Raw genomic sequence first — 55,078 nt, 5'->3', positions numbered from 1 at the left:
CTGGGGCGCCTACGCCAAGAAGATGCATGATGTCGACTTCCGTTCGGGCGGAGGCGATTACAACATCATCGTCGCCGATCCCCAACAGCAGGCCGACCTGGTGCAGCGCGGCGAGGTGGCCGCCTGCGTCTGCCTGCCCGAGTTCGCGACCCCGGGCCTGCGCAGCGGTGAACTCAAAGTCCTCTACGACGGCAAGGCATCGAAGGACATGTACGCCGACTTGGTGGTGCCCGGTCACGAGGGTCCGATGATCAACGTGTTCCTCGCCGGCGCAGAGTGGGCCCAGGAGAATCCCGAACAGGTCGAGTTCTTCCTGGATGTCTGGCAGCGGGGTCTGCAGGAGTGGGAAGCCAACAAGGCCACCATCATCGAAACTTACCCTCAGCACTTCGCAGTCGAGGCGCCCGAGGACGTCGAGTTCGTCCAGCAGTACGTCGACACCAACGACTGGTTCGTGCGCGACATCCGATTCGATCAACAGTGGGCTGGCGGTGAATCGCAGGTCTTCCCGCTGCTCAAGGAAACCGGCTTCATGGATCAGGGCCAGGCGCTGCCCAACTTCCGAGTCTCGCAAGGCGGCAACGGTTCATGACAGTCACCGCTGACGAACGCGACGCCACTGCGGTGGCGCCGCAGACCTCCGCCGCGGCGCCACCGAGCGCGCACCGGCGCAGGATCCGCCGCGGCGGGCTCGCTGCGATCGGCTACGCCGCGCTGATCGCCGTCTGGTCAGCCTGCTCCCTCCTGCTGTTCACCCCGTACGTCCTGCCGGCCCCGTGGACCGTCGGCGCCGAGATGTGGCACCTCGCCGCCGACGGCACAGCATTCGTCCAATTCGGCTCCAGCATCGTGAAAATCGCGCTCGGCTTCGCCATCGGCACCGTGGTCGGAGTGCCACTCGGCCTCGCGATGGGACGGTCGAGGTACCTGAACTACTTCTTCCAGCAGCCGCTGCTGGTGTTGGGGAACGTGCCCGGTCTGGCCTTTGCGGTGTTCGCCCTGATCCTCTTCGGTATCGGCGCGATCGGTCCCGTCGTCGTCGTCGCCTTCGTTGCGCTGCCCTACGTCGCACTCAACGTGGCACAGGGCGTCGAGGAGGTGGATCGCCGACTCGTCGACATGAGCGCCGTGTACGGACTCGGACGAGGCACCATCGTTCGCTCGGTGTTCCTACCGTCGATCATGCCGTTCCTGTTCGCCGCGCTGCGGTACGGGTTCGCGATGGCGTGGAAGGTCGAGGCACTCACGGAAGTCTTCGGCGGCCGCAGCGGCATCGGCTTCATGATCCGGCAGTCTTACCAGGAGTTCTCGGTCGCCGGCGTACTCGCGTGGACGGGCTTCTTCGTGCTGTTCATCCTGCTCATCGAGCGGGTGTTCCTGGCCGGTCTGGAACGGCGATTCTTCGCATGGAGAGGAGGTCGCTGACATGACCGCAACAACCGCGGAACACTCCACCACGACCACGGCACCGCGGCGTTCGTGGCTCACCGGGCCCTTCGGGGCGAGCGTGGCCGCAGCACTGCTGTTCGCACTGCTCTGGCAAGGCGTCGGCATGTTCCACGCGCGCATCCCCGGCCCGGCTCCGGTCCTCGCGGCGGCGATCAGAGAGGTGGAACGCGGCGAGTTCTTCTTCAACTTCCTGATCAGCATGCAGCGCTTCGGGATCGGCATGGCGATCTCGATCGTCGCGGGGGTGGCAATCGGCCTCGCCATCGGCTCATCGCGTCTGTTCGACGACATGTTCGGCGATGTCAACCTGGTCGGTCTCGCCATCCCGGCAGTGATCTGGGCGCTGCTGTGCGCGATGTGGTTCGGGTTCTCCGACACCGCCCCGATCCTGACCGTGGTGCTGTCGGCCATACCGTTCGTCGTCGTCAACGTCGCAGCTGGGGCGCGCTCCATTCCCCCTGCGTTGCTGGACATGTCGCAGTCCTACGGCGTCGCGCGGGCTCGCCGGCTACGCCATGTCGTCCTGCCCGCGGTCACCGGATACACCGTGGCAGGTATCCGATTCGGCGTGATGTCGGGCTGGAACGGTCTGCTGCTGTCCGAGTGGTTCGGCTCGGCCGACGGTGTCGGACACCAGGCACGCTACTGGTACGACGCCAATCAGTTGCCTGGCTTCGTCGCCTGGATTGCGTTCTTCATCCTGTTCATGGTCATCGCCGACAGGGTGGTTCTCGAGCGGCTGACGCGTCGTGCATTCCGTTGGCGCGATGGCGATTCCACACCATCCACCTCCATCGCCGCCTGATCCCACACCCAAAAAACCTGATCCCACACCCAAAAAAGGAGCCCTCCCATGGCTGAAGTAGTCGTCAGCAGATTGGTCAAGGTGTTCAGCACCCCGACCGGTCCGCAAACCGTCATCGATGGCATCGACTTCACGATTGCCGACCAATCATTCGTCTCGCTCGTCGGCCCGTCCGGCTGCGGCAAGACGACACTGCTGAACATCATCGCCGGCATCGAGTCCGCCTCCGGCGGATCAGTCACCATCGGGTCGTCCCAGCGGCCCGGCAAGCTCGCCTACGTGTTCCAGGAGCCGCGGCTCCTACCGTGGCGGTCGATCTTCGACAACCTGATGTACGTCCAGAAGGTCCGCGACGATGGCGCGAAAGAACGCGTACACGAGGCGCTTCAGCGTGTTGGGCTCGGCCACGCCGAAAAGAAGTGGCCCGGCCAACTGTCGGGCGGTCAGCAGCAGCGCGTCGGTATCGCCCGAGCACTGTCGGTGGAGCCTGACGTGCTGTTGATGGACGAACCGTTCAGCCACCTCGACGCAATCACCGCGCGCGGTTTGCGCGAGCACCTCCAGGAGTTGTGGGCGGCCACGCGCAAGACGGTCGTTTTCGTCACCCACGATGTTAGCGAAGCAGCCGAGCTGTCCGACCGAATCCTGATGCTCGCTCCGGGCGGGACGATCCACGAAGACATCGCCGTGGATCTCGCGCGGCCGCGCAAGGCCTCCGACGAGAAGGTAGCCGTCCTCGAGGCATCCATCCTCCGCCGGTTCGAAGACCTCGAGGCCACGGCCAGAGCCGTCCGCTCCCCAGTCCCCGCCTGACTTCCCGACGACAGAAGAGATCACGTCATGCCAGAACAGTCCATGTCCGCGACTTCGACTCTGTTGGGCACCAACGGTGAATCCGCGCACGCGCTGCTGATCCACGGCGAACGCCGACCCGGTCGAGGTGACCTGCTCGATATCGTCAACCCTGCCACAGCGAAGGTTTTCGCCCGCTGTCACAACGCCAGTGCAGAAGACACCGACGACGCCGTCGCTTCGGCCCGGGCGGCATTCGAATCCGGTGTCTGGTCGAAGATGCCGATCCATCAGCGTGCCCGCATCCTCAACCGCTTGGGCGATCTCCTCGAGCGCGACATGGACGAGCTGTACCGCTTGGAAACCGTGAACAACGGCAGACCGATCACCGAGACCAAGGCCCAGATCACTCGGCTTCCGGAGTGGTACCGGTACAACGCGGCGCTCCTGCTCGCCTCGCGCGACGCCGTGGTGCCCATGTCAGGCGAATACCATTCCTACACTTCACGCTTCCCGATCGGCGTCGTCGCGACACTGTCATCGTTCAACCACCCCTTGATGATTGCGTCGAAGAGCGTCGCGCCGGCGCTGGCCACCGGCAACAGCGTGGTTCTCAAACCATCCGAGCAGACACCGCTGACCGCCCTGCTGGTGGGGGCGCTGGCACTCGAGGCCGGGCTGCCGCCGGGCGTGCTCAACGTGGTGCCGGGCCTCGGACCGGTGACCGGGGCACGACTGGCCGAGCATCCGCAGGTGAACAAGGTGGTGTTCACCGGTGGTACCGAGGTGGGCCGATCGATCTCCGTGGCAACCGCGCACCGCTTCGCGAAGTCGACTGTCGAATTGGGTGGCAAATCACCGGTCCTGGTCTTCGACGACGTCCCAGTCGATGTCGCCGCCCGTGGTACGGCATTCGGTGGGTTCATCGGGGCGGGCCAGACGTGCATCGCCGGCACGCGGATCATCGTCCAGGACACCATTTACGACGAGTTCGTAGCGGCGCTCGTCGATCAGGCCGAGCGCATACGGATCGGTGATCCGAGTCTCCCCACCACGCAGCTGGGGCCAGTGATCTCAGATCGCGCCCGCAGGCGCATCCTCGACTACGTCGACATCGGTCGGACGGAGGGCGCAACCGTGGCCACCGGCGGCTACTCTCCCGAGATCCCGGGACTTAAAGGCTTTTTCGTTGCACCCACGGTCCTCGCGGGGGTACACAACCAGATGCGCGTCGCTCGCGAGGAGATCTTCGGACCAGTGGTCGTCGTGATTCCGTTCCGGGACGAGGCGGATGCCATCGCCATCGCCAACGACTCCGCGTACGGGCTCGGTTCATCGATCTGGACCCGCGACGTAGCCCGCGCGCACCGCGTCGCGGCCAAGCTCGAACAGGGCATCGTCTGGGTGAACGACCATCACCGGCTGGACCCCTGCTCGCCATGGGGTGGTGTGCGTGACAGCGGGCACGGCCGCGAAGGAGGAACGGAGTCGTTCGATGACTTCACCCACGTCCGCGCGGTCACAGTACGGACGGCGGACAGCGACGTGGACTGGTATGGCGGCGTAGCACTCGAGAGGCTCAACTGATGACGACCTTCGCGGAACTCCCTGTGGCAGAGGGCTTGTCACTCACCCAAGACGGCGACGTGCTGACGGCGCTCATCGACGCCCCGGACGGCAACCTCATCACGATGGACATGTGTGACGCCCTGGCCGCGGTGCTGCGCAAGCCGCCCGCGGGTGCACACATCCTGGTGCTGACCGCTGCCGGTGACCACTTCTGTCTCGGTCGCGAGCGCACCGCGGCGACGCCGGACGACCTCCCACTCGAGGTCGCCCGACTCATGGCCGTCAACGAGGCGCTCGCCGAGACGACCCTGGTGACGGTCGCCAGAGTGCACGGCGACGCCGGCGGCTTCGGTGTCGGCTTGGCGGCGCTGTGCGACGTGGCGGTAGCGACCCGGGCTGCCCGTCTGTACTTCCCCGAGGTGCGCATCGACCTGGCGCCTGCGCTCGTCCTCGCGTGGCTTCCGGCCATGATCGGGCGGCGTGAAGCCTTCTGGCTGACAGCAACCGGCGAGGCGGTGTCCGGTGAGAACGCCGTTCGCATCGGTCTGCTGAACGAGGTCGTCGACGACGTCGACCTGCTCGATCAAGCGGTCTCGCAGCGGGTGGAGTCGCTGCGGCGCGCCGCGCCGCGGGTGCACACCGACATCCGCCGGATGCTTCGATCGGTGGAATCCCTCACCCCGACGCAAGCCTATGAGCTGGCCTCGGATCGGCTGGTTCTCGGATCTCTTCGCCGGTCACATCGACGGACCTAATCTGGACGTCATGACCGAGTTGACCGAGGACGTCATCGCGTTCCTGTCCGAAGGCACCCGCACGGCCAAGCTGGGGTACGTCGCCGCCGACGGCCGGCCGCTCGTCGCGCCCGTGTGGTTCGTCGTCGACGGCGGACAGCTCGTGTTCAACACCGGTAGGGACACGGCCAAGGGTCGAGCGCTGGCCCGCGACCCGCGCGTGGTGCTGTGCTGCGACGACGATCGGCCGCCGTTCTCCTTCGTTCAGGTGCAGGGCACCGCGACGACCAGTGAGGATCTCGACGAGGTACGCGCCTTCGCCACCCGCATCGGCGGGCGGTACATGGGAGCCGAGCGCGCCGAAGAGTTCGGCCGACGCAACGGCGTGCCGGGCGAACTGCTGGTCCGTGTCACCCCGACGAAGGTTTTGAAGGCATTCGACCTGGCGGACTGACTGCGCTCTGGCAGAGTGCCCAGCATGCGGATCGAGCTGACTGACAAGATCGCCGTCGTCACAGGAGCGAGCAAAGGCATCGGGCTCGCGATCAGCCAAGCGTTCGCGGAAGCGGGCGCCTTCGTCGTCGCGGGGGCTCGCACGAACAGTCCCGGGCTCGAAGCGCTCGAGGCGAACGGCTCCGCGATGTTCGTCGCCGCGGATCTGTCGACCGCGGACGGCCCCAAGGCGCTCGTGGCGGCGGCCGCCGAGCGCGGCGGCGTCGACATCCTGGTCAACAACGCCGGCGCCGTCATCCCACGATTCGCCGGTTCGCAGTCGGTCACCGACGACGACTGGACGGCCTCGTGGTCGCTCAATTTCCTGTCGGCGGTGCGCACGACGCGCGAAGCCATCCCCCTTCTGCTGGCACGTGGCGGCGGCGCGATCGTGATGATCGGTTCGGTCAACGCGACGCTGCCCGAGTGGAACATCATCGACTACAGCGCCACCAAGGCCGCGATGGCCAACTACGCGAAGAGTCTGTCGAAAGAGTTCGGCCCCAAGGGCATTCGCGTCAACACCATCAGCCCCGGACCGGTCGCCACCGGTCTGTGGCTCGCCGACGACGGGGTCGCAGCCCAATTCGCCTCCGCCAGTGGCGGTTCACCCGATCAGGTGGTGGACGCCGTCGCCGCCGGCGCAGCCACGGGGCGATTCACCACACCGCAAGAGGTGGCAGATCTGACGCTCTTCCTCGCCGGCGATCGCGCCACCAACATCACCGGCGCCGACGTCCGCATCGACGGCGGTTACGTCACGACGATCTGACTCAGGCCTGGATCCCGCCGGTGACGATCGCGGCGAGCTCGCGGTAGGCCGCCGCATCCTCGAGACCGGTGCGGTCGCGCACCGCGCGTTGTTGGATGCGCACCATCATCGTCGCGACGACCTCGGCGGCGAACGCGGCGTGCACATCGCGGAACTCCCCCGCCGCCACCCCGGCCGCGATCAGCTCCTGCACGCGACGCGCCGCGATGCGGGTGTTCTGTTCGTAGATGGCGCGCGCCGGAGCGAACGCATCGAGGTCGGCCATGAACCGATCTGACGCCGGATCGAGCGCCTCGCCCACTGTCTGCAGGTAGGCGGTCACCCGCTCGCGGGCGCCGTCGGACGCCGCGACCCGCTCTTCGACCGTCTGCGTCGCCGTGCGGAAGAAATGCTTGGTAGCCGCCGTGACCAGCTGTTCCTTGCTGGCGGCCAGCGTGTAAAGCGTGGATTTCGAGCAGCGCAGCCGTGCCGCGATCTCGTCGAGCGTCAGATGCGCGAACCCCTCGGTCAGGAACAGCGCGACCAGCGCGTCGAAGAGCTCCGTGCGCCGGCGGGTGGCGAAAGCAGGCGTGCTCATTGCCTCGATAGTACTGCAGACAACCCTGTAGTACTGTCCGAAGTATGCCAGTGGATCGCCTTTTACCCACCGACGAGGCCCACGAACTCATCGAGCTCGCGCGCACCATCGCAGACAAGGTGCTCGACCCCGTCGTCGACCAGCACGAGAAGGACGAAAGCTACCCCGACGGTGTGTTCACCACGCTCGGCGAGGCGGGGCTGCTCAGCCTGCCCTACCCCGAGGAATGGGGCGGCGGCGGTCAGCCCTATGAGGTCTACCTGCAGGTGCTCGAGGAACTCGCGGCGCGGTGGGCGGCAGTGGCAGTCGCGGTCAGCGTGCACGGGCTCTCCTGTCACCCGCTGATGACGTTCGGCTCCGACGAACAGCGCTCGCGCTGGCTGCCCGACATGCTCGGCGGATCGACGATCGGCGCCTACAGCCTCTCCGAACCGCAGGCGGGCTCGGATGCCGCTGCGCTCACCTGCCGGGCGTCCGCCGCGGACGGTGGCTACCGCATCACCGGCGAGAAAGCATGGATCACCCACGGCGGTGTCGCCGACTTCTACACGCTGTTCGCCCGCACCGGCGAAGGGTCACAGGGCATTTCGTGCTTCCTGGTGCCGGGCGATCTCGACGGCCTGACATTCGGGCGGCCCGAGGAGAAGATGGGCCTGCACGCCGTACCCACCACCGCGGCCCACTACGACGGGGCGTTCCTCGAGGAGCAGCGGCGGATCGGTGCCGAAGGTCAAGGTCTACAGATCGCCTTCAGTGCGCTGGACGCCGGGCGGCTCGGCATCGCAGCCGTCGCCGTGGGGCTGGCCCAAGCGGCACTCGACGCGGCGGTCGCCTACAGCCAGGAACGAACGACGTTCGGCCGCAGGATCATCGACCACCAGGGTCTGGCATTCCTGCTCGCCGACATGGCTGCCGCAGTCGACTCGGCGCGCGCCACCTACCTCGACGCGGCCCGGCGCCGCGACGCCGGGCTGACCTATTCGCGTCAGGCATCGGTGGCCAAGTTGGTCGCGACCGATGCGGCGATGAAGGTCACCACCGACGCCGTCCAGGTGCTCGGCGGCGCGGGATACACCCGCGACTACCGGGTCGAGCGGTTCATGCGCGAGGCGAAGATCACCCAGATCTTCGAGGGCACCAACCAGATTCAGCGACTCGTCATCAGCCGCCACCTGTCTCGGTAACCGGCGGCGGGCCGACCTGCGGCACCTCGTCGGCGGCGATCTCGCAGGGGGTGCGCTCCTCGGTCGGTGGTGGCGGGGGTAGCGGTTCAGCCGGTGGCGGTGGCGGCGTGGGTTCCGGCGGCACGACAGCCTCTGGTTCGGGCTCCTCCGAAACCGCCTCGGCGACAGGCTCGTCGGTGGCAGATTCTTCGGTGGCAGATTCTTCGGTGGCAGGTTCTTCGGTGATCGGCTCGTTGGATTGCTCCTCCGACTCCTCGTCCTCTGACTTCTCCTCGTCCTCGGGCTCGTCGTCGAGCTCGGGTGGTTCGAGGTCGGCCGGCGGGTCGACGGCATCGCCGACGATGCCGTCTCCCGCTCCGCCACCCAGCAGCCCGCCCAGCGCATCGGCGAACCGCTGCCCTACCTGGGGGAAGGCTCCGCCGCCACCGAGATCCGACAGTGGCGCGGCCGACGGTGTGAGGGGCGCGAGCGCCGCTTCGGACAGAGGCGCAGGCGGCGCGGCGGCAGGTGAAGGCGGCGCCGTCCAGGCCGCCGGCGCTGTCGGCGCGAGCGCAGGTGCGGGTGCGGGTGCGGGTGCGGAGACAGCGACAGGAGATGGCGCAGCAGGAACAGACGACGCGACCGGGGCGCTCGGTGCGCTCGGGCCGAGGGCGCCAGGAATCTCGAACACCGCCGGCGGGCGTCCCATGATCTCGGCGGTGGCGGTGCGGTAGGTCTCGGCCACAGTCGCGCCGGTGGCCTGCATCGCGGTCAGCCACTCCGCACCGATCCGGTTCTGCACGAACGGCTTCACTGCGCCGTCCACCAATTCGGCTGCGGCGGCGCGATCCCCGGCCCCGGTGGTCACAGTCGTGGCGGCAGCCAGCCACTGCTCCCGGGCGGCACCGGCTTCGGCCTCGATGGCCACCGTTGTCTCGACCTTGGAATCCACGGCGCGCCAGAGTTGCTCGAGCGTGCGCTGGAGCGCAGCGGCTGCGGCGGTCAGAGCGTCGGCGACCGCCGCAGCCGCCACACCGTGGCGGTGCAGGAACTGCCGCGCCGCCTGCGCACCCGATCCCTGCCAGGCCTCCGACAGCATCCCGGCCTGATCCTCGTGCACGGTCAGCGCCTCCCGCGTCGCCCGTACCGCTGCGTCTACAGCAGCGCAGTCACGCTGTAGCACAACGAGATCCATACCGTCCTCGGTGCCGTACCAGTCGCGCATCTGACCCGGGTGCAGCGTCAGGTCGGGGTCTGCGAACCCCACCTGGTGAGCCGCCCACACATACTCCGCCATGGTCTCGACAGGCGGGCGACCCTGTCCAAGCCGGCCCGGAACGTCGTAGGCCACTACCCCACCCGTCCGGCAGCGCGCTCGTCGGCGTCGATGTACCGGTCGATCGAGACGTCCAGGGCCGACGCGATCTCTCCTGCCGCGCGGGACCACTGCGCCACCGAGGTCGTCAGGTCACGCAGCGCGGTCTGCAGCGCCTCACCGTGCGCGACATACGCCCGTCCGGCCGTCGAACCACCGAACGCCAACTGCTGCAAATGATCTCGTACCGAACGGTCGACGATCTCGGCGACCCGCTCATACTCCCTCGCGACGGCGCGCAGCGCACCCACGTCCACGCCTGTGCTCCCCATACCTCATTGGACGCACGAGGAGCCGCCGCGGTTCCCCCGCCGATCGGTGAGGTCAGGACTCGGCGCTGACCGACTGAGCGACACGCGCCGCCATCTGGCGCGCGGTGTCCTCGTCGGCGGCTTCCACCATCACCCGCACCACCTGCTCGGTTCCCGAGGGACGCAACAGGATTCGGCCGGTGTCACCGAGCTCCGCCTCCACCTCGGCGACAGTGTCACGCACCGAGGGAGCATCCGCGACAGTCGCCTTGTCGGCCACCGCGACGTTGATCAGCACCTGGGGCAGCGTCTGCATCGGCGCCGCGAGATCGGCCAGGCTACGGCCGGTCTGCGCCATCCGGGCCATCAGCAGCAGCCCGGTCACGATCCCGTCGCCGGTGGTGCCGAAGGCCGGCAGCACGACATGCCCGGACTGCTCCCCGCCGAGGGCATAGGCCCCGGCGCGCAGTTCCTCGAGGACGTACCGGTCCCCCACCCCGGTGGTGCGCACCTCGATACCGGCCTCGCGCATCGCCAGATGCAGGCCCATGTTGCTCATCACCGTCGCGACCAGCGTATTGCGGGTCAGCTCCGCGGATTCCTGCATGGCCAGGGCCAGCACCACCATGATCGCGTCACCGTCGATGGTGCGCCCGTGCGCGTCGACGGCCAGACAGCGGTCGGCATCCCCGTCGTGAGCGAGCCCCAGGTCCGCACCGTAGGACACCACAGCCGACCGCAGCGATTCCATGTGGGTGGAGCCGCAGCCGTCGTTGATGTTCAACCCGTCCGGCTTGGCGTTGATCGGGATCACGTTGGCGCCGGCGGCCCGATACGCCAGTGGCGCGGCCACCGAGGCGGCGCCGTGCGCGCAGTCCACGACGACGGTCAGCCCGTCGAGTCGGGTCCGCGCCGCCGTCTCGACGTGGCGCACATAGCGCTCGAGAGCATCGTCGGCGTCGAGCACGCGGCCCACACCGGCGCCCGTCGGCCGCTCGCCGGGACCCTGGCGGACCAATTCCTCGATGCGGTCCTCGGCGTCGTCGCCCAGCTTGTGCCCGCCGGGACCGAAGATCTTGATGCCGTTGTCCGGCATCGGGTTGTGGGATGCGGAGATCATCACGCCGAAGTCGGCGTCGTACGCGGCGGTCAGATAGGCGACCGCAGGGGTCGGCAACACCCCGACGCGTAGCGCGTCGACGCCCTCGCTGGTCACGCCGGCGATCACCGCGGCCTCCAACATCTCGCCGCTGGCCCGGGGATCGCGCCCCACGACGGCCAACCGCCGGCCCGCGGTGGCCGCTCTGGTCAACCGCCGCGCCGCCGCCGCACCCAGCGCGAGCGCCAGCTCGGCGGTCAAATCCTGGTTGGCGACGCCGCGCACTCCGTCGGTGCCGAACAGTCGAGCCATGGTGACAACCTCTCACGGGATTCTGCGAGCACCCTAATGCCCGCAGCACGCTCACAGGGCAAAGACAGGCGCCCGGCCGCTCCGAAGAGCAACCGGGCGCCTGCGTGTGGACTGATCAGCGCTTGCTGTACTGAGGCGCCTTGCGGGCCTTCTTCAGACCGTACTTCTTGCGCTCGATGGCACGCGGGTCACGCGTGAGGAAGCCGGCCTTCTTCAGCGCGGGCCGGTCCTCCGGCTGCACGATGATGAGCGCACGGGCGATGGCCAGGCGCAGCGCGCCGGCCTGACCCGAGGGGCCGCCACCATCGAGGTGGGCGTAGATGTCGAACTGCTCGACCCGGTCCACGGTCACCAACGGAGCCTTGATCAGCTGCTGGTGCACCTTGTTCGGGAAGTAGTTCTCCAGCGTGCGGCCGTCCAAGTGGAACTGGCCGGTGCCGGGCACCAGGCGGACGCGCACGACGGCCTCCTTGCGGCGGCCGACGGTCTGGATCGGACGGTCGATGACGACGGGCTCACGAGGGGCCTCGTCGGCCTCGGCGTAGGCGGGCTCGACAGCCTCGACGCTCTCGGTCGTGTACTCGGGTTCGGTCACTGGGCCACCTGCTTGATCTCGAACGGAATCGGCTGCTGCGCGGCGTGGGGATGGTTCGGGCCGGCGTACACCTTCAGCTTCTTCTGCACCTGACGGCTCAGCTTGGTGTGCGGCAGCATGCCGACGATCGCGTTCTCCACGACCCGGGTCGGGTGCTTGAGCAGCAGTTCGCCGATGGAGCGCTTGCGCAGGCCGCCGGGATACCCCGAGTGGCGGTAGGCGAACTTCTTGGTCAGTTTGTCGCCGCTGATGGCGACCTTGTCGGCGTTGATGACGATGACGAAGTCACCGCCGTCGACATTCGGCGTGAACGTCGGCTTGTGCTTGCCGCGCAGCAGCTTGGCTGCTTCGACGGCGAGCCGGCCGAGTACCACGTCCTGGGCGTCGATGACGTACCACGAGCGTGTGGTGTCACCCGCCTTCGGCGTGTACGTAGACACAGCGCTACCTCTGCTTCTTTCTCGGGTGGATCCCGGGGGTTCCGGGTGCCGGTCAGGCGTACGCTTTCGCATTCACGCTCACACCTGCCTCGGCGACCGACGGAGACCCGAGGTACACGACAAGCGCAGCGCACGCCAACGAGGCAGCCTACCGGGGCGTGTCCCCGCAGGTCAAAACACGCTGTCGGCCTGATCGGGGACGAGGCTGCCGTCCGCCCGACGCAGCGGCCCGTCGCCGCCGCCGGGCTCGACGTAGCCCTCGGTCGCGCAGGCGTAGGGCTCGGCCTGGCCTTCGGGCTCGATGAACATCGGGTTGACGATCCAGCGACCGTCGGCGTCGTCGTAGGCCCGGCACATCAGCTCGGTCTTGTTGCGGTTGATCGCCAGGCGCAGAGCGGTCGCGTCGGAGAGGAAGCTGACGTCGGTGTCCGAGTCCCCCGCGCCGAACGCGGCCCGGCGCGGCGGGGCGGCCACGTCGTAGGCGGCCGGACCCGACATGGCGAAGACCTCCTCGTTGACGCGGCAGCGTTTGCCGTCGATGTAGGGGATGGAGACCGATCCGCCGCACGGCACCAACCGGGAGGTGACGACGTCGCCGTCTCGCTCGGTGCGCACACCCATCACCTTGGCGGCCGGGATGCCGAGATCGGCCGCCCACACCCGGACGACGGGCTCAGCCGAGGCGGAGATGATGCGCACGTCGAAACCGTTGGCCTGCAACGCCCCGATGAGATCGCGCATCTGCGGGTAGTAGCGCACCCAGCCGGTCTGCTCGGTGCTGCCGACCTTCTGCTCGGTGCCCTCGGGCGCCGCCAGGTTCTCCTGTCGTGCCTGCTCGGCGAACCCGGCGAGCTCCGGCTCCGGCCACCCCGCCAGCAGCTGCGCGGCCCAGGCGTACGCGGGTTCCATCCGGCGCGCATCGAAGCCCGCGAAGGCGGGGTCTTTCGCGGTGGTCTCGGCGTCGCCGTACACCGAGACCAGCTCGTCCGCACAGGCCACGTCGGTGTCGGTGGGCAGCGGCTGACCAGGGGTGCCGGCCGCACACGCCCGCGACAACGCCGCGGCGGCGGCCGGGGTGAGGTATGAGCTGGTGGCGGCCCAGTCCGCGGGGGCGCGCAGCTTGCCGTTGCGCACCATCCAGAAGAAGGTGGCGTCGCCGATGTCGTTCTTGACGACGGTGTTGTCCCAGTCGAACAGCGCCAGCGGGGCCCCGGTTGCCACGTCACCCGCCCCGCCACACGTGCCCAGCTCGGCCATCATCGCGTCGATGCGCTCCCGGTTGTCGCCGTACCAGCCGGGGTCGGCAGCGAGCATCCGGCAGGCCGGTGCCGCGGAGGCCTGCGGGATCTCCGGCACGACGAGAGCCGTCAGCGTCAGGGCGAGAGCCAGCACCAGCACCCTGCGGACATGGGTTCCGAACACGAGATCTCCTGTCAGATCAATTCAGTGGTGTCGGGCGCGCCGAGCGCCCGGGAGGTGTCCTTCAGATCGACGCCCGAGCGTCCCAGCGCCACCGCACCGTCGACCAGGCTCGCCGCGATCCGCGCGGCGTCGGCGTATCCCAACCCGCCGGGCGGGTGGATGTTGGAGACGCAGTTGCGGTCGGCGTCGGTGCGCCCGACGCGGGGCAGATGCGTCAGATAGATGCCGAGGCTGTCCACGACGCTCAGGCCGGGGCGCTCCCCGATGATGACCAGCACCGTGCGGACTCCGGCGGCGACGGCGATGTGGTCGCCGAGCGCCACGCGGGCCTGCGTCGCGATGACGGGCGGCGCCAGCGAGTGGCGTGGCGCGAGCTGCGCGACCAGCGCCGCCAGCAGCGCCGGACCGTGCAGACCCAGCGCCGTGGGCGAGAGTCCGTCGGCGAGAACGACACCGATGTCGGCGCCGCTCTCCGGCACGTGCGCGAGGTCGGCAGGGAGCCGGCCCAGGTCCGGTCGGCGCAGGTACTCCGCGCGGGAGGTGGCACGGCTCGACACCACCACCGGCTCACCGATGCCGATCTCGCGCACCTCGGCGACGACCGCGTCGACGTCGAGCGGATGGTGCACCGCATCGCGAGCCGCGGCATGCGCCGCGGCGAGCTCGAGGACGTCACGGCTGGGCAGTGCGTTGCCGGCACGCCCCAATCCGATGCGGGCCTGCGTCGTGCTGCGCAGCTCGTTCCAGAATGCTTGTGCCGCAACCTGATCGGACGTCACGAGGCGGCCAATGCGCGTAGCGGCGAACGGGTGACGTCGAGCGGGATCACCCGGCCGGCGTCGTCCATCATGCCGACCGACTGCAACCACTGCTCGAACTCCGGCGCCGGGCGCAGACCCATCGTGCGACGGGTGACCAGCACGTCGTGGAACGACAGGCTCTGATAGCCCAGCATCACGTCGTCGGCGCCCGGCACGGTGATGACGAACGCGACCCCGGCCGCGGCGAGCAGCGTGAGCAACGTGTCCATGTCGTTCTGGTCGGCCTCGGCATGGTTGGTGTAGCAGACGTCGACACCCATCGGCAGGCCGAGCAGCTTGCCGCAGAAGTGGTCTTCCAGGCCGGCGCGCACGATCTGCTTTCCGTCGTACAGATACTCCGGGCCGATGAATCCCACCACGGTGTTGACGAGCAGCGGCTGCAGGTCCCGCGCCACCGCGTACGCCCGCGTCTCGAGGGTCTGCTGATCGACGGGCCGGCCGCCGGTGCCCAGATGAGTGCCCGAGCTCAGCGCAGACCCCTGACCGGTCTCCAGGTACATGACGTTGGTGCCGACGGTGCCGCGCCCGAGTGAGCGGGCCGCCTCGTTGCCCTCGCGCAGCACGGCGAGATTCACGCCGAACGCCGTGTTGGCGCCTTCGGTGCCCGCGATGGACTGGAACACCAGGTCGACAGGGACGCCCTGCTCGATCAGCCCGATCGTCGTCGTCACGTGCGAGAGCACACAGGACTGCACCGGGATGTCGTAGCGGGCGCGGATCGAGTCGAGCAGGTGCAGCAGATCGGCGGTGGCGTGCGGCGAATCGGTGGCCGGGTTGATACCGATTACGGCGTCGCCGCAGCCGAGTAACAGCCCGTCCAGCACGGCGGCCGCGATGCCACGCGGATCGTCGGTCGGGTGGTTGGGCTGCAGCCGGGTGGCCAGCGTGCCAGGGGTGCCGACGGTGGTGCGGAACGCAGCGCTGACCTCTGTCGCGGCCGCGACGGCGATCAGGTCCTGATTCCGCATGATCTTGCTGACCGCCGCGGCCATCTCCGGCGTCAGGCCCGGCGTGATCGCGGCGATCCGTGCCGCGCCGTCGTCACGCGCCGCGGCGTCGAGCAGCCAGTCCCGCAACCCGCCCACCGTGAGGTGGGAGATCGCCGAAAACGCTTGGCGGTCATGGCTGTCGATGATCAGCCGGGTGACTTCGTCGGTCTCGTAGGGCACGACGAGCTCGGTGAGGAACACCTCCAGCGAGAGGTCGGCCAATGCCCATGCCGCAGCGGCACGTTCGGCGTCGCTGTCGGCGGCGCACCCGGCCAGTTGGTCACCCGAGCGCAGCGGGGTGGCCTTGGCCATCAGGTCGACCAGTCCGTCGAAGCTGTAGGTGGTCCCCGAAACCTGTTGGTGGAATTTCATGTCAGCCCCTTCTCGGCCTGAGCGAGCATCGCGAACTCCTCGTCGGGTGAGTTGGTGACCAGCCGGTGCCGGCTGACGAGCGCGAAATAGACCAGGAACAAGGCGAACACGCCGAGGCAGCACAGCGCGGCAATGGTGTCGACGAGGAAGGTCGCGATCACCGCCAGCGACGCGATCACCAACGCGAATCCGGTGGTCGCGATCCCGCCGGGGGTGCGGTAGGGCCGCGGCATGGTCGGCTCGCGCCGCCGCAGCACGATGTGGCTGACCATCATCAGCACGTAGCTGACCGCGGCGCCGAACACCGCCATGTTGAGCAGCAGATCACCCTTGCCGGTCAACGACAGCGCGAAGCCGATCAGGCCGGGCACGATCAGCGCCAGCGTCGGTGCCTTCCGCGAGTTCGTCACCGACAGTGCCGTCGGCAGGTACCCGGCCCGCGACAACGCGAACAGCTGGCGGGAGTAGGCGTAGATGATCGAGAAGAAGCTGGCGATCAGTCCGGCCAATCCGATGTAGTTGACGACGGTGGCCGCGGTGCTGCTGCCCAGCGCCTCGACGAGCGGGTTGCCGGACTCCGACATCGCGGCGGCGCCGCCGGCGCCGGTCGCCAGCACGAGCACCGACACGCACGTCACCAGCAGCACACCCATCGCCGCGATGATGCCGCGCGGCACGTTGCGCTCCGGGTTCGCCGTCTCCTCCGCGGCCAGCGGCACGCCCTCGATCGCGAGGAAGAACCAGATCGCGAACGGGATGGCCGCCCAGATGCCGAGGTAGCCGTAGGGCAGCAGCGATGACGCGCCCGCCGCGTCGGTGGGCGTGATGTCGGTGAGGTTGGCGACCTCGAAACTGCCGGCCGCGGCGATCGCGAACACCAGCAGGCCGACCAGCGCGACCGCGGTGATCACGAACATCACCTTGAGCGCCTCACCGACGCCCGAGAGGTGAATGCCGATGAAGATCGCGTAGGCGACCAGGTACACCCACCAGCCGTTCTGAATGCCGAAGAGCCCCAACGACTCCACGTAGGCGCCGATGAAAGTCGCGATGGCGGCCGGGGCAATCGAGTATTCGATGAGGATGGCGGTGCCGGTGGCGAAACCGCCCCACGGCCCGAGTGCGCGCCGGGCGAAGGTGTAGCCGCCGCCCGCTGCGGGCAGCGCCGAGGACAGCTCCGCCATGCCGAGCACCAGGGCCAGGTACATCGCGGCGATGATGACCGCAGCGATCGCCAGACCGCCGAAGCCGCCGTGACCGAGGCCGAAGTTCCAGCCGGAGTAATCTCCCGAGACGACGTAGCTGACGCCGAGCCCGGCAAGCAGCAGCCAGCCGGCGCTCCCCTGCTTCAGCTGGCGGCGGGCGAGGTACTCCTCGGATTGCTTGTGTTCTGCGACGGGGCGCGGGGTACTAGGCATAGACATTCATCTCTATCCGGTTGATGTTTCGGCATCTTTAAAGGTCGGTTATCCGACCATAAAAGATGGCCGGAAAAACCCCGGCTCGGATCGCTCCGCGCCGGGGTTTTCTGGCGGCAGGGGCTACTCGATCAGAAGAAGCCGAGCGCCTTGTCGCTGTAGCTGACCAGCAGGTTCTTGGTCTGCTGGTAGTGGTCGAGCATCATCTTGTGGTTCTCGCGGCCGATGCCGGACTGCTTGTAGCCGCCGAACGCCGCGTGCGCCGGGTACTGGTGGTAGCAGTTCGTCCACACGCGGCCGGCCTTGATGTCACGGCCCGCGCGATAGGCGGTGTTCCCGTCGCGGCTCCACACGCCGGCACCCAGGCCGTACAGCGTGTCGTTGGCGATGCTGATCGCCTCGTCGTAGTCGCCGAACGAGGTCACCGCGACGACGGGCCCGAAGATCTCCTCCTGGAACAGCCGCATCTTGTTGTGGCCGGTGAAGATCGTCGGCGCCACGTAGTAGCCGCCGTTGAGGTCGCCACCGAGTTCGGCCCGCTCACCGCCGGTGACCAGCTGGGCACCTTCGCTCTTGCCGATCTCGATGTAAGACAGGATCTTCTCGAGCTGATCGTTGGACGCCTGAGCGCCGATCATCGTCTCGGTGTCGAGCGGATCGCCCTGGCGCACGGCCTTGGTGCGGATCGCGGCCAGCGCCAGGAACTCGTCGTAGATGTCGGCCTGGATCAGCGAGCGCGACGGGCAGGTGCACACCTCGCCCTGGTTGAGGGCGAACATCGTGAAGCCCTCGAGCGCCTTGTCCTGATAGTTGTCGGCCTCGGCCATCACGTCGTTGAAGAAGATGTTCGGGCTTTTGCCGCCGAGCTCGAGCGTGACGGGGATCAGGTTCTGCGACGCGTACTGCATGATCAAGCGGCCGGTGGTGGTCTCGCCGGTGAACGCGATCTTGGAGATCCGGTTGCTCGACGCCAGCGGCTTGCCCGCCTCGACACCGAACCCGTTGACGATGTTGACCACACCGGCGGGCAGCAGATCGCCGATGACCTCGAACAGGTAGAGGATCGACGCGGGGGTCTGCTCGGCGGGCTTGAGCACGATCGCATTACCCGCGGCCAGCGCCGGGGCCAGCTTCCAGACCGCCATCAGGATCGGGAAGTTCCACGGGATGATCTGCCCGACGACGCCGAGCGGCTCGTGGAAGTGGTAGGCGACGGTGTCGTCGTCGACCTCCGAGAGCGAACCCTCCTGGGCGCGAATGCATCCGGCGAAGTAGCGGAAGTGGTCGATGGCCAGCGGGATGTCGGCGTTGAGCGTCTCGCGGATCGGCTTGCCGTTGTCCCAGGACTCGGCCAGCGCGATGGACTCGAGGTTCTCCTCGATGCGGTCGGCGATCTTGTTGAGGATCACCGCCCGCTCAGCAGCCGACGTCTTGCCCCATGCGGGTGCGGCGGCGTGGGCGGCGTCGAGCGCGGCCTCGATGTCGGACTCGTCGGAGCGCGGGATCTCGGTGAACGTCTGGCCGGTGACCGGCGTGGGGTTCTCGAAGTAGCGGCCCGCTTTCGGCGGCGTCCACTGGCCGCCGATGAAGTTCTCGTAGCGGGGCTTGAACGACATCAGCGAGCCGTCGGTTCCCGGTCGGGCATACACAGTCATGGTGGTGGTACTCCTGCTCGTGTGGTGTGCGTCACTGAACCTGTTCGCAACCTACGCGCGTCACCGTTGCAGCACGGTTGCATGACGCGCCGGAGCGTCAGCCGAGTTCGTAGTCGATTCCGGCGAGGTGGCCACGCGCCTGCGCCCGCACGACCGCGTTCAGCCCGGAGCAGTCCCGCAGCGCCTGCCAGCCGTCGCGGTCATCGCGGCCTTCGGGCAGGTCCAGCCAGCGCCGCAGCAGGTCGGCGCGGCCCCGCCGGCTCTCGGCGAGCACCGCCTCGCGCAGCGTGGTCGACAACGCGGTACGCAGCCGGGCCACCGCCGGGGACACCGACTGGCGCAACAGCGGCCCCGAGTACCGATCCAGTGCGGCCTCGACGTCACCGGCGTCCAGCGCGTCGAACACCTCGCCGATGTCGCTGGTGATCGGTGCGAGCAGCCGGTACGGCCGCGAGCCGAGGTTCTCCGCGCCGATCACCTTGCGCAGCCGCGACATCTCCGCGCGCACGGTGACGACGTCGAGATCCTTGTCGTCGAGCAGCACGGCGAGGTGGTCGGCGGACAGCCCCTCGGGATGGCGGCTCAGCAGCACGAGGATGTCGGCGTGCCGGCCCGTCAGATAGGTGGCCTGAAGGTGCCCGTAGGCATCGGAGGTGACCCAGCGGGGCCGATCACCGCCGAGCACCACCAGGTGCGGTTTGCGCGTGGCGGGTTCGGGGCCGATCCCGGCGACCCGCAGCAGCGCCAGATGGTTCTCGACGGCGACCGCGGTGGCCCGCACCAGGGCCAGCGTCTGCGACGACGCCACCTGCGCATCGCCCGTCAGGTCGATCGCGCCGAGCAGCGCCCCGGTGGTCGGGTCGTGCACCGGGGCGGCCGTGCAACTCCACGGCTGCACGATGCGGGAGAAATGCTCCGAACCGTGGATCTGCAATTCTCGGTCCAGGGCGAGCGCGGTGCCGGGGGCGTTGGTGCCCGCGCCGCGTTCGCTCCAGTCGGCGCCGGGCACGAAGTTCATCGCCTCGGCGCGCCGGCACGCGTTCGGATCGCCCTCGACCCACAGCAGGGTGCCGTCGGCCGCGCTGACGGCCACCACCACGCCGGAGTCGATCGCGTCGTTGACCAGGAGCCGGCGGATGACCGGCAACGCCGGTGCCAACGGGTGCGTGTCGCGCAGCCGCGCAGCCGCGGCCAGCGCTTCCGCGGGCCGGGCGCCGTTCAAGTCGGGGTCGACACCGACCGCGCGGCTCCGCTCCCAGCTCTGCGCGACGACCGGCCGGACCGACGAGCTCAGGTCGTCGGCGTCGACCTCGCCGGCGAGGAACAGTTCGTGCACAGTGCGCAGCGTCGACGAGGACGGGCGCGAGCCCGCCCGTCCGTTCGTCGTCTTCGCAGTTGCCACGCGGCGATCCTTTGTGTCCGCCATCACACCGGCCACCACCTTATCCCACCAGGCACGACGGACGGGTCGGGAAAAACTGTGCGACCCCCGGTCGGCTCCCCTCCTCGCGGGGGTCGCACAGCGTCTGGTGGGGTGTCAGGCACCCCAGGCGTGGGCGGCGCTGCGATCGGTCGCCGCGACGTCGTCGGCGCCGTCGCGCACCGCGTCACCCAGGCGGAACAGGATGTCGTTGAGTGCGGCCGCGGACTGCTCCCACCTGGCCTGCTCGACCTGGTACGCCTCGGCGGCGTCACGGGTCCAGACCTGCTGCAGCGGCGCGATCTGGGTCCGCAGATCGTCCAGCGCGGCATTGAAGCGGGCAGACGTCGCGTGGATCTGCTGCCGGATCGTGTGCTCGATCGCGGCGAAGTCGTAGGACAGCATCGGGTCCATGTCGGTCTCCTCTACAGGTGGGCGGTCGCAGAACCGATGGCGTGGGCATGGCTGTCGGTGGCCAGGCGCAGGGTGCGCTCGTTGTCGCGGATGGTCTCGGCGATGCGTTGCAGCGCCGCGTGCAGCCGCAGCGACTCCGCGTTCCACCGGTCGACCACGTCGCGGAACCTGGCGGCCGCGACGCCACCCCACACCGAGGCGGGCACGCTGCTCATCTGGCCGATGAACGAGGCCAGCATCGCGCGGATCTCCTCGTTGCGGGCGTCGGTCTTGCCTGCCACTGCGGCCATGAGGTCGAAGTCGGTGGCGAGCGCTCCGCCGGCGGCTCCTGACGGGATCGGCATCGAGAGATCCTTCCTGTGTTGTTGGCATTACACGGAATTGGACGCACCGGCAGCAGGATCGGTTCCCTCTGTTCGTCAACCGACTGCATGGGCACTGGCCACCGCGTGCGCACACACCGCCGCGACCGCCTCGGCGTGGCCGGGTGCGCTCTGACATCCGATGGCGATCCGCACGCCCCCGTCGCCCACCACGGCCCACTGGGTGTGGCTGCCGTCCCGCACCTCGCGGTAGGTCACCGCGGCCCGGGCACCCACCACGCCGTCGGGACGGAAGTCGACGAACACCCCTGAGGGCGCGGAAGCGATTGCCCGGCGCAGGGATTCGGCGATATCAGGGAGAGAGGCGGGCCCGAGGGACTGCGTGAGGTGCAGTGCGGGCAGACCATCGGATCCGGCGATCCTCACCCTCGCCGAACCGAGTCCCGACGTGATGCGCTGCGCCGTCCAGTCGGTCGGCATCTCGATCGCGACCCGACCCTCGGTGAGCAGCCTCCACTGCGCCGGCACCGGATGACGCGGCAGCCAGGGCACGAGGAGCGCCATCAGCGCCGCGGAGGCGAGTAGGGCGATCACGGGCCGGCGGATTCTGGATCGCGCCGGCGCGAGCGTCGCTGCCACCGCGGCCTCGACGTCGTCGCGCCCGCTGAGGCGGCCGGTGCCGGAGGGCGGCGCGGCGACCCCGGGCGGAACGTCGACCAGCACTGAGCTCAGCCTCGGCAGGGCGTCACGGTCGAGCACGCGCAGAGGCAGCCCGGGCTCGGTGATCGCGACGAGGTCAGCCGTGACCTCCGCGACTGCCCCGCTCTGGGCTGCGCTCAGCAGTGGTCCCCTCCGGAACACCCGAACGTCGCCGGCGACCGCGCCTGCGGCGTCGGTCACGGCCGCCGTCCAGCGGCTCGGCCACCAGCTCGGCACCACCACCGCGAGTGATCGCATGCGCCCGCCCGCTGCCGTCGAGAGCACCTCGCGCAGGAGGTCGGCCACCTCGACGATGCGGTCGTCCACCACCGCGAGCCGGTCCCCCACGCCCGCGACGGCCGCCTCCGCCCAGGCTGCCGGCGGGGTGCCCGGTCCCCGTACCGTCACCGGCCCGACCTCGACGACGACCGGTGTCACGGCGGGTCGAGCCACCCCACCTGGATCAGTTCGTCGGCGCGGCCACGCACCGACAGCACCCCGCGCCCACGCGGCAGTGGCGCAGGCCGGGTGCTGCCCAGCAGCGTCCCTTCCTCCGGCGAGGCGCTCATCATGAAGCCGGAGCAGCCCATCTCCCGCAGCCGGGTGAGCACCGGGTCGAACATCGCCCGGGCGGCCCCGCCGGATCGACGGGCGATGACGACGTGCAGGCCGAGGTCCTTGGCGTGGGGCAGGAAGTCGGCGAGCGCGGTGAGCGGGTTGCCGGTGGCGCCGGCCACCAGGTCGTAATCGTCAATGACGACGTAGATCTCCGGCCCGGTCCACCACGAGCGGTCCCGCAGCGCCCGCTGGGTGACGTGTTCGTCGGGCATGCGGGCCGTCAGCCGGGCGGTCAGCGCGCTGAGGCGAGACTGGAGTGCCACCGGTGATGCGGAATATCCTGCGAGATGGTCGGTTTCGACGACGCCCAGCAGCGTCCGGCGGTAGTCGACCAGTTCCAGGGCGACCTCTTGCGGGGTGTGCGTACGCACCAGATCGGTGCACAGCGTGCGCAGCAGAGCTGTCTTGCCGGATTCTCCGTCGCCGAGGATCAGCAGGTGTGGGTGATCGATGACGTCGAGCCCGGCAGCGCCCAGATCACGCTCCCGCAGACCCAGGAGTAGGCCGCCCGGCAGACGCGGCCCAGCGCTGATCGTGTCGAAACGCACGGTTGTGGGCAGCAATTCGACCCGCGGTGCACGTGAGCCACCGGCTTGGGCGGGGATGCGCGAGGTACCGGGCAGGGCGATCGCCATCAGGTGGCCGTCACGGGTCAGGCCGCGCCCCGCCGGTGCCGTGCTCAGCTCCCGGGCCCGTCGCCGGTCCATCTCGGACTCGGCGGGCTCCCCGAGCCTCAGTTCGATCCGCGTGCCGAGCTGATCCTTCAGCGCCGGTCGCAGATCGGCCCACCGGGAGGCCGTCAGCACCACGTGGACGCCGTAGGAGAGCCCGCGTGCCGCGAGCGCGGTGATCGCAGACTCGAGGACGTCGAATTCGCTGCGCACGGTCGACCATCCGTCGACGACGAGGAACACGTCCGGGTCGGTGTCGGCACGGGAGTTCTCCTCGCGATCGCGCAGCACGCCGTCGAGGTGGGCGACGGTACGGCGGCACAGTTCGGCCTCGTGCCGACCCGCCACGCACCCGACGTGCGGGAGGTCGCGAAGCGCAGCCAAAGCGCCGCCGCCGAAGTCCAGGCAGTAGAACTGCACCGTCGCGGCATCGTGGCGCGCAGCCAGCGCAGCGACCAACGTCCGCAGCGCCGTCGACTTGCCGGACTGCGGCGCGCCCACGATCGCGGCATTGCCCGCTGCGCCCGACATGTCGACCACATACGGCTCGTACCGCTGCTCGGCCGGGCGGTCGATCAGGCCGATCGGCACGTGTAGCGGGCTCGATACGACGGTGCCGAGCAGGTCCTCGAGAATAGGCGAACGCCGCAGCGGCGGTAGCCACACGCGGTGCGCCTCGCCGCCGTGGCCCTGCAGCTGGTTCAGCATCGTCGTCAGGAGCGGACGCGACGGAGCCTCCTGCGCAACCGGTTGCGCCGCGGCTGACGTGAACTCCTGTGGCACAACGTATGTGCCTTCCGCCACCGTGGACGCGCCCGGAATGTGGCCGGAGACGAACGCCGCCTGGAAGCGGGTCAGCTGTCCGGCAGAGGTCTTGAGATAGGCGGCCCCGGGACGAGCGGGCAGGTGATGGGCGTCGGCCACCCCGAGGACCGCGCGGGAGTCGGCTGCCGAGAACGTCTTCAGACACACGCGATAGGACAGGTGGGCGTCCAGGCCCCGCAGCCGCCCTTCGTCGAGACGTTGGCTGGCCAGCAGGAGATGGACGCCCAGCGAGCGACCGAGCCGGCCCATCGCGACGAACAGATCGGCGAAGTCGGGATGCTGGCTGAGCAGTTCGGAGAACTCGTCGACGACGACGAACAACGACGGCAGCGGCGCCAGGGCAGGATCCCGCGTGCGGGCGCGCCGGTACGCCGCGAGGTCGGCGAGATTGCCCGCTGCCCGGAGAACCTCCTGCCTGCGGGTGATCTCCCCGGAGAGCGCATCGCGCATTCTCGCCACCAGCGGCGCCTCGTCGGCGAGGTTCGTGATCACCGCCGACACGTGGTTCACGGTGTCCAGGCCGAGAAATGTTGCGCCGCCCTTGAAGTCGACGAGGACGAGGTTCAGGTCGTCCGGCGAGTGCGTGGCGATCATGCCGAGGACGAGAGTGCGGAGGAACTCCGATTTACCGGATCCGGTGGCGCCGACACACAATCCGTGCGGCCCCATCCCGCCGGCAGCGGATTCGGAGATGTCGAGGTGGACCGTGCCACCGTTCTCGTCCACGCCGATGGGCACGCGCAACGGGGTGTCGGTCGGCTGCGACCATCGGGCCACCGGGTCGAACACGCTCGGGTCCGCGATGCCCATCAGCGCCGGCCAGCCGTCGCGACCCGACGATGCCCGGCGCAGCGAGCAGCGGGCCACGCGCCGGGCACAGGTCAGCGCCGCCGGCAGCGACAGCTGGTCGTACCGGGCAGAGATCTCGACGCCGTCGGCGGCCACGACGACCGGTGACCGTGCGGAACGGATGCGTACGACGGTCACGTCGTCGGCGGCCGGCGGTGCCGTACCGTCGGCGACGACCACTCGATGCCGCGTCCCGTCGCCCGCACGAGAATGCGGCAACCATTTCAGCCAGTCCCATTCGGCACCGTCGTCCCGGTCGGTCACGATCCCGAGCAGCGCGGGCGAATGCGCGACGGCGAGCTGGCAGACGAGCGCCCGCACGACCGCACGACAGGTGCCGGACTCCCCGGTGACCGTCACCATTCGGGTGTCACGCAACGACACCAGCACCGGCACGTCCGGAACGCGAGACCGATTCCCGGCCAGGGTGCGCACCGCGGTCGTAGTCACCGGGTCGGCGTTCTCGTCGGATTCGAGCTCGGGCAGCACAACCGCCGTCATCGGGTCGGCATCACCGATTCCGACTCGCACACAAAGGAACTCGGGATGGGTCTCGTCTCGCTGCCACATCTGCTGCGTGCCGGCGAGCGACCACAGCGCTTCCGGCTCGGGATGGTGCCGGTGCACCCATCGGTGCTGGGCCGCGGCGCCGGCCCGCAGGATGCCGTCGACGGTGTCGAGATAGCGCAGGTAATCGGCGCGCTGGGCGTTGATCTCGGCGGTGCGGGCCCCGCCGCGACCGCCGTGGGCCAGCATGCCGACCAGCGAGACCAGCATCATCACCGGCAGCGCGAAGAACATCGGACTGCGCGGCGACGATGCGCCCGATCGCAGGTACAACGCGCTCATGCCAATAACGGCGGCGACCATCGCGACCGGCATCATCCGGGCCATGGGACTGACAGGTGTGGCCTCCGGCAGCGTGGGCGGCGCGTCGAGAGCGATCCGGCCGCCGGGCGGGCGCGCAGGTTCCATGTAGGAACAGACGCACCAGCGCGCTGTGCGGTTCCATCCAGCAACGAGAAATTTCGGTGCCCACCCACCCCCTGTACGCCAGTTACGTTGCTGTGGTGACGAATACCGTGCGCCGGGTGGCGGTCCACCTTCCGCGGCAGCGGCTCAGCGCCGATCTGGTGCTGCCGGCGCAGTGTCCGGTCGCCCAGCTCCTGCCCGCGCTGGTGGACGGCGTGGTGGGCGACCGCGCGTCCGTGGCGGAGGCGGTGCGGTGGTACCTGGCGCCGGTGGCGGGGCTACCGCTGGACCCGACGAAAAGTCTGCACGACAACGGTGTTCGTGACGGTGACCTGATGCTGTTGACCGACGAACCTGCGCCCCCGCCCCGAGTGACGACGGGAGCCCCCACGGACGCGGTCATCGCCGCCATCCGCCCTCCCGCTCCGCGCGCCGGCGGATGGGAGGCTGCGATCGCGACGACCGTGCTCCTCGCGCTGGCCTCGACTCTCTGCTGGGTAGGATGCACGAGCGGAGACGAGCCGGCACTGTGGGTGAGCGCGGCCATCGCACTGTCCGCGGCGGTCGCCGCCGTCGCAGGCTGGGTCACCGCACCGCTGTCGGATGCACTGAGCGTCGGGGCGGTCGGCCACACTGCGGTCACCGGGGCACTGGCCGCGGCGGGCTTCTCCTGGCCGGTCGTCGTCGCTGTCGCCGCGGCGGCTGCCCTGGCGATGGCGGTGTGTCTGGCGATGGCGCTGGGCCGCAGCGGTATCGCTGCCGTGTCGGCGACGACCGGGTGTGCCGCAGCGGCCGGCGCGATCATGCTCGCCGCGATCATCGGCGCACTGTGCAGCGGGGACGTCGCGACGATCGGCGCGCTGCTGACCGGTACGTCACTGGCGGCGCTCACCGGTGCTGCCTCGCTCGCGGTGACACTCGCCGGCATCGGGCCGGCACGTCGCGCGGTCGGACCACGACGCGCGCAGGCGGCGCACCGACTGCTCACCGGGCTGACGGCGGGCTGGTGCGGTACAGCGATGGTCGGCGTCGCCCTGGTCGCCGCCCAGGGCCGATACCAGGTGCTGACAGGCATTTTCGCAACCGCTGTCGGAACTGCGCTGATTCTGCGACAGCGTGTCCACCTCGACCCCGTCCGCCGGCGGGTCCTGATCGGCGCGGGTCTGGCAGCACTGGGGATCGCGCTGTTCGTCGCGGTGAGCGGGAATCCGACGACGGCGCCGTGGTGGTGCTGCGGCGTCGCGGTCGCCGGCGCGACCCTGATACATCTGCAGGACAGACAATGGAACCCAGTGATGCGCAGCGTGATCCGCGGCATCGAATACATCGCCACAGCTGCCGTCCTGCCACTGGCCGCGTGGTTGGCCGGCGTGTACGACGCGGTGGGCCTGCCGTGACGCGAATCGGGCGCGTGCTGGCCGTCACGGCGCTCACCGTGGGGCTGACACCGCCGGCACCGGCCGGCGCGTCGATCTCTCCGCCACCGATCGACGACTCCCGGTTGCCGCCCGCGGGGTCCGCGCGACCGCCGCAGCCCACCGAACAACGAGTCGACTGCGTCGCAGTACGCGACGCCACCTCTGCCGGCCACCTTCTCGACGACGTGTCGCTGGTGTGGCCGCTGACCCGTGGCGCCGGTCAGATAGTGGCGATCATCGACACCGGAGTGGCCCGCCATCGCCGCCTGCCCCACCTCGTCGCGGGCGGTGACTTCGTCAGCACCGGCGACGGCACCGCCGACTGCGACGGCCACGGCACGATCGTCGCCGGGCTCATCGGCGCGAGCCCGGACCCGTCGGACGGCTTCGCCGGGGTGGCACCCGAGGCTGCGCTGCTGTCGATTCGCCAGTCCAGCAACAAGTTCGATGTCACTGAGGGAAACGGAGGCTCGGGCGTCGGGGACGTACAGACCCTGGCCGCGGCCGTCCGGCTGGCAGCGGACATGGGCGCCACCGTCATCAACATCTCGTCGGTGGCCTGCCTGGCCGCGGACACCGGGCTCGACGACCGGGCCCTGGGTGCGGCGCTGGCCTACGCCGTCGACATCACCAACGCCGTCGTCGTCAGCGCGGCGGGCAACGTGGGCGGCGCCGGTCAGTGCCCCGCACAGAATGGCCCTGACGTCACGGTGGTGGCCAGCCCGGCCTGGTACGACGACTACGTCCTGACCGTCGGCTCGTCGAGCACCGACGGCTCCGCCTCCGACTTCAGCCTCGCCGGACCGTGGGTCGACGTCGCGGCGCCGGGCGAGAACGTCGTGTCGCTCGCCGCGGCACCCGACGGTCTGGTCGATTCCACGGTCAGCGGCGCTCGGCTGTCCGGCACCAGCTACGCGGCGCCGCTGGTGTCAGGGCTCGCCGCGCTGGTGCGGGCCCGGCACCCCGAGCTCACCGCCCGGCAGGTGATGGCCCGCATCGAGGACACCGCGCGCCATCCCGCGGGTGGCTGGTCTGCCGCGCTCGGCCATGGGGTCGTTGACGTGATGGCCGCGGTGGGCGATGTCGCGCCGTCGGTCCCGCGCCCGGCCACGACGATCTCCGGCATGCCGGCCGAGCAGCGCGATCGAGAGCCGGCGTCGCCCGTGCGCACGGTGCTGCTGTGCGCGGGACTCATCGGCGCGGTGGCCGTCGCCGGCGCGGCGCTGGGCCGGTCACGGCCCCGCGAGGATGACGTCGCGGCCGACTGACGCGGCCCGCACACTCAGCTCTGGCCCCCGCGGGAGGCCGGCCAGGAACACCCACGGAATTGGCGAACCCGGCAGCGAGAAGCCCAATCGTCGCGCAGCATCGGCATTCTCGACGCCGAACAGGACGCCGGAGTCGGAGAGCAGAAACAGGGGTCCTGCCTCGCCATTCGAATCGGACCCACCGAGCGCGACCGAACGCACCAACAGGGCGCCGCCAGAGAGCGCGACCGCGTCGACGGCAGGTCCGTCGCCGTCGGCCTGCGCCAGCGCTGCACCGGGCGGCGGTGTCGTGTCGGTGACCACGACGGCGCTCTGTGCTCCGGCGTCGTCGGTGCGCGGCAGCCAGCGTGCGCACACGACCCGCGCCCGTCGCGTCCCCGCATGCTCGGGGTAGGTGGTGACGGGCAGCGAGTCCACCACCGGAACCGTGCCGAGGATGTCGGGCGGCACCACAGGCACCGTCGCGCTCGCCCGCCCGTCGGTGTAGCGAATCAGGTCGGCGGCGACCTCGCCGATGCGTTGCAGACCGCCGCGCAGAACCACGAACTGCGCATCGGACACCGCGACCACCGTTCCGACCGGATGCTCGCGCAGGGGACCCGGCCCCGGCGCACCGCGGTCGGGAATGCGTGGGGCCTCGATGGCGGGCGCCTCCGGCAGAGCGGCGAGGACGGCTTGCGAGATGGGAAGTGCTGCAACGCCGTCGAGTCGCAGCGCCCGGACCACGGCGGGGTGGCGCAGATCGACCCGGGCCTTGTGGCCGGAATTGAGCAGATAGGTCAGCGCGGGGTTGGCCCCGCGAGGGGTGACCAGCAGCGCCTGCTGCGGCACCGTGACGGCGGGGGCCGGCGCACCGACGATCACCGTCGTGCGCGCGCCCTCGTCGCACACCAGAGCCGACTCCGCCGCCGGTGACGACGAAAGGTTCTGCGGCGCAGCAGGTATGCCCATCGACGCGCCGCGCTTCTGCGCGTCGACAGCCGACTGGGACACCGCCCTCGGCGGCTCCGAACTGCCCGTGATCAGCCGCGCGGACGCCAGGTTGGAGACCGGGTGCAGGGTGTCGTCGACCCGTACGTAGAACGTGCCGGTCTCTCGGACCACGACGACGGACGCGTCACCGATGTCGGCTGCCGGCCGGAACGCCGCGATGACCGCGCACACGGCGACCCCGGCGGCCACCAGAAGCGCCCCGGCGGTGAGCGAGAGCGACTGTGCGCGTAGCGGATCGTCGAGCATTCTGGCGTCGCCGCGGACGAGCGCATGGGTCATGCGGCGCATCAGGAAGCGGTGACCGCTGACCTGCAGCCGTGTGGCCGGTTGACGCATGACACCCCCCGCAGGCCAGCGTAACGAGGTGCGGCCGGGGGTCAGATCACTTGTTGGAGCGCCGTTCCCGGTAGGCGGCGACGTGCTGGCGGTTACCGCAGTTGCCGGTGTCGCAGAACTTCCCCGAGCGATTGCGCGACAGGTCCACCAGCACGGCCTCGCAGTCCGGTGCGGCGCAGATCTTGAGTCGGCGAAGGTCGCCGGCGCGGATCAGGTCAGCCAGCGCCATCGCGAATTCCGCGCCCATGCGTTGCCACAGCGGGTCGTGCACCGAGGCCAGGTGCAGGTGCCACTCCGGCATCTCGGGGTGCCGGGTCAGCCACGGTGCCGCCCGGGTGTCCGCGAGCAGGGCGTTCACCTGCCCGACCGCCCGGGCCTCGTCGTCGGCGATCTCCCAGATCCCGCCGAGCCGGGTGCGAAGCCGGTGTACGGATTCGAGCTCAGCGGCGTCGTGGTCCCGCCGCCCGGTCCAGCCGAAGCTGTCCAGGTATTCGTCGAGCGCATGCAGGTCGGCGAGGTGCTCACCGTCGACCCGATCGGTGTTGATCAGCACCGCCGCTGCCCGCAGGGTCAGCTCGGTGTCATGACTGAAAATCATTTGACTCGTGACTCCTTCCGGCGGTAGCGTCACGACCAAAGTTGAGTTTACTCATGTCGTCGCAGATCAGACCAGTGGAGGTGCACCCATGTCCGTGCTGACGCCGAGCTCGCGGTTCCGTAGCGGCCTCCTCTTCGCGGTTGCCTCGGCGTTTGCCTTCGGCTGTTCGGGTCCGTTCGGCAAAGCTCTGATGACCGCCGGATGGAGCCCGACGGCCGCGGTCACCGCCCGGCTGGCCGGCGGTGCGCTGACGATGGCCGTGTTCGCCACCGTCGCACATCCCGGCTGGTTGCGCGAGGCACGCCATCACGTGCGCACGATCGTCGCCTACGGTCTGATCCCCATCGCCGGAGCGCAGCTGTTCTACTACAACGCAGTCGCACACCTCACGGTCGGCGTCGCACTGTTGCTCGAGTACACCGCGCCGATCCTCGTGGTGGGCTGGCTGTGGGCGACCACCGGGCGACGCCCCAGCGCGTTGACCCTCTCCGGCGTGGTGCTGGCGATCGCCGGCATCACCGCCGTGCTCGGCCTGATCGGCCCGCACGGCTTCTCCCCGGTGGACTTCGATCTCGTCGGCGTGGGGTTCGGCCTGGCCGCCGCCGTGTGCGCGGCCTGCTACTTCATGATGTCGGAGAAAGTGTCGGGATCCAGCGGCGCCATCGGGGACGAGCACCCCGACGCCCCGCTGCATCCGATCACCCTGGCCACGGCGGGCCTGTTCGTCGGCGCGGCCGCGGTCTCGCTCATCGGCGTCACCGGACTGATGCCGATGACGTTCACGGCCAACGACACCGTCGTCGCCGGCATCACCACGTCCTGGGTCCTGCCCGTCGCGGCGCTGGCCCTCTTCCCGACCGCGATCGCCTACACCCTCGGCATCGTCGGCATCGCCCGCCTGAAGCCGCGGTTCGCATCGCTGGTCGGCCTGTCCGAGGTCATGTTCGCCGTACTGGCCGCGTGGGTGCTCGTCGGCGAAGCGGTCACCGCCACGCAGGCCGTGGGCGGCGCGATCGTGCTCGCCGGGTTGGCGATCGCCCGGCAGGGCGACCGGAGCGATCTCGCCGAGGCGAGCACCGCGACCTGGCCTGACGCCCCGCTAGGTGAGCTAACATCACCGAGGTGATGATCGATCTTGATATGCGCCGGAGAGCCGGTCTCCTGACCATCGCTGCCACTGCCGTCAGTGCGGCAGCGATGGTCGCGGCACCGGTCCTCACCGCGCCCGTAGCCACGGCCCAGGGCTGCCCGGACATCGAAGTGGTCTTCGCACGCGGCACGGATGAGCCGCCCGGGCTCGGCCGGGTCGGCGGTGCGTTCGTCGACTCGCTGAGAGATCGCGTCGGGGGCCGTTCCCTCGGTACCTATGCCGTCAACTACCCGGCGTCCTTCGACTTCCTCCAGGTCGCCGCCGGCGCCAACGACGCCAGCGATCACATCCAGTACATGATCGCGAACTGCCCCAACACCCGACTGGTCCTCGGCGGTTACTCGCAGGGCGCGGCCGTCGTCGACGTCATCGCCGCGGTCCCCGTGCCGGGCGCCGGCTTCACCGCACCCCTGCCCCCCAACGCCCCCGATCACGTGGCGGCGATCGCGGTGTTCGGCAACCCGTCGGCGAAGATCGGGCTGCCGCTGACCTCGAGCCCGGTCTGGGGAGGCCGGTCCATCGACCTGTGCACAGCCAACGATCCGGTGTGTTCGGGCGGCGACGACATCCCCGCCCACAGCAACTACGGGCCGTCCGGGCTGACAGATCAGGCCGCCGGATTCGTCGCGGGACTTTTGTAGACGAGCTATACGTTACGGTGCATTGTGCGATCTGACCGAGTGCGCCGCCTCGCCGCGGCCGCCGCCGTGGCGGCCCTGCCCATGGCCGGCTCCATTGTCATGCCCGTCCCGTCCGCGTCGGCCCAACCGTGCTCGGACGTCGAGGTGATCTTCGCCCGCGGCACCAGTGAGCCGCCCGGTATCGGGCGCGTGGGCCAGGCGCTGACCGATGTGCTGAGCACGCAACTCGGTGGCCGGACGGTCAGCACCTACGGGGTCAACTACCCCGCCAGCTACGACTTCCTGAACACCGCGGTGGGCGCCACCGACGCCGCAGGCAGGATCGCCACGCTGGCGGCCCAGTGCCCCGGCACGAGGATCGTGCTGGGCGGCTACTCGCAGGGCGCCGCGGTGGTCGACATGCTCGCCGGTGTGCCGCCGCTGGGAAACAAGATCGGCGAGATCGGCTCCGCTCCCCCGCTGGCCGGTGGACTGGTGGGCAACGTCGACGCGGTCGCGGTCTTCGGCAATCCGGCCGCGAAGTTCGGCAACCCGGTCTCGGGCGCCGGCTCCTTCGCCGGGAAGGCGATCGACCTCTGCGCCGACGGTGACCCGATCTGCTCGGACGGCCGAAACCCGTTCGCGCACACCCACTACGAGTCATCGCCGTTCATCGGCCAGGCCGCAGGGTTCGCCGCAGCCCGAGTCTGACCTATCATCGGCAAGGTGACTGTCTCGCTCCGCCACGTTGTCATGTCGGTGGCGGCTGCCGTCACCATGGTCGCCGGGTTGGTCGGGCCCACGGCTCCCACCGCCTCGGCCGAGTCCTGCCCTCAAGCCGAATTGATCTTCGCTCGCGGACGCCTCGAGTCACCGGGAGCCGGACAGATCGGCAACGCGCTGGCCTCGGCGCTGCGTAGCAAGACGGGTAAGGACGTCCGGCTCTACGCGGTGAAGTATCCCGCCGACACCGAGGTCGACATCGGCGCCAACGACATGAGCGGGCGCATCTCCTACATGACGGGCACCTGCCCCGACACCCGGCTGGTGCTGGGCGGCTACTCGCTGGGTGCCGCCGTCACGGATGTCGTGGTGGCCGTCCCGATCGCCGCGTTCGGATTCAAGAATCCGATGCCCGACGGCGCCGATTCGCACATCGCCGCGATCACGCTGTTCGGCAACGGCAGCCAGTGGGTCGGTCCGATCGCCAACTTCACCAACCCGGCGCTGCGCGAGAAGATCATCGAGCTGTGCCACGGGGACGACCCGATCTGCAATCCCACCGACCCGAACAACTGGCAGGACTACTGGCCCGACCACCTTGCTCCCGCTTACATCAAGGCCGGCATGGTGAACCAGGCCGCCGACTTCGTCGCGGGCAGGCTCTAGCTGACCTCGTCCGCGCTGCGCACGTCCCGGGTGATCTCGGTGCGCGCCGCCAGTTCCTCGTCGGGCGGATAATCCACACCCACGAGCGTCAGTCCCCGCGCCGGTGCCGCAGCGAAATCACTGGACCGCCGGGTCTCGGTCAGCAGCGCTGAACACCATGCCGCGTCGCGCCGATGCTCACCGACCGCGAGCAGGGCGCCGACCAGCGAGCGCACCATGTTCCAGCAGAACGCATCGGCGCTGACGTGGATCGCGATCTGATCTCCGGTGCGCACGACGTCGAGCCGCTGCAGGTCCCGGATCGTCGTCGCGCCGTCGCGGTGTCGGCAGAACGCCGCGAAGTTTTTCAGCCCCAGCAGATGTCGGGCCGCGGCCGACATCGCCGCGACGTCCAGCGGACGAGGCCACGCGGTGACGAAGCGCGCCTCGGCCGGCAGTACACCGTAGGGCGCCGTCGACAACCGGTAGGTGTAGTGGCGACGCAGTGCCGCGAATCGTGCGTCGAATCCTGCTGCGGCGCGAGCGATCTGCAGCACACGGACATCCTCCGGAAGGAGCCGGCCGAGTCGGCGGACCAGCGGACCGAACTCGGGCTCACCGGCTCGCGAGGTGCGGGGGTAAGCATGGGAGAGCGCCTGCGCGGGCACGTCGACGTGCGCGACCTGACCGGTGGCGTGGACGCCGGAGTCGGTGCGGCCGGCGGCGCGGGTCAGCACCGGGGTGCGGAACACCGTCGTCAACGCACCGTCGATGACGCCGGCCACCGTGCGCTGCCCGGTCTGCGTCGCCCAGCCGGCGAATTCCGTTCCGTCGTAAGCAATGTCGAGACGCAGACGAACGAGCCCGCCATCGGATTCGATGACGGGCTCGTTCATGAAACTGCTACTTGGCGTCGGTTTCCCCATCGGCGGACTCGTCAGCCTTCGCCTCGACCTCGACGTCGGCCTCGTCGGCGATCGGGGTCTCGTCGACGGCCTCGGCCTCTTCGGCGCTGGGGCCTTCGGCAGCCTCCGGCTCCACCGCTGCCTGCGGCGCGGCCGCGGCCGCAACCTTCTGGGCGGCGTCGGCACGGCGCGCACGGTTCGCCTCAGACGTCACCGTCTTCTCCCGCACCAACTCGATGACCGCCATGGGCGCGTTGTCGCCCTTGCGGTTCTCGACCTTGATGATGCGGGTGTAGCCGCCGGCGCGATCGGCGAAGAACGGCCCGATCTCGGCGAACAGGATGTGCACGACGTCCTTGTCGCGGATCTTCTTCATCACCTCACGCCGGTTGTGCAGCGAGCCCTTCTTGGCGTGGGTGATGAGCTTCTCGGCGTACGGACGCAATGCCCGAGCCTTGGGCTCCGTCGTCTTGATTCGGCCGTGCTCGAAGAGCGAGGTGGCCAGGTTGGCCAGGATCGCCTTCTGGTGCGACGACGATCCGCCGAGGCGGGGTCCCTTGGTGGGCTTGGGCATTGCGACTGTCTCCTAGATGGGGCCGACCCCCGTATCAGGTAGGGCCGGGACGGTTCGGGCGGGCGTAGCTGGGTGGGAAAAGACCCGGTTATAGCTGTTCGGTTTCGGCGTAGTCGGTGTTGTCGTCGGCCTCGTAGGACGACTCGTAACCGGCGTCGCTGTTCCAGGTGCCGGTGGCGACGTCGTAGCCGGCGACCTCGGACGGATCGAAGCTGGCCGGGCTGTCCTTGAGCGACAGGCCGAGCTGGTGCAGCTTGATCTTCACCTCGTCGATGGACTTCTGGCCGAAGTTGCGGATGTCCAGCAGATCGGACTCCGTGCGGGCCACCAGCTCGCCGACGGTGTGCACACCTTCGCGCTTGAGGCAGTTGTACGAGCGCACCGTCAGGTCCAGGTCGTCGATCGGCAGCGCGAAGCTGGCGATGTGGTCGGCCTCGGCCGGTGACGGCCCGATCTCGATGCCCTCGGCTTCGACGTTGAGTTCCCGTGCCAGACCGAACAATTCGACCAGCGTCTTACCCGCCGAGGCGAGCGCGTCACGCGCGGTGATCGAGCTCTTGGTCTCGACGTCGAGGATCAGCTTGTCGAAGTCGGTGCGCTGCTCGACGCGGGTGGCCTCCACCTTGTAGGTCACCTTCAGCACCGGCGAGTAAATGGAATCGACCGGGATGCGGCCGATCTCGGCACCCGAGGCCTTGTTCTGCACGGCGGGCACGTAGCCGCGGCCGCGCTCGACGACGAGCTCGACCTCGAGCTTGCCTTTCTCGTTCAGCGTCGCGATGTGCATGTCCGGGTTGTGCACGGTGACCCCGGCCGGCGGCACGATGTCGCCGGCGGTGACGGCACCCGGGCCCTGCTTACGCAGGTACATGGTGACCGGCTCGTCCTCCTCCGAGGACACGACCAGGCCCTTGAGGTTCAGGATGATGTCGGTGACGTCTTCCTTGACCCCGGGGACGGTGGTGAACTCGTGCAGCACACCGTCGATGCGGATGCTGGTGACGGCTGCGCCCGGGATGGACGACAGCAGCGTGCGACGCAGCGAATTGCCGAGGGTGTAACCGAATCCGGGCTCCAGCGGTTCGATGACGAACTGGGACCGGTTCTCGGCGATGACCTCTTCGCTGAGAGTGGGGCGCTGAGAAATCAGCATGGTGTTGTTCTCCTTCTCGGCAACCGCTATTTGATGCCGTTAAGTGACCCGTGGGACCGGTCGGTCCCCCGGATGTCTTACTTCGAGTAGAGCTCGACGATCAGCTGCTCGGTGAGCGGGACGTCGATCTGCGCGCGCTCGGGCAGCTGGTGCACGAGGATGCGCTGACGCTCGCCGACGACCTGCAGCCAGCCCGGGATCGGGCGCTCGCCGGCGGTCTGCCGGGCCACCTCGAAGGGCAGGGTGTTGATCGACTTGTCCTTGATGTCGACGATGTCGTACTGCGACACCCGGTAGCTGGGCACGTCGACCTTCACGCCGTTGACGGTGAAGTGGCCGTGGCTGACCAGCTGACGCGCCATGCGACGGGTGCGGGCCAGGCCGGCGCGGTACACGACGTTGTCCAGCCGGCTCTCCAGGATGCGCAACAGGTTGTCACCTGTCTTGCCCGGGAGGCGGTTGGCCTCTTCGTAGTAGCGACGGAACTGCTTCTCCATCACGCCGTAGGTGAAGCGAGCCTTCTGCTTCTCCTGCAGCTGGGTGCGGTATTCGCTCTCCTTGATCCGCGCGCGGCCGTGCTGGCCGGGCGGGTAGGGGCGCTTTTCGAACGACTGATCTCCACCGACGAGGTCGACGCCGAGGCGGCGCGACTTGCGGGTGACGGGTCCGGTGTAACGAGCCATGAGTTCTAGTTCTCCCTATCCCTTAGACCCGGCGCCGCTTGGGCGGACGGCAACCGTTGTGCGGCTGAGGGGTGACGTCGGAAATCGCGCCCACCTCGAGGCCGGCGGCCTGCAGTGAGCGGATGGCGGTTTCGCGACCCGAACCCGGGCCCTTGACGAACACGTCGACCTTCTTGACGCCGTGCTCCTGCGCCTTGCGGGCAGCGTTCTCGGCGGCGAGCTGGGCGGCGAACGGCGTCGACTTGCGCGAGCCCTTGAAGCCCACGTGACCCGAGCTGGCCCACGCGATGACGTTGCCCTGCGGATCGGTGATCGACACGATCGTGTTGTTGAACGTGCTCTTGATGTGCGCGGCGCCGTGCGGGACGTTCTTCTTCTCCCGGCGGCGGGTCTTGGCGGCACCCTTCTTGGGCGCGCCCTTCTTGGCTTGTGCCATCTCGGGTTACCTGGCCTTCTTCTTGCCGGCGATGGTGCGCTTCGGGCCCTTGCGGGTGCGCGCGTTGGTCTTGGTCCGCTGGCCGCGCACCGGCAGGCCGCGACGGTGCCGCAGGCCCTGGTAGCAGCCGATCTCGATCTTGCGGCGGATGTCGGCCTGCACCTCGCGGCGCAGGTCACCTTCCACCTTGAGGTTGCCCTCGATGTAGTCGCGCAGCTGGGACACCTGATCGTCGGTCAGGTCCTTGGTGCGCTGGTCCCGGCTGATACCGGTCGCCTCCAGGATTTCCTGGCTGCGGGTACGGCCGATGCCGTAGATGTAGGTCAGCGCGATCTCCATGCGCTTGTCGCGCGGGAGATCGACGCCCATGAGACGTGCCACAGGGGTGTTTCCTTCTCTATGCGGAGGTCTGATCCCAGTCCGTTCCCGCACTCTTGGCGGGGTCCGGCCTCCGTGCCGGACGTGTGCGAGCGGCGTATCCGCTCAGTGGTACTGGGAGTTCGTCATTCAGTTGTGATGCGGGCTGTACTGGTACTAGCCCTGCCGCTGCTTGTGGCGGGGATCGGAGCAGATCACCATGACCCGCCCGTGCCGGCGGATCACCCTGCACTTGTCGCAGATCGGCTTGACGCTCGGGTTCACCTTCACGGCTGTCGTCGATCCTTCTTCTCGTCGGTGTGCGGTTACTTGTAGCGGTACACGATGCGGCCACGGGACAGGTCGTATGGAGAGAGCTCCACCACGACGCGGTCCTCGGGGAGGATGCGGATGTAGTGCTGCCGCATCTTGCCGCTGATGTGGGCGAGGACCTTGTGTCCGTTCTCCAGCTCAATGCGGAACATCGCATTGGGCAGAGGTTCGACAACGCGGCCTTCGACCTCGATGGCACCGTCTTTCTTGGCCATACTGGTTAGCGATCCTTGCTTTTCGTTTCGTATGGGGGCGTGCTGGCCTGGGTTGGTACAGCTCAGGTCCGACTAGCAACGTGGGCCGGAGCTCGGGAATTCCCGACAGGACACGCAAGAAGTCGGCGCGCAAACCGCACCGTCGATCCATACTACTCGCTGGGCAGGCAGCCCCAAAATCGCCGAATCGCCCAGCGTGCTAGTCGTCGGCCGGTCGCCTCGGACGATCGAGCCGGGACACGAACGCCGCCGCCTGGGTGCGCCGCTCCATACCCAGTTTGGCGAGCAGCCGCGACACGTAGTTCTTCACCGTCTTCTCGGCGAGGAACATCCGCGCCGCGATCTGCTTGTTGGTCAGTCCCTCGCCCAGCAGATCGAGCAGCACCTTCTCCTGGTCGCTGAGCCCGGAGAGCGGATCGGAGCGGTCGGCGGCGTTGCGCAGCTTGGCCATCAACGCGGCCGCCGCCCGGTTGTCCAGCAGCGAACGCCCCGCACCCACGTCCTTGACGGCTTTCGCCAGCTCCATGCCTTTGATGTCTTTGATCACGTAGCCGCTGGCGCCGGCGAGGATCGCGTCGAGCATCGCCTCGTCGGAGGTGAACGACGTGAGCATCAGGCAGCGCAGGTCGGGCAGTCTCGAGAGCAGGTCACGGCACAGTTCGATGCCGTTGCCGTCGGGCAACCGCACGTCGAGCACGGCCACATCGGGTTGCAGGGCCGGTATCCGGGCGAGCGCCTCGGCGACCGTGCCCGCCTCACCGATGACGTCGAGCTCCTCGTCGGCGCTGAGCAGGTCGATCAACCCGCGTCGCACCACCTCGTGATCATCGACCAGGAAGACACGGACCATGCCTTCAGTATGGACACTCCCGGACTGCCGAGCGTGCACGATCGGGCGGAAAGGCCGAAGGCCCCTTGGCCGGGTCCGCTCGCCGGCCATAGTGTGGGTCGACACCGACGGGGAGGAACCGCGATGAGCCAATCCACGCGAGGATCTGAAATCGTTGTCGGAGTTGATGATTCACCGTCATCACAGGCGGCGCTGACATGGGCGGCAGCGGAGGCGGTGCTGCACGGCGCACCTCTCACGCTGCTCTATGCGGCGCCGCCGCCCGTCTCGATGTGGCCGGCGACACCGGTACCCGCCGGGCTGCTGGAATGGCAGCGCCAGGTCGGCCGGGAAATTCTGGCCGACGCCGAGAAGATCGCGAAGGACATCACCAACGGTTCGGTCCCGGTCAGAGCCGAATTCACCGTGGCGCCGGCGACGGCGGGACTGATCGAGCTGTCCCGGACGGCCAAGCTCGTTGTCGTGGGTTCCCGGGGACGCGGCGCGCTCGCTCGCGTCATGCTGGGCAGCGTCAGCAGCGCACTGGTGCACCGCGCGCACGGCCCGGTCGCAGTGATCCACGATGGTCCGCGACCCGCGACCGATGCGCCGGTCGTCGTCGGGTTCGACGGCTCTGCGGACTCGCGCGACGCCGTCGAGATCGCGTTCACCGAAGCCGCCCGCCGGGGCGTCGCACTCACGGTGGTGCATGCCTGGTGGTCACCCGGGGCGTTCGATTTCCCCGGCTTCGACTGGGAGCAGATGCGGCCGGGCGTGGAACGCCAACTCGGTGAGCAACTGACCGTCTGGAGGCAACGGTTCCCCGAGGTCGATGTGGTGCCGGTGGCGGTGCCCGATCAGCCGGCTCGGCGGCTCGTCGAACGCGGCGAAACGGCCCAACTCATCGTGGTCGGCAGCCGTGGAGAGGGAGCAGTCGCCAGTGCGCTGCTCGGCTCCGTCAGCAGCGCGGTCGTGCAGGCGGCCCGCGTCCCGGTGATCGTCGCGCGACCGGACTAGGGCCGCTACACGATCAGGACCGCGGCACCGGCGATACGCCCCGCACTGAGATCCGCCAGCGCCGTATCGGCCTGGTCGAGCGGGTACTCCGGAGTGGTCACCTCGATGCGGTGGCGGCCGGCGAACTCCAGGAACTGGCGCGCATCGGCCCGGGTGTTGGAGGTGACCGAACGTACCTGTCGTTCCTGGAACAGGTGCGACTGATAGTTCAGCGACGGGATGTCAGTGAGGTGTATCCCGGCGATCGCCAGCGTGCCACCCCGGTCCAGGGCCTCCAGAGCGGGCAGCACGAGATCGCCGATGGGTGCGAAAAGTATTGCGGCATCGAGCTTCACCGGCGGCGGTTCGGCCGCGCCCTGTGCCGACGCCGCCCCGAGAGCCAGCGCGAGCTCTCGCGCGTCGGCGCCGCGCGTCATGACGTGCACCTCCGCACCCTGGGCCAGCGCTACCTGGGCGGTGATGTGGGCGCTCCCTCCGAACCCGTAGATCCCCAGGCGGCCGCCGGCGGGCAGATCGGCACGCAGCAGCGAGCGGTAGCCGATGATGCCCGCGCACAGCAGCGGTGCGAGTTCGCTGTTCGAGTAACCTTCCGGCAACCTGTGCACGAACGCTTCGGGCGCAGTGACGAATTCGGCGTACCCGCCGTCGGCATCCCAGCCCGTGTACTGCGACTCGGGGCAGAGGTTCTCCTGACCCCTCAGGCAGAACCGACACCGGCCACAGGTGTGCCGCAGCCAGGCCACCCCCACCCAGTCGCCCGTGGTGAACTGTGCGCCGGCACCGGGGCCCAGCGCCACCACCTCGCCGACCACCTCGTGTCCCGGCGTGACGTGCGCCCGGTGAACCGGTAGATCTCCTTCCGCGACATGCAGGTCCGTGCGGCACACGCCGCAGGCATGCACGGCGATCAGCACCTCACCCGGACCCGGCTCGGGTACCTCGGCAGTGACGAGCTCGACCGGTCGGGTGTCCACCGGCCCGGGCGTACCGACCCGCCACGCGCGCATGGTCGACGACGTCATGCTCGACAAGGTTAGCGACCGGCACGTGTGCTGACGAGGGTGACGACGTCGCCCAGCGTCCGCAGCTTCCGGTAGTCAGCCTCCGGGATCTCGACCCCGAGTCGGTTGTGCACGCCGACAAGGAAATTGAGCCAGTCCATCGAGTCGAGGTCCACCTGGTCGCGCAGCAGCGCGTCATCGTCGATGTCGGCGGGCTCGACCTCGGGGGCGATGCCCGTCAACACCGACAGCACCTCGTCGCGGATGTGATCGGTCATCGCAGCCTCACTTCTCGAGCAGATCGGGTTCACCCAGGAGATCGTTGACAGCAGCCAGGAACAGCGCCCCCCGGTGGCCGTCACTGGCTCGGTGGTCAGCCGCCAGGCTGGCCTGCACCGTGGTCGCGATGCGGATCCCGCCGTCGACGGCGCACACCCGCTGCGCCGGAGTGCCGAACCCGACCAGAGCCACCTGCGGCGGATAGATGACCCCGAACACGGTGTCGACACCCTGATCTCCGAGGTTGGTCACGGTGATGGTCGGGTCCGACATCTCCGAGCTGCGCAGTGAGCCTGCGCGGGCCCGCGCGACGAGGTCGGTCAGGTCGGCCATCAGCTCGTCGAGCTTTTTGTCGGGTACATCGTGGATGGCAGGGGCCACCAGCCCGCCGCCGCGCAACGAGATCGCCACACCGACGTGCACGGCGCTGCCCGGCTCGAATCCCGTGTCGCGCCAGAACCCGTTGAACTCGCCGAACCGCTGCGCCGCCAGTGCTACGGCCTTGAGCTGCAACACCGCCGGCAGTACACGCTCGGTGATGGAGCGCGCCGCGTTGCGCTCCGCGAGCCAGTCCAGCGCCGGGTCGAGCTGGACCTCGTGAGCGAGGTAGTAGTGCGGGATCTCGCGCTTGGACCGGCTCATCGCCGCCGCGATCGACGCGCGCATCTCTGTTCCGGGAACGTGCGCCGCGGGTGCAGCGACATGCCCGTGTGCCGCGGCGTGCTCGACGTCGCTGATCACCACCGCACCCTGCGGGCCGGTGCCGGAGACCACGTCGACGTCGACGCCCAGCGACGTGGCCAGCCGACGGGCCGCCGGGGACACCCACCGGCGATGCGCCGCATCGACCGTCGGCGCTTCGGCGGCCTGCGCGGGGACGGGCGCCGGTTCCGCCGGTCTCTCCCCCGGGGGCAGCAGCGTGGCCAACGGTGTTCCCACCGAGACGGTCTGGCCCACCGGCACCAGCAGCTCGCCGACGACGCCCTCCTGCCAGCATTCGATCTCCACGGCCGCCTTGGTGGTCTCGACGACCGCGACGATCTGACCGCGGGTCACGGTGTCACCCGGCTTGACCAGCCACTCGTTGAGCGTGCCCTCATCCATGTCGGCACCAAGTGCAGGCATCCGGAACTCGGTCATGATCGTTGTCCGACAACAACTCTGATTGCGTCGACGATCATCTCGGGCTGCGGCAGCGCGGCCTGCTCGAGATGCTTTGCGTACGGGATCGGCACCTCGGCCGTGCACACTCGCGCCACCGGGGCGTCGAGGTCGAAGAACGCGTTCTCCATCAGCTGTGCGCTGATCTCGCCCGCGAGACTGCCGGTGCGCCAGCCCTCGTCGACGACGACCGCCCGGTGGGTCCTGCGGACCGACGCCACGAACGTGTCGGTGTCGAGCGGGCGCAACGCGCGCAGATCGATCACCTCGCACTCGACGCCGCCCACCGCGAGTTCGTCCGCGGCATCGAGCACCTTGGGCAGGCAGCCGCCGTAGGTGATCACCGTGACGTCGGAGCCCGGCCGTCGCACCGCCGCCGTCGAGATGTCGGTCGGTCCCAGCGCGTCGACGTCAGCCGCAGCGTTGTACAGGCCGACGTGCTCGAAGATCACCACCGGGTCCGGATCAGCCAGCGCGGTGGCGAGCATTCCGTAGGCATCCTCGACGGTCGCCGGCGCCACCACCCGGATACCCGGGATGTGCGCGAACCAGCATTCGAGGCTGTGCGAATGCTGAGCGGCCAGCTGGCGTCCCGCGCCCGTGGCCATCCGGACCACCAGCGGCACCGAGAACTGTCCGCCGGACATGTGGCGCAGCGCCGCAGCGGTGTTCACGATCTGGTCCAGTGCGAGCAGACTGAAGTTGACCGTCATCACCTCGACGATCGGCCGCAACCCACCCAGCGCCGCGCCGATGCCGACCCCCACGAATCCGAGTTCCGACAGCGGGGTGTCGCGGACGCGGTCCGGGCCGAACTCGGCCAGCAGACCCTTGGAGGCGGCGTAGGTTCCGCCGTAGGCGCCGACGTCCTCGCCCATCAGCAGCACGCGATCATCGGCGGCCATCGCATCTCGGATTCCGTCGTGCACGGCGCTGCGGTACGTGGTCTTCGTCATCGCGCCGCCTCCGCCGGCGTCAGGACATCGCGGGTGAGATCGCCCACCGGTTCCCACGTTCCGGCCTCGGCGTAGGCCACGGCGTCGGCGAGTTCCTCGGTCGCGGCTGCCCTGATGCCCGCGACGTCGTCATCGCCGAGCACCCCGGCCGTCACGCACCTCGCGGTGAACGTGCTGATCGGATCCCGCTCCTTGGCGTGCTCGACTTCCTCTCTGCTGCGGTACAACTCGGGATCGAACATCGAGTGCGGCCGGAACCGGTAGGTGCGGAACTCGAGGAAGAACGGGCCACCTCCGTTGCGCACGTGATAGGCGCCCTCCAACGCAGCCGCCCGGCACGCCAGCACGTCCATCCCGTCGACGGCCAGAGCCGGGATGCGGTAAGACGCCGCCTTCTCGGTCATATCGGTCTCCGCCTGCTCGTGCGCGAGCTCCGTGCCCATCGCGTAATAGTTGTTCTCACAGCAGAACAGCACCGGAACCTGCCACAGCGCAGCCAGATTCATGGCTTCGTGGAACGCGCCCTCGGCGACGGCACCCTCACCGAAATAGCAGGCCGTGACCCGTGATCGACCCAGCTGGGCGTCCGCCAGCGCCAATCCCACCGCCACCGGCAGACCACCGCCGACGATCGCGTTACCGCCGTAGAAGCGGGTTCGCGCATCGAACAGATGCATCGAGCCGCCCCGCCCCCGCGAACACCCCTCCTGCTTGCCGAACATCTCGGCCATGATCGAGGTCATCGGAATGCCCCGCAGCAGGGCGTGGGCGTGGTCGCGGTAGGTGGCGACCACAGCGTCGAGATCCTCGAGAGCAGACAGTGATCCGGCGGCCACCGCCTCCTCCCCGACATAGAGGTGCAGGAATCCGCGGATCTTCCCCGCGCTGTAGAGCTCCGCGCATTTCTCCTCCATGAGCCGGACCCTGATCATGTTCGTCAGGAGCGGCAGCGCGACGTCTCGCTCGATCACGACGCTGCCCCTGTCGTCTCCATGGTCGAGGTGTCCCCCTCGGGCAGGCCGAGTTCACGCGCTTTGAGCAGGCGCCGCATGATCTTTCCGCTGCGAGTGTGCGGAAGCGCGTCCGTGAATTCGATGATCTTGGGCGCCACGGCAGCGCCGAGACGCCGACGTGCGTGCGCCATCAGTGAGCGCATCGTGTCCTCGTCGGCGGGAAAGCCGTCTTTCAGCGTGACGAACGCCTTGACCACCTCGCCGACTGTGGGGTCGGGGACGCCGATCACCGCCGCCTCGGCCACCGCCGGATGGTCGGTGAGAGCGTTCTCCACTTCGAACGGTCCGATCAGATGTCCTGCGGATTTGATCACGTCGTCCGCACGTCCGACGAACCAGAAGTATCCGTCGGCGTCGCGTCTGACGAGATCGCCGGTCAGGTACAGACCGTCGACGAAACAGTCGCGATAGCGCTCCTCGGCATTGATGTACGCACGGAACATCGACGGCCAGTCTGGCGTCAGCGCAAGTTCCCCCTCGACGTCGGGTTCGTCGATGACCGATATCGTGCCGTCGTCGTGCCGGCGGACCACGCAGGCGTCCACTCCGGGCAGCGGCCGTCCCATCGAGCCGGGCTTGACATCGAAGGCCGGGGTGTTGGCGATCATGATGCCGCCGGTCTCTGTCTGCCACCAGTTGTCGTGGATCGGCAGTCCGAGTACCCGCTCTCCCCACCACACCGCCTCGGCGTTCAACGGCTCACCCACGCTGGCCACGAAGCGCAAGCACGGAAAGCGATGCGCCGCAGCCAATTCCGGACCCGCCTTGATCAACATTCGGAGCGCGGTGGGTGCGGTGTACCACACCGTAACGGCCTGGGCGTCGAGGATGCGGTACCAGCGCTGCGCGTCGAAGTCCGCCTCGTCGACCACCGACGTGACACCGTGGAGCAACGGCGCGATGACGCCGTAGGACATTCCGGTGACCCATCCGGGATCGGCGGTGCACCAGTAGATGTCGTCGGCATGCAAGTCGAGGGCGTAGAGACCGGTGACATAGTGCATCGCGGCGGCGCCGTGCACATGCAGTGCGCCCTTCGGTGTGCCAGTCGTGCCGCTGGTGAAGTGCAGCAGCGCTGGATCGTCGGCGGTGGTGTGGGTGACCGGTGCATGATCGGAGGCGGCGCCCATCGAGGTCCAGAAACCCTGCGTGCCCGGCTGCTCTCCGTCGTCGACGTCGATCAGCACCACGTGCTCGAGCGACGGCAACCGGTCACGGATCGCGGCGACCTTGCGCTCGTAGAGCGCGCGGGTGGTGACGAGAACCTGCGCCTGGCCCAGCGCCAGTCGTGTCTCGACCGGTTCGGGACCGAACGCCGAGAACAACGGACACACGACGCTGCCGTTGCGTAGCGCCCCGAGGATGGTCACGTAGAGCTCCGGGCAACGGTTCATGAAGGTGAAGACGCGATCCCCCTTGCCAACCCCGAGGGATCGCAGAACGTTGGTGAAACGCATTGTCAGGCCGGCGAGTTCGGCATAGGTGAGATCACGCGTGACCAGACCCTCGTCTGCGGGGTCAGCCGACACGAAGCGCAGCGCGGTGTGCGCGGCAGCCGGGCCCCGCGCGTGTCGGTCGACTGCCGCGTACGCGATGTTGCAACCGCCGCCGGGCATCCCGTCGCACACCCGCGGCACCGAACCCCAGCTGAAGTCGGCGCGGGTGTCGTCGTAGTCGGTGAAGTTGGGCCGGACACGCCAGTCCTGCGGCCGCTTTCTGATCAGTGCAGACATCATCGCCGACGCGTCCTCGCCGGCAGGGCGCCATTGCGCACGGCGACCGAGATGTTGTCCATGACATGGTCCAGCAGGTCCTGATACGCCGACCCGTTGTCGAGCAGCGTCCGATATCCGTTGTGCCGCAGGAAAACATCGAGTCGTCGGTCCAGCGACAAGTCCGCATACGTGCATCCGGCGAACTCCGATGACAGAAACTGCCACGCGATCTCTTCCATCGCGGCCGCGGGCGTGTCGACGCGCTCGGTCGGTGTCATGCGCGGCTCCTCTCGGGGTGCGACACGGGCCATCGTTTTCCACTTCAGGCGTCGCCAATAGGGCCCAAGGTCCTCCCGGCCGCTCCGATGTCCAAAGTCCCCCGGGCTCACGTTCGGTCGACCCTGTCTCACCCGTTGCGCCGGTCCCAGCATGGGAGCATGACCACGATTGAGCGCACCCACACGATTCGAGACGCGGTCCGGACGTTCAACAAACACGTGCTGAACCCGGTCATGCTGCGGGTGGCCGGCCGCCGCCACTGGTACGCCGGAGTGATCCACCACACCGGGCGCCAGACCGGAAAGTCCTATGCGACACCCGTCGTCGTCGAGCAGTCCCCCGACGGGATCGTCATCCCGTTGCCCTACGGCGTCGACGTCGACTGGTTTCGCAATGCGATCGCGGCGGGACACGCCACCGTGACCGTGCACGGCGAGACCTTCGACGTCACCGACCCGCAGATCGTCGGCCCGACGATCGCCGCGACACGCATGCCCGCTCACCGGGCCCGGGGTTTCCGCCGGCTGGGCATCGAGACGTTCGCCATGTTCACCACCGTCGACTCACAGCGGAGCAGCCATGAACAGTGATCGTCTGAGGGGTCTCGCCGAGGCGCCGGGCCCCTTCGTCTCCCTCTACGTCGAGGGCGCCGTGGATGATCGGTTCTCCTCGGCGCGGTGGACCGCGATTCGCCGTCACCTCGAGGACTCGGGCGTCACCGAGCGCACGACCGGCGCGGTCGAGCGGGCCCTGCTGAACTATCGCCCCGGCCCCCGTCGGCGGGGACACGCGATCATCGCCGGCGCGCACGGATTGCTGCTCGACGAACCTCTGGTCCACCCACCCTCGGTGACCGTGCTGCGTGTCTCCGACTACCCATACGTATTGCCGCTCTTCGGGGTCGGTGCGGCGCGGCCACCCTACGTCGTCGCCGCCGTCGACCGCCTCGGCGCCGATCTGACCGTGCACTGCGGCCAGAACACCGCCAGGGAAGTCGTTCACGGCGAGGGCTTTCCAGTGCACAAGCCGGCCAGTGCCGGACTCAACGGCTACGGAGACCACCAGCACAGCACGGAGGAAGCGGTGCGGATGAACATCCGCGCCACGGTGGACCGCATCACCGAACTGACCGATCGGTCCCATGCGGAACTGATCTTCATGTGCGGCGAGGTGCGGTCGCGTTCGGACGTCGTCTCCGAACTGCCGCATCGGATCGCCACCCGGGTAATCGCCTTGCCCGCGTGCGCCGGAGGCGGCCGTGTCGACGAGCACGAGATCGCGGAATCGATCGACCAGGAGTTGGACCGGCGGGGCAATGACGCCGTCGACATGATCGTGGCACGCTTTCGGTCCGAGAGGAGTCGGCGCTCCGGCCTGGCCGTGGAGGGCCTGCCCGAGATCTGCGCGGCGCTGAGCGACGGCGCCGTCGACACCCTGATCATCGCCGACCTCCACAGCGCGACTGTGGTCACGGGTGACGACCGTACGGTGATCGCGTCCGACGCCTCAGCGCTGTCGATGTTCGGTGAGCCGGCACGCCGCGTCGCTCTCGCCGACGAGGCCTTGCCGTTCGTGGCGATCGCGACCGATGCATCGGTGGTGGTGTGCCCGGAGGGCTTCTTCAGCGCCGTCGACGGCGTCGCCGCCCTGCTGCGCTACCCCCACGTGGCCAACGGGGAATCGCCGGCTGATTCTCCCGCCCGGCAGAGCCCAGCCGTGCCGCTCTGAGCGGCCGTCACGAGCGACCGACCACGATCACCGGATTGCGCATCTCGCCGGCGACAGTGGCACTCACCGAGCCGAGGAGCAAACCGGTCACCGCACCGCGACCGCGGCTACCCACGACGACGAGCTGCGCCCTCTCGCCCTGTATCAACAGTTGGCGGGCCGGGTCCTCGAACCGGATCAGCGTGTGCACCGTCACCGAGGGATGACGGTCCCGCAGAGGTGCCAACGACTCGGCGAGAACCGCCTGGCCCTCCTCGATCAGGAACGACGACCGGCTCCCTGTCCCCGGTGACTGCTCAGGCTCATCACACACGTACAGCGCCAGGACATTCACGCGCCGCGCGGACGCTTCGACGAAGGCGACCTCTGCGGCAGCACCCGACCACCGCGAACCGTCGATCCCGACGAGCACCGGCTGCCGTTTCGTGCGCGTCGATCGGCGGACTGGCGGCGGGTCGGCGTGCACCACAGCCACCGGGCAGTGCGCGTGATGCAGCACCCCCGTGGTGACCGAACCGAGCAGACGTCGGAACCGCGTCGCGTTCCCGTGCCTGCCCACGACGACCATGGCCGCGTCGTGCGATTGCCGAGCGAGCAGCGGCGCCGGCGAGCCGGTCAGCCGCAGACCGTCGATGTGCGGTGCGCCGTCGACGGTGTGGGTTGCCGCGATCGCGAGCGCTTCGTCGAGAACGTCACCGGGCGGTTGGCCGCGAGAACCGTGGTCGGCGTCCTCGACGACATGGACGACCTCCAGAGTGGTTGTACGCGTGCGCGCTTCGGCGACAGCCCAGCGCAGCGCCGCGGTGGCCGATGCGGAACCGTCGACGCCGACGAGCACACCTCGCGAGGAGGAAGTTCCGGACATCGTTCTCCTGACGGGACGTGTGCTGAGGAAGTCATCTGCGACGACGGTACGGTCGAACGGCTCGGCGCCACAGGAGTCGATGGCGGGGACAAACGAGAGCCGATAGTCCCTACTCCCGTGGCTGTTTCGTGATCACAGTGGTGCTATGACGCGTGCAGAGATCACGGGCGAGGATGTCGCGGTGCCGACCGCGGGAGCAACTGTGGCCGGAAACCTCACCGTGCCCGACGGTGCCGTGGGGATCGTCGTGTTCGCCCACGGGAGTGGAAGCAGCCGACGCAGTCCCCGGAATCGCTACGTCGCAGAGGTACTCAATGACGCGGGTCTGGCCACACTGCTGTTCGATCTGCTGACCCCGGCCGAGGAGCAGGATCGAGCCAACGTCTTCGACATCGACCTGTTGGCCGAGCGTCTGATCGGGGCGACCCGCTGGCTGGCCGGGCGCGACGAGACACGTGCGCTGCCCGTCGGGTACTTCGGCGCCAGCACCGGCGGCGGCGCCGCCGTGGCGGCGGCAGCCGATCCCCGCGTGACCGTCGCCGCCGTCGTATCGCGGGGCGGCAGGCCGGATCTCGCCGGACCGGCGCTGTCGCGAGTTTTCGCGCCGACCCTGCTGATCGTCGGAGCGCGCGACTCGGATGTCGTCGCACTGAATCGGCAGGCGCAGAAGGCGATGCCGTCTGCCGAGTGCGCGCTGGCGATCGTTCCCGGTGCGACCCACCTGTTCGAGGAGCCCGGCACCCTGGAGGCTGTCGCCGCGTTGGCCAGAAACTGGTTCGTCGACCACATGGAACTCGTCGGCGCGACGTCGCGGCCTCCGCGGTCATGACGTCGACGACCGCGGACGGCCGTCGCACACTGTGCGCAGCGCAGGGAGCTTTGGCCGTTGTGCTGCACTGCAGCATCGATGATGCCTTTGCCTACATCGTGCGTACCGCGCAGCGTCACAACGTCGCCCCGCTGCGGTTGGCCGAAGCGCTCCTCGCCGTCGCGGCGGGCGGCCCGAGCACGTGCACCGACCTGGACGCGGCTGCGGCGGTCGACATGACATGGGGAGACATGCTGCGTACCGCTCGGTGGCAGCTCCCGCTGTCGTGATCAGCCCGTGTGGTGCAGACTCGCGCTGGCGGCCGCAGCCGCCGCCTCGGCCTGGCGCTGACGTTCGACGCGCCGTGTGATTCCGAGGAGTATGCCGCGGGTCAACAATGCGCGGGCCGGCCCCATCAGCTCTGCGAACACCACTTCTCCCGGATGACGCAGCGCCAACCGCCATCGGATCAACAGTCGGCACTGATCGTCGCCACACGGCACGAGATGCATCGACCACACCACATCCCAGACTCGCCGCAGCGCGTCGATCCGCAGCACGATCGCCCGCCCGTCGAGGACGGTGACGACCCGCGCAGTGAGACCGTCCGGCAGGCCCATCCAGCCTTTCGGCACGAGTCGGATCTCGTCGTCGGCCTCGAGGTGCTGCCATTCCGGATGCACCTGGTCGGCGTTGCGATACTGCAGCCCGAAAGCGTTCTCGACTGGTGCGAAGCTGTACAGCCCACCGCGGTTCTGGCCCATCTGCACCAGCCAGGGCCACACCTGCTCGGCGGGGGCGTTGATCGTGCCCGCCTCGGTGGTCCGCAGCATCGGCGGCCGCACCCGTTCGTCACCGGGCAGAACGTCCTGCGACTCGGCCTTGGTCGTGCCCCAGTCGCGGAAATAGCGGCGGGCCGCGTACAGCACCCCTGCAGCGACGAGTGTCGGCACCAGTCTGTGCGTCATGCCCTCAGCCTGAGTCGGCGCAGGTGATTCCGCTAGGGCCGGTGGTCCTTTCGCGCGCGACATCCACCTCACGGCTCGGGACTTCGGTCCCTGGTGCGTGAGCACGGTTCGGTGGTCGGATGGGAGTCAGTCAAGCACTTCCACAGGAGACGACATGACCGCGCAGACGAAGACCGCCGACTCCGAGAACGCTGTTGCGACACAGCACCACCGACCCACCTGGCCGGACTTCTCCGAGTTGTTCGCCGGCTTCCCGACCTGGGCGGAGATACGTCGTCCGGGGTTCGCCGGCCACCACCCGATCAAGATCGAGGACGAGCTCGTCGACGGCACGTACACGGTGCGCGCCGAGCTTCCCGGGATCGACCCTGCCACCGACGTCGATGTCACCGTGCGCAACGGGGTTCTGACCATCACAGCGGAGCGCAGCGAGAAGAATGAATCCCATGGCCGCTCGGAATTCCACTACGGGTCGTTCACGCGTTCGCTGACGTTGCCGACCGGAACCGAGGAGGAGTCGATCACCGCGCGATACGAGAAGGGCATTCTCACCGTGTCGGCGCCGATCGCCGAACCCGAGACACCCGCACGCCGCGTGGCCGTCGAGGCGGCTGAGTGAGCTCACGATGGGCAAGCAACGACCTTTTCTCACCGAGGCGATGGCCGCGATCGGCATCGCCGCGCTGTATCGACACCACGTCGCCCCCTGGATACACACCTGGGGTGCGCGTCGGGAGGAGATGACGGCTGTCCTGCCCGGCGACGAACTCGTCGACCCCGACGCGCTGCGGACCACCAGGGCAGTGACCATCGACGCCCGGCCCCGCGACGTCTGGGCATGGCTGGTGCAACTCGGTGAGGGCCGAGGCGGCTTCTACAGCTACTCACTGCTCGAGCGCGCCGTGGGTGCAGACATCCACAACGCTGACGCGATCCATCGGGAGTGGCAACGTCTCGACGTCGGCGACACGATCTGGCTGGCTCGCCGGTACGGGCGTCGGGCGTCGATGATCGTGGCCGCGGTCGAGCCGGAATCGTATTTGGTGCTGGTCTCCCCCGCCGACAGCGAACGCCTCGGGCGCGGCGAAAAGGCATTGGGTAGTTGGTCTTTCGTGCTGCGGCGGGAGCAGGACTGGACGAGGCTGCTGGTGCGCGGCAGCGGCGAGGCCGTCGGCCACTTCTGGTTCGACATCCCACACTTCGTGATGGAGCAGAAGATGATGCGCGGGATCGCCGCGCGCGCGGAGCGCACCCGGCGCGGACAGATCGTCGAAGCGATACGCAGCGCGCATCCCGCGCCCGAGACGGTGCTGACGACCGACGTACGTATCGATGGACGATGACCGCGCCGGACTAACCGGATATCCGCTGGACAGCGGGCGCATAATTGGTGGCGATGACAGGCTCGGCCGCTGCGCCCCGTAAACCCGTGATTCTCACCGTCGACGACGATCCCGCGGTATCCCGTGCGGTGGCTCGCGACCTGCGCCGCCACTACGGCGAGAAGTTCCGCATCGTCCGGGCCGAGAGCGGGCCCGACGCGCTGGAAACCCTCAACGAGTTGAAGCTGCGCGGCGAAACCGTCGCGGTGTTCGTCGCCGACTATCGGATGCCCCAGATGAGCGGCATCGAGTTCCTCGAAGCGGCGATGGACATCTTCCCGATGGCGCGCCGCGTGCTGCTCACCGCCTACGCCGACACGCACGCCGCGATCGACGCGATCAACGTCGTCGATCTGGACCACTACCTGCTCAAGCCGTGGGATCCACCGGAGGAGAAGCTCTACCCGGTGATCGACGCGCTGATCGAGGCGTGGCGCGCCACCGGCGAGCGGGCCATCCCGCACACCAAGATCATCGGGCACCCGTGGAACGCCCGATCGTCGGAAGTGCGCGAGTTCCTGGCCCGCAACCGGCTGTTCTACACCTGGTTCCGCTCCGACGAACCCAAAGGCGCCGCCCTGCTCGAGGCCGCGGGCCAGGACGGGCTGACGTTGCCGGTGGTGATCACCGAACAGGGCGAGACGCTGATCGACCCCACCGACGCCGAACTGGCCGCGACGCTGGGCCTGACCACCACCCCGTCCGGTGATTTCTACGATCTCGTGGTGATCGGCGGCGGCCCGGCGGGCTTGGCGGCGGCCGTCTACGGCGCCTCCGAAGGCCTCAAGACCGTGCTGATCGAGCGCACCGCCACCGGTGGGCAGGCCGGACAGAGCTCACGCATCGAGAACTACCTCGGATTCCCCGACGGCCTGTCCGGCGCCCAACTCGCCGAACGCGCCCGCCGCCAAGCCGAGAAGTTCGACGCCGAGCTGATCACCGCCGCCGAGGTCGTCGCCCTCGAAGTGGACGGCAACGCCCGCACGGTGCATCTGTCCGACGGGCGGGCCATCGGCACCCGGGCGGTCATCCTCGCGATGGGCGTGGAGTATCGACAGCTGCCCGCCGAAGGATGCGAGATCCTGACCGGCGCCGGCGTCTACTACGGCGCGACGACCTCGGTCGCATCTGAATGCGATGACGACGAGGTCTACGTCATCGGCGGCGCGAACTCGGCAGGGCAGGCCGCGATGTTCCTGTCGCGCACCGCGAAGTCGGTGACCATCGTCAGCCGCCGCACGCTCGAAGACTCCATGTCGCACTACCTCGTCCAGCAGATCCGCGCGCAGGACAACATCAAGGAGATGCCGAACACGGTCGTGCACGCGGTCAAGGGCGACGGGCACCTCGAAGGCATCTGCCTGGAGCACCGCGACACCGGCGAGCGTGAAGAGTTCGCCTGCGGGCGGATGTTCATCTTCATCGGCGCCGAACCGCGCACCGACTGGCTCGACGGCGTCGTCGTGCGCGACGGCCACGGCTTCATCGTCGCCGGACCGGATCTGCGCGACGTGAGCGGCTGGACGCTGGATCGCCCACCGCACCACCTCGAGACGAGCGTGCCGGGCGTGTTCGTCGCCGGCGACGTTCGCGCGGAATCGGCCAAGCGGGTCGCCGCCGCCGTCGGCGAAGGGTCGATGGCGGTCATGCTCGTGCATCGCTACCTGGCTGAGACCTGAGGCGCGTCACCGTGACCGGCTCGTGCGACGTCAGCGAACTCCGCGATCTCTTCATCTTCGAGGGCCTCACCGACGAGCAACTCGCGGCGCTGTGTGCCGGCGGGCGGATCGCGACGTTTCCGGCCGGTGAGCTGTGCCGCGAGGGTGAACCCGCCGCCTTCTTCTACGTCCTCCTCGACGGCGAGATCTCACTGTCGAAGCGGTCCGGCGCGCGGGACATCCCGATCTGGCGGGCCTGCGCACCCGGCTCGTACTGCGGCGCGTGGTCGGCGTTCCTCCTCGACGAGACGACGACGTACGAGAACACCGCGACCCTCACCAAGCCATCACGGCTGTTCGAACTCGACGCCACCACCCTGGGCACCTTCTTGACCACGCAGTTCCCGATGGCCACGCATCTGCTCGTCGGGCACTCACACGGCCGGTACCACCAGCGTCGCATCCTCGGGCCGCACGACCGTCTCGTGCAGTTGGTACAGATGACCGCCGGGTTGACGCACGAGCTGAACAACCCCGCGGCCGCCGGGATGCGCGCGGCACGGGGACTACGCACCCAGATCGCGGGGATGCGGCACCGGCGGGCCGAACTCCCCGATCGCTCGCTGCCGCCCGAGGCCATGCAGTCGCTCGTCGAGTTGCAGGACCGGGTCGCCGAGGTGGCCGGCAAGGCGCACGATCTGACGTCGGTGCAGAAGGCGGACCTGGAGGAAGCACTCGGCGAGTGGCTCGAACGTCACGGCGTGGCCGACGCCTGGGCGCACGCCGCGATCTTCGCCGAAGCCGGGCTGGACATCGATTGGATGGAGCGCATCTCGGCGGCGCCGTGCTGCAGCACGCCGAGCTCCCTGGGACCCGTCGTGCGCTGGCTGGCCAGCACCGCGGAGACCGAACTGCTGCTGACCGAGATCACCGACGCGACCACGCGCATCTCCACTCTCGTCGACCAGGCCAAGCAGTTCACCCAACTCGACCGGGCCCCGTCGGACGTCGTCGACGTGCACGGCCTGCTCGAATCGACGCTGGCGATGCGGTCGCACCGGCTGGGCCCCCACATCACCGTCGTGCGCGACTACGACGAGAGTCTGCCCGCGCTGCCCT

At 68.9% G+C, this 55,078-nt stretch carries 59 protein-coding genes and 1 pseudogene (2 of these 60 only partly in view); 24 read left to right on the top strand and 36 right to left on the bottom strand.

Annotated features, from left to right (window positions below):
* The 8 genes in view from ACZ50N_RS06055 to ACZ50N_RS06020 are tightly spaced (at most 48 nt apart) and all read left to right on the top strand, a layout consistent with a single transcriptional unit that may run on beyond the window.
* On the top strand, positions 1-592 hold the 3' portion of the coding sequence (locus ACZ50N_RS06055) for an ABC transporter substrate-binding protein (RefSeq protein ID WP_464474899.1). It extends 446 nt beyond the left edge of the window; 592 of the gene's 1,038 nt are visible here — the last part of the coding sequence; its start codon lies beyond the left edge, outside the window; the stop codon is at positions 590-592.
* On the top strand, positions 589-1,425 hold the full coding sequence (locus ACZ50N_RS06050) for an ABC transporter permease (RefSeq protein ID WP_464474898.1): 837 nt from the start codon (positions 589-591) through the stop codon (positions 1,423-1,425). Before ACZ50N_RS06055 ends, ACZ50N_RS06050 begins: the two co-directional genes overlap by 4 nt.
* A 1-nt stretch (position 1,426) precedes the next feature.
* The gene (locus ACZ50N_RS06045) at positions 1,427-2,254 is read left to right on the top strand and encodes an ABC transporter permease (protein ID WP_277243956.1); all 828 of its coding nucleotides are present in this window, start codon (positions 1,427-1,429) and stop codon (positions 2,252-2,254) included.
* 48 nt (positions 2,255-2,302) lie between these two features.
* Positions 2,303-3,067 (top strand): ABC transporter ATP-binding protein, encoded by a 765-nt coding sequence (locus tag ACZ50N_RS06040; RefSeq protein WP_464474897.1) that lies wholly within the window; start codon positions 2,303-2,305, stop codon positions 3,065-3,067.
* A 42-nt stretch (positions 3,068-3,109) separates the two neighbouring features.
* On the top strand, positions 3,110-4,633 hold the full coding sequence (locus ACZ50N_RS06035; RefSeq protein ID WP_464474896.1) for an aldehyde dehydrogenase: 1,524 nt from the start codon (positions 3,110-3,112) through the stop codon (positions 4,631-4,633).
* Positions 4,633-5,370, top strand: coding sequence for an enoyl-CoA hydratase/isomerase family protein (locus ACZ50N_RS06030; protein ID WP_082133013.1), 738 nt, complete (start codon positions 4,633-4,635; stop codon positions 5,368-5,370). Before ACZ50N_RS06035 ends, ACZ50N_RS06030 begins: the two co-directional genes overlap by 1 nt.
* Before the next feature lie 10 nt (positions 5,371-5,380).
* Entirely contained in the window at positions 5,381-5,803 is a 423-nt protein-coding gene (locus ACZ50N_RS06025; protein ID WP_048424671.1) for a PPOX class F420-dependent oxidoreductase, read from the top strand.
* 24 nt (positions 5,804-5,827) lie between these two features.
* Positions 5,828-6,613 (top strand): SDR family NAD(P)-dependent oxidoreductase, encoded by a 786-nt coding sequence (locus ACZ50N_RS06020; RefSeq protein ID WP_464474895.1) that lies wholly within the window; start codon positions 5,828-5,830, stop codon positions 6,611-6,613.
* A 1-nt stretch (position 6,614) separates the two neighbouring features.
* On the opposite strand, the gene ACZ50N_RS06015 is transcribed toward ACZ50N_RS06020, so the two are convergent.
* The gene (locus tag ACZ50N_RS06015) at positions 6,615-7,190 is read right to left on the bottom strand and encodes a TetR/AcrR family transcriptional regulator (RefSeq protein WP_046363969.1); all 576 of its coding nucleotides are present in this window, start codon (positions 7,188-7,190) and stop codon (positions 6,615-6,617) included.
* A gap of 44 nt (positions 7,191-7,234) precedes the next feature.
* On the opposite strand from ACZ50N_RS06015, the gene ACZ50N_RS06010 reads away from it, so the two are divergent.
* Positions 7,235-8,374 (top strand): acyl-CoA dehydrogenase family protein, encoded by a 1,140-nt coding sequence (locus ACZ50N_RS06010; RefSeq protein ID WP_048424673.1) that lies wholly within the window; start codon positions 7,235-7,237, stop codon positions 8,372-8,374.
* Here the strand turns inward: ACZ50N_RS06010 and ACZ50N_RS06005 are convergent.
* The 15 genes from ACZ50N_RS06005 to eccCa all read right to left on the bottom strand — a co-directional run bounded on the left by ACZ50N_RS06005 (position 8,352) and on the right by eccCa (position 25,896).
* Positions 8,352-9,650, bottom strand: a complete 1,299-nt coding sequence (locus ACZ50N_RS06005) for a hypothetical protein (protein ID WP_464474894.1) — start codon at positions 9,648-9,650, stop codon at positions 8,352-8,354. The genes ACZ50N_RS06010 and ACZ50N_RS06005 overlap by 23 nt on opposite strands.
* A 53-nt stretch (positions 9,651-9,703) precedes the next feature.
* Positions 9,704-10,000 (bottom strand): DUF7162 family protein, encoded by a 297-nt coding sequence (locus ACZ50N_RS06000; RefSeq protein WP_048424674.1) that lies wholly within the window; start codon positions 9,998-10,000, stop codon positions 9,704-9,706.
* A 52-nt stretch (positions 10,001-10,052) separates the two neighbouring features.
* Positions 10,053-11,390, bottom strand: a complete 1,338-nt coding sequence (gene glmM / locus ACZ50N_RS05995; protein WP_464474893.1) for a phosphoglucosamine mutase — start codon at positions 11,388-11,390, stop codon at positions 10,053-10,055.
* 115 nt (positions 11,391-11,505) lie between these two features.
* Complete coding sequence (gene rpsI / locus ACZ50N_RS05990) at positions 11,506-11,985, bottom strand: 30S ribosomal protein S9 (RefSeq protein ID WP_046363973.1); 480 nt, start codon at positions 11,983-11,985, stop codon at positions 11,506-11,508.
* Complete coding sequence (gene rplM / locus ACZ50N_RS05985; RefSeq protein WP_046363974.1) at positions 11,982-12,425, bottom strand: 50S ribosomal protein L13; 444 nt, start codon at positions 12,423-12,425, stop codon at positions 11,982-11,984. The genes rpsI and rplM overlap by 4 nt, the downstream gene beginning before the upstream one ends.
* A 171-nt stretch (positions 12,426-12,596) precedes the next feature.
* Entirely contained in the window at positions 12,597-13,739 is a 1,143-nt protein-coding gene (locus ACZ50N_RS05980; protein ID WP_464475596.1) for a haloacid dehalogenase-like hydrolase, read from the bottom strand.
* A gap of 119 nt (positions 13,740-13,858) precedes the next feature.
* A complete protein-coding gene (gene eutC, locus ACZ50N_RS05975; protein ID WP_464474892.1) occupies positions 13,859-14,626 on the bottom strand; it encodes an ethanolamine ammonia-lyase subunit EutC in 768 nt (255 codons plus the stop codon).
* Positions 14,623-16,029, bottom strand: coding sequence for an ethanolamine ammonia-lyase subunit EutB (locus ACZ50N_RS05970; protein WP_046363976.1), 1,407 nt, complete (start codon positions 16,027-16,029; stop codon positions 14,623-14,625). Before ACZ50N_RS05970 ends, eutC begins: the two co-directional genes overlap by 4 nt.
* The gene (gene eat, locus ACZ50N_RS05965) at positions 16,026-17,447 is read right to left on the bottom strand and encodes an ethanolamine permease (RefSeq protein WP_046363977.1); all 1,422 of its coding nucleotides are present in this window, start codon (positions 17,445-17,447) and stop codon (positions 16,026-16,028) included. Before eat ends, ACZ50N_RS05970 begins: the two co-directional genes overlap by 4 nt.
* Before the next feature lie 131 nt (positions 17,448-17,578).
* Positions 17,579-19,102, bottom strand: coding sequence for an aldehyde dehydrogenase (gene adh / locus ACZ50N_RS05960; protein ID WP_464474891.1), 1,524 nt, complete (start codon positions 19,100-19,102; stop codon positions 17,579-17,581).
* Between the two features lie 97 nt (positions 19,103-19,199).
* Complete coding sequence (locus ACZ50N_RS05955) at positions 19,200-20,504, bottom strand: helix-turn-helix domain-containing protein (protein ID WP_046363987.1); 1,305 nt, start codon at positions 20,502-20,504, stop codon at positions 19,200-19,202.
* 135 nt (positions 20,505-20,639) lie between these two features.
* Complete coding sequence (locus ACZ50N_RS05950) at positions 20,640-20,936, bottom strand: WXG100 family type VII secretion target (protein WP_046363979.1); 297 nt, start codon at positions 20,934-20,936, stop codon at positions 20,640-20,642.
* 11 nt (positions 20,937-20,947) lie between these two features.
* Positions 20,948-21,280 carry a WXG100 family type VII secretion target gene (locus ACZ50N_RS05945; RefSeq protein WP_046363980.1) on the bottom strand — a complete coding sequence of 111 codons (333 nt, stop codon included), beginning with the start codon at positions 21,278-21,280 and terminating at the stop codon, positions 20,948-20,950.
* A 75-nt stretch (positions 21,281-21,355) separates the two neighbouring features.
* A complete protein-coding gene (locus ACZ50N_RS05940) occupies positions 21,356-22,411 on the bottom strand; it encodes a type VII secretion-associated protein (RefSeq protein WP_464474890.1) in 1,056 nt (351 codons plus the stop codon).
* On the bottom strand, positions 22,393-25,896 hold the full coding sequence (gene eccCa, locus ACZ50N_RS05935) for a type VII secretion protein EccCa (protein WP_464474889.1): 3,504 nt from the start codon (positions 25,894-25,896) through the stop codon (positions 22,393-22,395). The genes ACZ50N_RS05940 and eccCa overlap by 19 nt, the downstream gene beginning before the upstream one ends.
* A gap of 95 nt (positions 25,897-25,991) precedes the next feature.
* Here eccCa and eccD point away from each other — a divergent pair, with 95 nt between their 5' ends.
* Together eccD and mycP are read left to right on the top strand one after the other, a co-directional pair.
* Positions 25,992-27,290, top strand: coding sequence for a type VII secretion integral membrane protein EccD (gene eccD, locus ACZ50N_RS05930; protein WP_464474888.1), 1,299 nt, complete (start codon positions 25,992-25,994; stop codon positions 27,288-27,290).
* A complete protein-coding gene (mycP, locus tag ACZ50N_RS05925; RefSeq protein ID WP_464474887.1) occupies positions 27,287-28,579 on the top strand; it encodes a type VII secretion-associated serine protease mycosin in 1,293 nt (430 codons plus the stop codon). Before eccD ends, mycP begins: the two co-directional genes overlap by 4 nt.
* Here the strand turns inward: mycP and eccB are convergent.
* Complete coding sequence (gene eccB / locus ACZ50N_RS05920) at positions 28,544-29,908, bottom strand: type VII secretion protein EccB (protein WP_464474886.1); 1,365 nt, start codon at positions 29,906-29,908, stop codon at positions 28,544-28,546. The two genes, mycP and eccB, sit on opposite strands and share 36 nt — an antisense overlap.
* 46 nt (positions 29,909-29,954) lie before the next feature.
* A complete protein-coding gene (locus ACZ50N_RS05915) occupies positions 29,955-30,506 on the bottom strand; it encodes a CGNR zinc finger domain-containing protein (protein ID WP_046366595.1) in 552 nt (183 codons plus the stop codon).
* A gap of 88 nt (positions 30,507-30,594) precedes the next feature.
* On the opposite strand from ACZ50N_RS05915, the gene ACZ50N_RS05910 reads away from it, so the two are divergent.
* The 4 genes from ACZ50N_RS05910 to ACZ50N_RS05895 all read left to right on the top strand — a co-directional run bounded on the left by ACZ50N_RS05910 (position 30,595) and on the right by ACZ50N_RS05895 (position 33,665).
* The gene (locus tag ACZ50N_RS05910) at positions 30,595-31,632 is read left to right on the top strand and encodes an EamA family transporter (protein ID WP_073682943.1); all 1,038 of its coding nucleotides are present in this window, start codon (positions 30,595-30,597) and stop codon (positions 31,630-31,632) included.
* Positions 31,632-32,297, top strand: coding sequence for a cutinase family protein (locus tag ACZ50N_RS05905; protein WP_236728328.1), 666 nt, complete (start codon positions 31,632-31,634; stop codon positions 32,295-32,297). The genes ACZ50N_RS05910 and ACZ50N_RS05905 overlap by 1 nt, the downstream gene beginning before the upstream one ends.
* Before the next feature lie 81 nt (positions 32,298-32,378).
* Positions 32,379-32,987, top strand: coding sequence for a cutinase family protein (locus tag ACZ50N_RS05900; RefSeq protein ID WP_048425038.1), 609 nt, complete (start codon positions 32,379-32,381; stop codon positions 32,985-32,987).
* Between the two features lie 42 nt (positions 32,988-33,029).
* Positions 33,030-33,665, top strand: a complete 636-nt coding sequence (locus tag ACZ50N_RS05895; RefSeq protein WP_046366592.1) for a cutinase family protein — start codon at positions 33,030-33,032, stop codon at positions 33,663-33,665.
* Here ACZ50N_RS05895 and truA read toward each other — a convergent pair.
* From truA to dosR, 9 genes are all read right to left on the bottom strand, one after another.
* Positions 33,662-34,570 carry a tRNA pseudouridine(38-40) synthase TruA gene (truA, locus tag ACZ50N_RS05890; protein ID WP_423797695.1) on the bottom strand — a complete coding sequence of 303 codons (909 nt, stop codon included), beginning with the start codon at positions 34,568-34,570 and terminating at the stop codon, positions 33,662-33,664. The two genes, ACZ50N_RS05895 and truA, sit on opposite strands and share 4 nt — an antisense overlap.
* The gene (gene rplQ, locus ACZ50N_RS05885) at positions 34,548-35,123 is read right to left on the bottom strand and encodes a 50S ribosomal protein L17 (RefSeq protein WP_046676504.1); all 576 of its coding nucleotides are present in this window, start codon (positions 35,121-35,123) and stop codon (positions 34,548-34,550) included. Before rplQ ends, truA begins: the two co-directional genes overlap by 23 nt.
* 88 nt (positions 35,124-35,211) lie before the next feature.
* Positions 35,212-36,306, bottom strand: coding sequence for a DNA-directed RNA polymerase subunit alpha (locus tag ACZ50N_RS05880; protein WP_269083352.1), 1,095 nt, complete (start codon positions 36,304-36,306; stop codon positions 35,212-35,214).
* Between the two features lie 47 nt (positions 36,307-36,353).
* Positions 36,354-36,959, bottom strand: coding sequence for a 30S ribosomal protein S4 (gene rpsD / locus ACZ50N_RS05875; protein ID WP_046362732.1), 606 nt, complete (start codon positions 36,957-36,959; stop codon positions 36,354-36,356).
* A 22-nt stretch (positions 36,960-36,981) separates the two neighbouring features.
* On the bottom strand, positions 36,982-37,395 hold the full coding sequence (gene rpsK, locus ACZ50N_RS05870) for a 30S ribosomal protein S11 (protein WP_043405918.1): 414 nt from the start codon (positions 37,393-37,395) through the stop codon (positions 36,982-36,984).
* 6 nt (positions 37,396-37,401) lie between these two features.
* Positions 37,402-37,776, bottom strand: coding sequence for a 30S ribosomal protein S13 (gene rpsM, locus ACZ50N_RS05865; protein WP_046362731.1), 375 nt, complete (start codon positions 37,774-37,776; stop codon positions 37,402-37,404).
* Positions 37,777-37,929: 153 nt separating this feature from the next.
* Complete coding sequence (rpmJ, locus tag ACZ50N_RS05860; RefSeq protein ID WP_003879483.1) at positions 37,930-38,043, bottom strand: 50S ribosomal protein L36; 114 nt, start codon at positions 38,041-38,043, stop codon at positions 37,930-37,932.
* Between the two features lie 35 nt (positions 38,044-38,078).
* Complete coding sequence (gene infA, locus ACZ50N_RS05855) at positions 38,079-38,300, bottom strand: translation initiation factor IF-1 (protein WP_003418601.1); 222 nt, start codon at positions 38,298-38,300, stop codon at positions 38,079-38,081.
* A gap of 199 nt (positions 38,301-38,499) precedes the next feature.
* Positions 38,500-39,150 (bottom strand): hypoxia response regulator transcription factor DosR/DevR, encoded by a 651-nt coding sequence (gene dosR / locus ACZ50N_RS05850; RefSeq protein ID WP_048424683.1) that lies wholly within the window; start codon positions 39,148-39,150, stop codon positions 38,500-38,502.
* Positions 39,151-39,273: 123 nt separating this feature from the next.
* On the opposite strand from dosR, the gene ACZ50N_RS05845 reads away from it, so the two are divergent.
* Positions 39,274-40,146, top strand: coding sequence for a universal stress protein (locus ACZ50N_RS05845; RefSeq protein WP_464474885.1), 873 nt, complete (start codon positions 39,274-39,276; stop codon positions 40,144-40,146).
* Positions 40,147-40,151: 5 nt separating this feature from the next.
* Here ACZ50N_RS05845 and ACZ50N_RS05840 read toward each other — a convergent pair whose 3' ends face one another.
* Genes ACZ50N_RS05840 through ACZ50N_RS05810 form a run of 7 tightly spaced genes read right to left on the bottom strand, consistent with a single transcriptional unit; the run spans position 40,152 to position 46,549 of the window.
* A complete protein-coding gene (locus ACZ50N_RS05840) occupies positions 40,152-41,168 on the bottom strand; it encodes a zinc-binding alcohol dehydrogenase family protein (protein ID WP_464474884.1) in 1,017 nt (338 codons plus the stop codon).
* A gap of 11 nt (positions 41,169-41,179) precedes the next feature.
* Positions 41,180-41,425, bottom strand: coding sequence for an acyl carrier protein (locus tag ACZ50N_RS05835; RefSeq protein WP_133413563.1), 246 nt, complete (start codon positions 41,423-41,425; stop codon positions 41,180-41,182).
* A 7-nt stretch (positions 41,426-41,432) separates the two neighbouring features.
* Positions 41,433-42,566 carry a dihydrolipoamide acetyltransferase family protein gene (locus ACZ50N_RS05830; RefSeq protein ID WP_048424686.1) on the bottom strand — a complete coding sequence of 378 codons (1,134 nt, stop codon included), beginning with the start codon at positions 42,564-42,566 and terminating at the stop codon, positions 41,433-41,435.
* Positions 42,563-43,543: an alpha-ketoacid dehydrogenase subunit beta gene (locus tag ACZ50N_RS05825; protein ID WP_046362725.1), complete on the bottom strand. Its 981-nt coding sequence runs from the start codon at positions 43,541-43,543 to the stop codon at positions 42,563-42,565. Before ACZ50N_RS05825 ends, ACZ50N_RS05830 begins: the two co-directional genes overlap by 4 nt.
* A complete protein-coding gene (gene pdhA, locus ACZ50N_RS05820; protein ID WP_048424687.1) occupies positions 43,540-44,514 on the bottom strand; it encodes a pyruvate dehydrogenase (acetyl-transferring) E1 component subunit alpha in 975 nt (324 codons plus the stop codon). Before pdhA ends, ACZ50N_RS05825 begins: the two co-directional genes overlap by 4 nt.
* Positions 44,511-46,292 carry an acetate--CoA ligase gene (acsA, locus tag ACZ50N_RS05815; protein WP_464474883.1) on the bottom strand — a complete coding sequence of 594 codons (1,782 nt, stop codon included), beginning with the start codon at positions 46,290-46,292 and terminating at the stop codon, positions 44,511-44,513. Before acsA ends, pdhA begins: the two co-directional genes overlap by 4 nt.
* A complete protein-coding gene (locus tag ACZ50N_RS05810; protein ID WP_046362722.1) occupies positions 46,289-46,549 on the bottom strand; it encodes a hypothetical protein in 261 nt (86 codons plus the stop codon). The genes acsA and ACZ50N_RS05810 overlap by 4 nt, the downstream gene beginning before the upstream one ends.
* Positions 46,550-46,708: 159 nt before the next feature.
* Between ACZ50N_RS05810 and ACZ50N_RS05805 the strand changes: the two genes are divergently transcribed.
* Together ACZ50N_RS05805 and ACZ50N_RS05800 are read left to right on the top strand one after the other, a co-directional pair.
* Positions 46,709-47,140, top strand: coding sequence for a PNPOx family protein (locus tag ACZ50N_RS05805; RefSeq protein WP_464474882.1), 432 nt, complete (start codon positions 46,709-46,711; stop codon positions 47,138-47,140).
* Positions 47,130-48,278, top strand: a complete 1,149-nt coding sequence (locus tag ACZ50N_RS05800) for an Rv2629 family ribosome hibernation factor (protein ID WP_464474881.1) — start codon at positions 47,130-47,132, stop codon at positions 48,276-48,278. The genes ACZ50N_RS05805 and ACZ50N_RS05800 overlap by 11 nt, the downstream gene beginning before the upstream one ends.
* 7 nt (positions 48,279-48,285) lie before the next feature.
* On the opposite strand, the gene ACZ50N_RS05795 is transcribed toward ACZ50N_RS05800, so the two are convergent.
* Complete coding sequence (locus ACZ50N_RS05795) at positions 48,286-49,143, bottom strand: universal stress protein (protein ID WP_464474880.1); 858 nt, start codon at positions 49,141-49,143, stop codon at positions 48,286-48,288.
* Between the two features lie 169 nt (positions 49,144-49,312).
* Between ACZ50N_RS05795 and ACZ50N_RS05790 the strand changes: the two are divergent.
* Both ACZ50N_RS05790 and ACZ50N_RS05785 read left to right on the top strand, forming a co-directional pair.
* Positions 49,313-49,972: pseudogene (locus tag ACZ50N_RS05790) on the top strand (dienelactone hydrolase family protein); the annotation flags it as partial.
* Positions 49,969-50,241 carry an ANTAR domain-containing protein gene (locus tag ACZ50N_RS05785; protein WP_048424693.1) on the top strand — a complete coding sequence of 91 codons (273 nt, stop codon included), beginning with the start codon at positions 49,969-49,971 and terminating at the stop codon, positions 50,239-50,241. The pseudogene ACZ50N_RS05790 and the gene ACZ50N_RS05785, both read left to right, overlap by 4 nt.
* Here ACZ50N_RS05785 and ACZ50N_RS05780 read toward each other — a convergent pair whose 3' ends face one another.
* Positions 50,242-50,919, bottom strand: coding sequence for an SRPBCC family protein (locus tag ACZ50N_RS05780; RefSeq protein WP_464474879.1), 678 nt, complete (start codon positions 50,917-50,919; stop codon positions 50,242-50,244).
* A gap of 154 nt (positions 50,920-51,073) precedes the next feature.
* Here ACZ50N_RS05780 and ACZ50N_RS05775 point away from each other — a divergent pair, with 154 nt between their 5' ends.
* The 4 genes in view from ACZ50N_RS05775 to ACZ50N_RS05760 are tightly spaced (at most 53 nt apart) and all read left to right on the top strand, a layout consistent with a single transcriptional unit that may run on beyond the window.
* Positions 51,074-51,538: an Hsp20/alpha crystallin family protein gene (locus tag ACZ50N_RS05775; RefSeq protein WP_464474878.1), complete on the top strand. Its 465-nt coding sequence runs from the start codon at positions 51,074-51,076 to the stop codon at positions 51,536-51,538.
* A gap of 7 nt (positions 51,539-51,545) precedes the next feature.
* Positions 51,546-52,262: a hypothetical protein gene (locus tag ACZ50N_RS05770; protein ID WP_464474877.1), complete on the top strand. Its 717-nt coding sequence runs from the start codon at positions 51,546-51,548 to the stop codon at positions 52,260-52,262.
* Between the two features lie 53 nt (positions 52,263-52,315).
* Positions 52,316-53,980 (top strand): NAD(P)/FAD-dependent oxidoreductase, encoded by a 1,665-nt coding sequence (locus tag ACZ50N_RS05765; RefSeq protein ID WP_048425040.1) that lies wholly within the window; start codon positions 52,316-52,318, stop codon positions 53,978-53,980.
* An 11-nt stretch (positions 53,981-53,991) separates the two neighbouring features.
* A protein-coding gene (locus ACZ50N_RS05760; RefSeq protein ID WP_048424694.1) for an ATP-binding protein crosses the window boundary here: on the top strand, positions 53,992-55,078 show its 5' portion. The gene runs 329 nt beyond the window's last position; the window shows 1,087 of its 1,416 coding nt (coding positions 1-1,087); it begins with the start codon at positions 53,992-53,994; its stop codon lies off the right edge, out of view.

This window comes from Mycolicibacterium obuense, from assembly GCF_055397605.1.
Note: the sequence above shows the minus strand (reverse complement) of the source record. Positions and strands in the feature narration are given on the sequence as shown.

Bases quoted from the DNA above. Each gene is read 5' to 3' on its own strand.
- ACZ50N_RS06050 (WP_464474898.1), top strand. From the start codon at position 589: ATGACAGTCACCGCTGACGAACGCGACGCCACTGCGGTGGCGCCGCAG.
- ACZ50N_RS06045 (WP_277243956.1), top strand. From the start codon at position 1,427: ATGACCGCAACAACCGCGGAACACTCCACCACGACCACGGCACCGCGG.
- ACZ50N_RS06040 (WP_464474897.1), top strand. From the start codon at position 2,303: ATGGCTGAAGTAGTCGTCAGCAGATTGGTCAAGGTGTTCAGCACCCCG.
- ACZ50N_RS06035 (WP_464474896.1), top strand. From the start codon at position 3,110: ATGTCCGCGACTTCGACTCTGTTGGGCACCAACGGTGAATCCGCGCAC.
- ACZ50N_RS06030 (WP_082133013.1), top strand. From the start codon at position 4,633: ATGACGACCTTCGCGGAACTCCCTGTGGCAGAGGGCTTGTCACTCACC.
- ACZ50N_RS06025 (WP_048424671.1), top strand. From the start codon at position 5,381: ATGACCGAGTTGACCGAGGACGTCATCGCGTTCCTGTCCGAAGGCACC.
- ACZ50N_RS06020 (WP_464474895.1), top strand. From the start codon at position 5,828: ATGCGGATCGAGCTGACTGACAAGATCGCCGTCGTCACAGGAGCGAGC.
- ACZ50N_RS06015 (WP_046363969.1), bottom strand. From the start codon at position 7,190: ATGAGCACGCCTGCTTTCGCCACCCGCCGGCGCACGGAGCTCTTCGAC.
- ACZ50N_RS06010 (WP_048424673.1), top strand. From the start codon at position 7,235: ATGCCAGTGGATCGCCTTTTACCCACCGACGAGGCCCACGAACTCATC.
- ACZ50N_RS06005 (WP_464474894.1), bottom strand. From the start codon at position 9,650: ATGGCGGAGTATGTGTGGGCGGCTCACCAGGTGGGGTTCGCAGACCCC.
- ACZ50N_RS06000 (WP_048424674.1), bottom strand. From the start codon at position 10,000: ATGGGGAGCACAGGCGTGGACGTGGGTGCGCTGCGCGCCGTCGCGAGG.
- glmM (WP_464474893.1), bottom strand. From the start codon at position 11,390: ATGGCTCGACTGTTCGGCACCGACGGAGTGCGCGGCGTCGCCAACCAG.
- ACZ50N_RS05980 (WP_464475596.1), bottom strand. From the start codon at position 13,739: ATGCTCGCTGCCGACCCCGGCTGGTACGGCGACAACCGGGAGCGCATC.
- ACZ50N_RS05970 (WP_046363976.1), bottom strand. From the start codon at position 16,029: ATGAAATTCCACCAACAGGTTTCGGGGACCACCTACAGCTTCGACGGA.
- eat (WP_046363977.1), bottom strand. From the start codon at position 17,447: ATGCCTAGTACCCCGCGCCCCGTCGCAGAACACAAGCAATCCGAGGAG.
- adh (WP_464474891.1), bottom strand. From the start codon at position 19,102: ATGACTGTGTATGCCCGACCGGGAACCGACGGCTCGCTGATGTCGTTC.
- ACZ50N_RS05950 (WP_046363979.1), bottom strand. From the start codon at position 20,936: ATGGACCCGATGCTGTCCTACGACTTCGCCGCGATCGAGCACACGATC.
- ACZ50N_RS05945 (WP_046363980.1), bottom strand. From the start codon at position 21,280: ATGCCGATCCCGTCAGGAGCCGCCGGCGGAGCGCTCGCCACCGACTTC.
- eccCa (WP_464474889.1), bottom strand. From the start codon at position 25,896: ATGGAACCTGCGCGCCCGCCCGGCGGCCGGATCGCTCTCGACGCGCCG.
- eccB (WP_464474886.1), bottom strand. From the start codon at position 29,908: ATGCGTCAACCGGCCACACGGCTGCAGGTCAGCGGTCACCGCTTCCTG.
- ACZ50N_RS05915 (WP_046366595.1), bottom strand. From the start codon at position 30,506: ATGATTTTCAGTCATGACACCGAGCTGACCCTGCGGGCAGCGGCGGTG.
- ACZ50N_RS05910 (WP_073682943.1), top strand. From the start codon at position 30,595: ATGTCCGTGCTGACGCCGAGCTCGCGGTTCCGTAGCGGCCTCCTCTTC.
- ACZ50N_RS05905 (WP_236728328.1), top strand. From the start codon at position 31,632: ATGATCGATCTTGATATGCGCCGGAGAGCCGGTCTCCTGACCATCGCT.
- ACZ50N_RS05900 (WP_048425038.1), top strand. From the start codon at position 32,379: ATGGCCGGCTCCATTGTCATGCCCGTCCCGTCCGCGTCGGCCCAACCG.
- ACZ50N_RS05895 (WP_046366592.1), top strand. From the start codon at position 33,030: ATGTCGGTGGCGGCTGCCGTCACCATGGTCGCCGGGTTGGTCGGGCCC.
- truA (WP_423797695.1), bottom strand. From the start codon at position 34,570: ATGGGGAAACCGACGCCAAGTAGCAGTTTCATGAACGAGCCCGTCATC.
- rplQ (WP_046676504.1), bottom strand. From the start codon at position 35,123: ATGCCCAAGCCCACCAAGGGACCCCGCCTCGGCGGATCGTCGTCGCAC.
- rpsD (WP_046362732.1), bottom strand. From the start codon at position 36,959: ATGGCTCGTTACACCGGACCCGTCACCCGCAAGTCGCGCCGCCTCGGC.
- rpsK (WP_043405918.1), bottom strand. From the start codon at position 37,395: ATGGCACAAGCCAAGAAGGGCGCGCCCAAGAAGGGTGCCGCCAAGACC.
- infA (WP_003418601.1), bottom strand. From the start codon at position 38,300: ATGGCCAAGAAAGACGGTGCCATCGAGGTCGAAGGCCGCGTTGTCGAA.
- dosR (WP_048424683.1), bottom strand. From the start codon at position 39,150: ATGGTCCGTGTCTTCCTGGTCGATGATCACGAGGTGGTGCGACGCGGG.
- ACZ50N_RS05845 (WP_464474885.1), top strand. From the start codon at position 39,274: ATGAGCCAATCCACGCGAGGATCTGAAATCGTTGTCGGAGTTGATGAT.
- ACZ50N_RS05840 (WP_464474884.1), bottom strand. From the start codon at position 41,168: ATGACGTCGTCGACCATGCGCGCGTGGCGGGTCGGTACGCCCGGGCCG.
- ACZ50N_RS05835 (WP_133413563.1), bottom strand. From the start codon at position 41,425: ATGACCGATCACATCCGCGACGAGGTGCTGTCGGTGTTGACGGGCATC.
- ACZ50N_RS05830 (WP_048424686.1), bottom strand. From the start codon at position 42,566: ATGACCGAGTTCCGGATGCCTGCACTTGGTGCCGACATGGATGAGGGC.
- ACZ50N_RS05825 (WP_046362725.1), bottom strand. From the start codon at position 43,543: ATGACGAAGACCACGTACCGCAGCGCCGTGCACGACGGAATCCGAGAT.
- acsA (WP_464474883.1), bottom strand. From the start codon at position 46,292: ATGATGTCTGCACTGATCAGAAAGCGGCCGCAGGACTGGCGTGTCCGG.
- ACZ50N_RS05810 (WP_046362722.1), bottom strand. From the start codon at position 46,549: ATGACACCGACCGAGCGCGTCGACACGCCCGCGGCCGCGATGGAAGAG.
- ACZ50N_RS05805 (WP_464474882.1), top strand. From the start codon at position 46,709: ATGACCACGATTGAGCGCACCCACACGATTCGAGACGCGGTCCGGACG.
- ACZ50N_RS05800 (WP_464474881.1), top strand. From the start codon at position 47,130: ATGAACAGTGATCGTCTGAGGGGTCTCGCCGAGGCGCCGGGCCCCTTC.
- ACZ50N_RS05795 (WP_464474880.1), bottom strand. From the start codon at position 49,143: ATGTCCGGAACTTCCTCCTCGCGAGGTGTGCTCGTCGGCGTCGACGGT.
- ACZ50N_RS05785 (WP_048424693.1), top strand. From the start codon at position 49,969: ATGACGTCGACGACCGCGGACGGCCGTCGCACACTGTGCGCAGCGCAG.
- ACZ50N_RS05780 (WP_464474879.1), bottom strand. From the start codon at position 50,919: ATGACGCACAGACTGGTGCCGACACTCGTCGCTGCAGGGGTGCTGTAC.
- ACZ50N_RS05775 (WP_464474878.1), top strand. From the start codon at position 51,074: ATGACCGCGCAGACGAAGACCGCCGACTCCGAGAACGCTGTTGCGACA.
- ACZ50N_RS05770 (WP_464474877.1), top strand. From the start codon at position 51,546: ATGGGCAAGCAACGACCTTTTCTCACCGAGGCGATGGCCGCGATCGGC.
- ACZ50N_RS05765 (WP_048425040.1), top strand. From the start codon at position 52,316: ATGACAGGCTCGGCCGCTGCGCCCCGTAAACCCGTGATTCTCACCGTC.